Origin of the sequence: Pseudomonas sp. NPDC089392 (genome assembly GCF_044749595.1) — a bacterium.
Classification (GTDB): domain Bacteria; phylum Pseudomonadota; class Gammaproteobacteria; order Pseudomonadales; family Pseudomonadaceae; genus Aquipseudomonas.
In genome coordinates this window covers 53984-109124 of sequence record NZ_JBIVIF010000005.1, presented here as the reverse complement: position 1 = coordinate 109124, position 55141 = coordinate 53984, and the positions used below count along the sequence as shown (strand labels likewise).

At 63.9% G+C, this 55141-nt stretch carries 59 protein-coding genes (1 of these 59 only partly in view); 40 read left to right on the top strand and 19 right to left on the bottom strand.

The window, feature by feature from the left end:
* From ACIP1G_RS07435 to gspN, 12 genes are all read left to right on the top strand, one after another.
* Positions 1-1591: the 3' portion of a lipoprotein UxpA gene (locus ACIP1G_RS07435; protein WP_400735102.1), read on the top strand. It extends 50 nt beyond the left edge of the window; the window shows 1591 of its 1641 coding nt (coding positions 51-1641); its start codon lies beyond the left edge, outside the window; it ends in the stop codon at positions 1589-1591.
* On the top strand, positions 1588-2013 hold the full coding sequence (locus tag ACIP1G_RS07430) for a pilus assembly protein PilZ (RefSeq protein ID WP_400735100.1): 426 nt from the start codon (positions 1588-1590) through the stop codon (positions 2011-2013). Before ACIP1G_RS07435 ends, ACIP1G_RS07430 begins: the two co-directional genes overlap by 4 nt.
* Before the next feature lie 3 nt (positions 2014-2016).
* A complete protein-coding gene (gspD, locus tag ACIP1G_RS07425) occupies positions 2017-3999 on the top strand; it encodes a type II secretion system secretin GspD (protein ID WP_400735098.1) in 1983 nt (660 codons plus the stop codon).
* Entirely contained in the window at positions 3999-5447 is a 1449-nt protein-coding gene (locus ACIP1G_RS07420; RefSeq protein ID WP_400735287.1) for a GspE/PulE family protein, read from the top strand. The genes gspD and ACIP1G_RS07420 overlap by 1 nt, the downstream gene beginning before the upstream one ends.
* Before the next feature lie 3 nt (positions 5448-5450).
* Positions 5451-6653 (top strand): type II secretion system inner membrane protein GspF, encoded by a 1203-nt coding sequence (gene gspF / locus ACIP1G_RS07415; protein WP_400735096.1) that lies wholly within the window; start codon positions 5451-5453, stop codon positions 6651-6653.
* 17 nt (positions 6654-6670) lie between these two features.
* Positions 6671-7105, top strand: a complete 435-nt coding sequence (gene gspG, locus ACIP1G_RS07410) for a type II secretion system major pseudopilin GspG (protein ID WP_400735094.1) — start codon at positions 6671-6673, stop codon at positions 7103-7105.
* Between the two features lie 3 nt (positions 7106-7108).
* A complete protein-coding gene (gene gspH, locus ACIP1G_RS07405; protein WP_400735092.1) occupies positions 7109-7540 on the top strand; it encodes a type II secretion system minor pseudopilin GspH in 432 nt (143 codons plus the stop codon).
* Positions 7537-7905 carry a type II secretion system protein GspI gene (locus ACIP1G_RS07400; RefSeq protein ID WP_400735090.1) on the top strand — a complete coding sequence of 123 codons (369 nt, stop codon included), beginning with the start codon at positions 7537-7539 and terminating at the stop codon, positions 7903-7905. Before gspH ends, ACIP1G_RS07400 begins: the two co-directional genes overlap by 4 nt.
* Before the next feature lie 152 nt (positions 7906-8057).
* A complete protein-coding gene (locus ACIP1G_RS07395; RefSeq protein WP_400735089.1) occupies positions 8058-8648 on the top strand; it encodes a type II secretion system protein in 591 nt (196 codons plus the stop codon).
* On the top strand, positions 8645-9721 hold the full coding sequence (locus tag ACIP1G_RS07390; protein ID WP_400735087.1) for a GspL/Epsl periplasmic domain-containing protein: 1077 nt from the start codon (positions 8645-8647) through the stop codon (positions 9719-9721). Before ACIP1G_RS07395 ends, ACIP1G_RS07390 begins: the two co-directional genes overlap by 4 nt.
* Positions 9718-10104 (top strand): type II secretion system protein GspM, encoded by a 387-nt coding sequence (gene gspM / locus ACIP1G_RS07385; RefSeq protein ID WP_400735085.1) that lies wholly within the window; start codon positions 9718-9720, stop codon positions 10102-10104. Before ACIP1G_RS07390 ends, gspM begins: the two co-directional genes overlap by 4 nt.
* Entirely contained in the window at positions 10101-10760 is a 660-nt protein-coding gene (gspN, locus tag ACIP1G_RS07380) for a type II secretion system protein N (RefSeq protein ID WP_400735083.1), read from the top strand. The genes gspM and gspN overlap by 4 nt, the downstream gene beginning before the upstream one ends.
* A gap of 317 nt (positions 10761-11077) precedes the next feature.
* Here the strand turns inward: gspN and ACIP1G_RS07375 are convergent, their stop codons facing one another.
* Positions 11078-11632 carry a murein L,D-transpeptidase family protein gene (locus ACIP1G_RS07375; RefSeq protein WP_400735081.1) on the bottom strand — a complete coding sequence of 185 codons (555 nt, stop codon included), beginning with the start codon at positions 11630-11632 and terminating at the stop codon, positions 11078-11080.
* 21 nt (positions 11633-11653) lie between these two features.
* Positions 11654-12205, bottom strand: a complete 552-nt coding sequence (locus ACIP1G_RS07370) for an NUDIX hydrolase (protein ID WP_400735079.1) — start codon at positions 12203-12205, stop codon at positions 11654-11656.
* A gap of 125 nt (positions 12206-12330) precedes the next feature.
* Between ACIP1G_RS07370 and ACIP1G_RS07365 the strand changes: the two genes are divergently transcribed.
* The 5 genes from ACIP1G_RS07365 (at position 12331) to purT (ending at position 15610) form a co-directional block, all read left to right on the top strand.
* On the top strand, positions 12331-12930 hold the full coding sequence (locus ACIP1G_RS07365) for a CoA pyrophosphatase (protein ID WP_019098705.1): 600 nt from the start codon (positions 12331-12333) through the stop codon (positions 12928-12930).
* A 44-nt stretch (positions 12931-12974) separates the two neighbouring features.
* Positions 12975-13499, top strand: a complete 525-nt coding sequence (locus tag ACIP1G_RS07360; RefSeq protein WP_016485138.1) for a gamma carbonic anhydrase family protein — start codon at positions 12975-12977, stop codon at positions 13497-13499.
* Positions 13492-13686: a DUF1289 domain-containing protein gene (locus ACIP1G_RS07355; protein ID WP_085624170.1), complete on the top strand. Its 195-nt coding sequence runs from the start codon at positions 13492-13494 to the stop codon at positions 13684-13686. The genes ACIP1G_RS07360 and ACIP1G_RS07355 overlap by 8 nt, the downstream gene beginning before the upstream one ends.
* A gap of 198 nt (positions 13687-13884) precedes the next feature.
* Positions 13885-14352 carry a VUT family protein gene (locus tag ACIP1G_RS07350; protein WP_010952556.1) on the top strand — a complete coding sequence of 156 codons (468 nt, stop codon included), beginning with the start codon at positions 13885-13887 and terminating at the stop codon, positions 14350-14352.
* A 76-nt stretch (positions 14353-14428) separates the two neighbouring features.
* Entirely contained in the window at positions 14429-15610 is a 1182-nt protein-coding gene (gene purT, locus ACIP1G_RS07345) for a formate-dependent phosphoribosylglycinamide formyltransferase (protein WP_400735077.1), read from the top strand.
* 38 nt (positions 15611-15648) lie between these two features.
* Here the strand turns inward: purT and ACIP1G_RS07340 are convergent, their stop codons facing one another.
* The 3 genes from ACIP1G_RS07340 to ACIP1G_RS07330 all read right to left on the bottom strand — a co-directional run bounded on the left by ACIP1G_RS07340 (position 15649) and on the right by ACIP1G_RS07330 (position 19249).
* Complete coding sequence (locus tag ACIP1G_RS07340; RefSeq protein ID WP_400735075.1) at positions 15649-16950, bottom strand: MFS transporter; 1302 nt, start codon at positions 16948-16950, stop codon at positions 15649-15651.
* 274 nt (positions 16951-17224) lie between these two features.
* Positions 17225-18430, bottom strand: a complete 1206-nt coding sequence (locus ACIP1G_RS07335; RefSeq protein ID WP_400735074.1) for a transporter associated domain-containing protein — start codon at positions 18428-18430, stop codon at positions 17225-17227.
* 9 nt (positions 18431-18439) lie between these two features.
* Positions 18440-19249, bottom strand: a complete 810-nt coding sequence (locus tag ACIP1G_RS07330; RefSeq protein ID WP_400735072.1) for an inner membrane protein YpjD — start codon at positions 19247-19249, stop codon at positions 18440-18442.
* Between the two features lie 334 nt (positions 19250-19583).
* On the opposite strand from ACIP1G_RS07330, the gene ffh reads away from it, so the two are divergent.
* The 12 genes from ffh to ACIP1G_RS07270 all read left to right on the top strand — a co-directional run bounded on the left by ffh (position 19584) and on the right by ACIP1G_RS07270 (position 29429).
* Entirely contained in the window at positions 19584-20960 is a 1377-nt protein-coding gene (gene ffh / locus ACIP1G_RS07325) for a signal recognition particle protein (RefSeq protein WP_400735070.1), read from the top strand.
* Between the two features lie 234 nt (positions 20961-21194).
* The gene (gene rpsP / locus ACIP1G_RS07320; protein WP_008094480.1) at positions 21195-21446 is read left to right on the top strand and encodes a 30S ribosomal protein S16; all 252 of its coding nucleotides are present in this window, start codon (positions 21195-21197) and stop codon (positions 21444-21446) included.
* A gap of 5 nt (positions 21447-21451) precedes the next feature.
* Positions 21452-21988 carry a ribosome maturation factor RimM gene (gene rimM / locus ACIP1G_RS07315; RefSeq protein ID WP_400735069.1) on the top strand — a complete coding sequence of 179 codons (537 nt, stop codon included), beginning with the start codon at positions 21452-21454 and terminating at the stop codon, positions 21986-21988.
* Between the two features lie 3 nt (positions 21989-21991).
* Complete coding sequence (gene trmD / locus ACIP1G_RS07310; protein ID WP_008094486.1) at positions 21992-22744, top strand: tRNA (guanosine(37)-N1)-methyltransferase TrmD; 753 nt, start codon at positions 21992-21994, stop codon at positions 22742-22744.
* Positions 22745-22786: 42 nt separating this feature from the next.
* Complete coding sequence (gene rplS, locus ACIP1G_RS07305) at positions 22787-23137, top strand: 50S ribosomal protein L19 (RefSeq protein WP_003252148.1); 351 nt, start codon at positions 22787-22789, stop codon at positions 23135-23137.
* Positions 23138-23229: 92 nt separating this feature from the next.
* The gene (locus ACIP1G_RS07300; RefSeq protein ID WP_201207781.1) at positions 23230-23637 is read left to right on the top strand and encodes an acyl-CoA thioesterase; all 408 of its coding nucleotides are present in this window, start codon (positions 23230-23232) and stop codon (positions 23635-23637) included.
* 225 nt (positions 23638-23862) lie between these two features.
* Positions 23863-24759: a site-specific tyrosine recombinase XerD gene (xerD, locus tag ACIP1G_RS07295; protein WP_400735067.1), complete on the top strand. Its 897-nt coding sequence runs from the start codon at positions 23863-23865 to the stop codon at positions 24757-24759.
* A 153-nt stretch (positions 24760-24912) separates the two neighbouring features.
* Positions 24913-25656 (top strand): DsbC family protein, encoded by a 744-nt coding sequence (locus ACIP1G_RS07290; RefSeq protein WP_400735065.1) that lies wholly within the window; start codon positions 24913-24915, stop codon positions 25654-25656.
* Positions 25657-25739: 83 nt separating this feature from the next.
* The gene (locus tag ACIP1G_RS07285; RefSeq protein ID WP_400735063.1) at positions 25740-27044 is read left to right on the top strand and encodes a homoserine dehydrogenase; all 1305 of its coding nucleotides are present in this window, start codon (positions 25740-25742) and stop codon (positions 27042-27044) included.
* Between the two features lie 61 nt (positions 27045-27105).
* Positions 27106-28515 carry a threonine synthase gene (thrC, locus tag ACIP1G_RS07280; RefSeq protein ID WP_400735061.1) on the top strand — a complete coding sequence of 470 codons (1410 nt, stop codon included), beginning with the start codon at positions 27106-27108 and terminating at the stop codon, positions 28513-28515.
* Positions 28516-28647: 132 nt separating this feature from the next.
* Positions 28648-29067 carry a histidine kinase gene (locus tag ACIP1G_RS07275; protein WP_400735059.1) on the top strand — a complete coding sequence of 140 codons (420 nt, stop codon included), beginning with the start codon at positions 28648-28650 and terminating at the stop codon, positions 29065-29067.
* 80 nt (positions 29068-29147) lie between these two features.
* Positions 29148-29429: a DUF3509 domain-containing protein gene (locus ACIP1G_RS07270; protein WP_400735057.1), complete on the top strand. Its 282-nt coding sequence runs from the start codon at positions 29148-29150 to the stop codon at positions 29427-29429.
* A 282-nt stretch (positions 29430-29711) separates the two neighbouring features.
* Here the strand turns inward: ACIP1G_RS07270 and ACIP1G_RS07265 are convergent, their stop codons facing one another.
* Both ACIP1G_RS07265 and ACIP1G_RS07260 read right to left on the bottom strand, forming a co-directional pair.
* The gene (locus ACIP1G_RS07265; RefSeq protein WP_400735055.1) at positions 29712-30584 is read right to left on the bottom strand and encodes a TIGR02285 family protein; all 873 of its coding nucleotides are present in this window, start codon (positions 30582-30584) and stop codon (positions 29712-29714) included.
* Between the two features lie 20 nt (positions 30585-30604).
* Complete coding sequence (locus ACIP1G_RS07260; protein WP_400735053.1) at positions 30605-31804, bottom strand: CaiB/BaiF CoA transferase family protein; 1200 nt, start codon at positions 31802-31804, stop codon at positions 30605-30607.
* 131 nt (positions 31805-31935) lie between these two features.
* Here ACIP1G_RS07260 and ACIP1G_RS07255 point away from each other — a divergent pair, with 131 nt between their 5' ends.
* Both ACIP1G_RS07255 and recJ read left to right on the top strand, forming a co-directional pair.
* Positions 31936-32478 carry a YaeQ family protein gene (locus ACIP1G_RS07255; protein ID WP_346644820.1) on the top strand — a complete coding sequence of 181 codons (543 nt, stop codon included), beginning with the start codon at positions 31936-31938 and terminating at the stop codon, positions 32476-32478.
* Between the two features lie 7 nt (positions 32479-32485).
* Positions 32486-34195 carry a single-stranded-DNA-specific exonuclease RecJ gene (recJ, locus tag ACIP1G_RS07250; RefSeq protein WP_400735051.1) on the top strand — a complete coding sequence of 570 codons (1710 nt, stop codon included), beginning with the start codon at positions 32486-32488 and terminating at the stop codon, positions 34193-34195.
* 322 nt (positions 34196-34517) lie between these two features.
* On the opposite strand, the gene ACIP1G_RS07245 is transcribed toward recJ, so the two are convergent.
* From ACIP1G_RS07245 to ACIP1G_RS07225, 5 genes are all read right to left on the bottom strand, one after another.
* Positions 34518-35075: a hypothetical protein gene (locus tag ACIP1G_RS07245; protein ID WP_400735049.1), complete on the bottom strand. Its 558-nt coding sequence runs from the start codon at positions 35073-35075 to the stop codon at positions 34518-34520.
* Positions 35076-35101: 26 nt separating this feature from the next.
* A complete protein-coding gene (locus ACIP1G_RS07240; protein WP_400735047.1) occupies positions 35102-35965 on the bottom strand; it encodes a hypothetical protein in 864 nt (287 codons plus the stop codon).
* Positions 35958-36287 (bottom strand): 2OG-Fe(II) oxygenase, encoded by a 330-nt coding sequence (locus tag ACIP1G_RS07235; RefSeq protein ID WP_400735046.1) that lies wholly within the window; start codon positions 36285-36287, stop codon positions 35958-35960. The genes ACIP1G_RS07240 and ACIP1G_RS07235 overlap by 8 nt, the downstream gene beginning before the upstream one ends.
* A gap of 21 nt (positions 36288-36308) precedes the next feature.
* The gene (locus tag ACIP1G_RS07230; RefSeq protein WP_400735044.1) at positions 36309-36554 is read right to left on the bottom strand and encodes a hypothetical protein; all 246 of its coding nucleotides are present in this window, start codon (positions 36552-36554) and stop codon (positions 36309-36311) included.
* A 280-nt stretch (positions 36555-36834) separates the two neighbouring features.
* Complete coding sequence (locus ACIP1G_RS07225) at positions 36835-37104, bottom strand: DUF3077 domain-containing protein (RefSeq protein ID WP_400735043.1); 270 nt, start codon at positions 37102-37104, stop codon at positions 36835-36837.
* A gap of 719 nt (positions 37105-37823) precedes the next feature.
* Here ACIP1G_RS07225 and ACIP1G_RS07220 point away from each other — a divergent pair.
* Positions 37824-38930 carry an NADH:flavin oxidoreductase/NADH oxidase gene (locus ACIP1G_RS07220; RefSeq protein ID WP_400735041.1) on the top strand — a complete coding sequence of 369 codons (1107 nt, stop codon included), beginning with the start codon at positions 37824-37826 and terminating at the stop codon, positions 38928-38930.
* A 187-nt stretch (positions 38931-39117) separates the two neighbouring features.
* On the opposite strand, the gene ACIP1G_RS07215 is transcribed toward ACIP1G_RS07220, so the two are convergent.
* The 7 genes from ACIP1G_RS07215 to ydcS form a co-directional block, all read right to left on the bottom strand.
* Positions 39118-39450, bottom strand: coding sequence for a type II toxin-antitoxin system HicB family antitoxin (locus ACIP1G_RS07215; RefSeq protein WP_400735039.1), 333 nt, complete (start codon positions 39448-39450; stop codon positions 39118-39120).
* Positions 39447-39701 (bottom strand): type II toxin-antitoxin system HicA family toxin, encoded by a 255-nt coding sequence (locus tag ACIP1G_RS07210; RefSeq protein ID WP_400735037.1) that lies wholly within the window; start codon positions 39699-39701, stop codon positions 39447-39449. The genes ACIP1G_RS07215 and ACIP1G_RS07210 overlap by 4 nt, the downstream gene beginning before the upstream one ends.
* A gap of 128 nt (positions 39702-39829) precedes the next feature.
* Entirely contained in the window at positions 39830-41254 is a 1425-nt protein-coding gene (locus ACIP1G_RS07205) for a gamma-aminobutyraldehyde dehydrogenase (protein ID WP_400735035.1), read from the bottom strand.
* A 17-nt stretch (positions 41255-41271) separates the two neighbouring features.
* On the bottom strand, positions 41272-42078 hold the full coding sequence (locus ACIP1G_RS07200) for an ABC transporter permease (protein ID WP_400735033.1): 807 nt from the start codon (positions 42076-42078) through the stop codon (positions 41272-41274).
* A complete protein-coding gene (locus ACIP1G_RS07195) occupies positions 42068-42979 on the bottom strand; it encodes an ABC transporter permease (RefSeq protein WP_400735031.1) in 912 nt (303 codons plus the stop codon). Before ACIP1G_RS07195 ends, ACIP1G_RS07200 begins: the two co-directional genes overlap by 11 nt.
* A 1-nt stretch (position 42980) precedes the next feature.
* Complete coding sequence (locus ACIP1G_RS07190; protein WP_400735029.1) at positions 42981-44012, bottom strand: ABC transporter ATP-binding protein; 1032 nt, start codon at positions 44010-44012, stop codon at positions 42981-42983.
* A 150-nt stretch (positions 44013-44162) separates the two neighbouring features.
* On the bottom strand, positions 44163-45314 hold the full coding sequence (ydcS, locus tag ACIP1G_RS07185; protein WP_400735027.1) for a putative ABC transporter substrate-binding protein YdcS: 1152 nt from the start codon (positions 45312-45314) through the stop codon (positions 44163-44165).
* 216 nt (positions 45315-45530) lie between these two features.
* Here ydcS and ACIP1G_RS07180 point away from each other — a divergent pair, with 216 nt between their 5' ends.
* The 8 genes from ACIP1G_RS07180 (at position 45531) to wspR (ending at position 54888) form a co-directional block, all read left to right on the top strand.
* A complete protein-coding gene (locus tag ACIP1G_RS07180; RefSeq protein ID WP_400735025.1) occupies positions 45531-46214 on the top strand; it encodes a tellurite resistance TerB family protein in 684 nt (227 codons plus the stop codon).
* A gap of 243 nt (positions 46215-46457) precedes the next feature.
* Positions 46458-48080 carry a methyl-accepting chemotaxis protein gene (locus tag ACIP1G_RS07175; protein ID WP_400735023.1) on the top strand — a complete coding sequence of 541 codons (1623 nt, stop codon included), beginning with the start codon at positions 46458-46460 and terminating at the stop codon, positions 48078-48080.
* 5 nt (positions 48081-48085) lie between these two features.
* Entirely contained in the window at positions 48086-48592 is a 507-nt protein-coding gene (locus tag ACIP1G_RS07170; protein WP_400735021.1) for a chemotaxis protein CheW, read from the top strand.
* Positions 48589-49860 carry a CheR family methyltransferase gene (locus ACIP1G_RS07165; RefSeq protein WP_400735019.1) on the top strand — a complete coding sequence of 424 codons (1272 nt, stop codon included), beginning with the start codon at positions 48589-48591 and terminating at the stop codon, positions 49858-49860. Before ACIP1G_RS07170 ends, ACIP1G_RS07165 begins: the two co-directional genes overlap by 4 nt.
* Positions 49857-50522: a chemotaxis protein CheW gene (locus ACIP1G_RS07160; RefSeq protein ID WP_400735017.1), complete on the top strand. Its 666-nt coding sequence runs from the start codon at positions 49857-49859 to the stop codon at positions 50520-50522. Before ACIP1G_RS07165 ends, ACIP1G_RS07160 begins: the two co-directional genes overlap by 4 nt.
* A complete protein-coding gene (locus ACIP1G_RS07155) occupies positions 50519-52822 on the top strand; it encodes a hybrid sensor histidine kinase/response regulator (RefSeq protein ID WP_400735015.1) in 2304 nt (767 codons plus the stop codon). Before ACIP1G_RS07160 ends, ACIP1G_RS07155 begins: the two co-directional genes overlap by 4 nt.
* Complete coding sequence (wspF, locus tag ACIP1G_RS07150) at positions 52819-53832, top strand: Wsp signal transduction system protein-glutamate methylesterase WspF (protein ID WP_400735013.1); 1014 nt, start codon at positions 52819-52821, stop codon at positions 53830-53832. Before ACIP1G_RS07155 ends, wspF begins: the two co-directional genes overlap by 4 nt.
* Positions 53833-53883: 51 nt before the next feature.
* On the top strand, positions 53884-54888 hold the full coding sequence (wspR, locus tag ACIP1G_RS07145) for a Wsp signal transduction system regulator diguanylate cyclase WspR (protein WP_400735011.1): 1005 nt from the start codon (positions 53884-53886) through the stop codon (positions 54886-54888).
* Positions 54889-55141: the final 253 nt, after the last annotated feature.

Here is a 55141-nt window from a genome sequence, read left to right as displayed (position 1 = left end):
GGCCCTGGCACCGCTGCTCGGCGCGTGCTCCGCCTTCCCGGGGCAGCGGGGCGGCAACGCCAGCCTCGACCTGCTCTACGTGGCTGATACCCTCGACGCCCGCCAACCTGGCCTGGCCGTGGTGCCAGCGACGCGCCTGGGGCCGGTCAGCCACCTGGGGCGCGCGCCGTGGATGACTGGCAGCAGCGCCAGTGCCGCCTACCCGCAACTGGCGCCACTGCTCGATGCCGGCCAGGCTGCATCAGCCCAGCTGGGTGGCTATGCGGTGCTGGCGGCGTTGCTGGAGCAATTGCGCGGCGAGGCCGGGGCGGGCAACAGCCTGACCCTGGAAAACGGCCAGGGCTGGAACGGCAGTGGCCTGGCCTACCTGACCCAGGGCGAAAGCGGCGTGCAAGGTAGCCAGCTACTGGGCAGCGAAGCGCGGGTCAGCAGCGACGAGCGCGTGCTGTGGCCGCAGCGCAGCCAGGCGCTTTATCGCCAGGCCAGCTCTATTACCCTGGGCGCCGGGCTGGCGGACGAACAACGCCAGGCGCTGGGCCTGGAGCCCTTGCACATCTTCGAGCGCGGCGGCGCACGCATTGCCGTGGTCGGCGTAACGGACCCCTACGCCCAAGACCAGAAAGCCTCCCTTAAACAGTGGTACCAATCGCTGCAACCGGTGTTCGACAAGGCTCGGCGCGAGGCCGACCTGGTGGTGGCCCTGGCCGATGTCGGTACCGGCCCAGGCTTGTGGCTTGCCGAGCGGCTGCCCCAGGTCGACGTGCTGCTGTGCGCCCGTGGCCAGGACCTGTGGCCAGCCCCCGTCGAGGTAAGCCAGGCCAGCGGCCGCCACGTGCCGGTGTTGTTCGCCGGTTGCCGCGGCAGCGGTGCCTTCCGCCTGCGTTGCCAGCGCGTGGCTGGGCTGTGGCAGTTCGACGGGCGTTTTTTCCCCGCCTTTGAACAGCAGCTGGCACCTGCCGCACAGCTGCGTGTCGGGCCATTGCAGGCAGAGCTGCGCCAGCAGCGCGCTGGCCATGCGGCCTGGCTCGACCAGCCGCTGGCCCGTGCACCCCAGGCATTGTGGCGTCGCGACACGCGTGGCGGCAGCTGGGACCGCCTGCTGCATCAGGCCTTGGCCGACGACAGCAGCATGCCCGTACTGCTGCCGGGCCTGCGCTATGACTACCCGCTGCCTGCGGGGGCGACCATCACCCGTGAACACCTGATCAGCCTCACCGGTGGTTACCCGGCGCCGGTGGTCGAAGCGCCGGCCCGGCAGGTGGAGCAAGTGCTGGAGAACGCCGCAGAGCAACTGTTCGGCGACCCGCTGTTGCTGGACAACAGCCAGGACCTGCCGCGCTGGCAGGACCAGGCCTGGGGTGTCAGCTACAGCCCGCAAGGCAAGCGCATCACCGGCCTGGAGCCGGTGCAGGGCCTGTGCCGCACCTTTGGCCTGCAGTTCGAAAGCCAGGCCGGCGAGCCCCTGTGGCAGCGGGTCGAAGCCTGGCTCGCCCGCCAGGGCGCCGGCTGGCAGCTGGCGTCGCTGCAACTGCCCGACGTGCGTTACGTGCAGGGGCACCCAGGCTGGCACCCTCGGCAGTTGGCCTCGTGACGTTCGCCTCGCGCCTGCTCACGGGTGTCGGGCTAAGCCTGGCCGGCTGGCTGGCAGCCCAATGCGTGCTGCAGCTGGGCCGCCAGCCGCAACCGGCGCTGGCGCCGGCGGCGGCCGACAAGCCGCTGCCGGGGCTGATGGTCGGCCACTGGCAAGCGCCGGTCGACGAAGGCGCGATCGCCATCACCCGCCTGCCGCTGCAATACCTCGGCGGCCTCAAGGCCCAGCCGCTGACCGCCAGCGTGGTGGTGCTGCGCTATGGCGAGCAGGTGCGCACCCTGGCCCGCGGCCAGCGCCTGGCGCCGGGGATCGTGCTGCAGGACATCGACAGCGATGGCCTGATTTTCAACAACCAGGGGCGGCGTGAACGCCTGCCCTGGCCGCCACGCCCCGCCGTGACCGGCCTCAAGCGGCAAGGATGAACGATGCCTGTTAGATATTGCGTGGCGGCTGCGCTAAGCCTGGCCCTGTCGCTTAGCCTACCCATGGCGAGTGCCGAGGAGCCGGTGTTCGATGACAACGGCACGCCCATGTACGAGGTGAATTTCGTCGACACCGAACTGGGCGAGTTCATCGACAGCGTGTCGCGCATCACGGGCACCACCTTCATCGTCGACCCGCGGGTCAAGGGCAAGGTCACCGTGCGCACCGTCGACCTGCACGACGCCGACGCCATCTACGACATCTTCCTGGCCCAGCTGCGCGCCCAGGGCTATGCCGCCGTCGACCTGCCCAACGGCAACGTGAAGATCGTCCCCGACCAGGCTGCACGCCTGGAGCCGGTACCGGTGGAACCAGCCGGCAAGCAGGGCGACGCCAGCGACGGCGTGGCCACCCGCGTGTTCAATGTGCGCAATGCCGCCAGCGAGCAGATGCTCGGCATCCTCAAGCCGCTGATTGACCCGCGGGTCGGGGTCATCACCCCGTACCCGGCCGCCAACCTGCTGGTGGTCACCGACTGGCGCAGCAACCTCGATCGTATCGACAGCCTGTTGCGCCAGCTCGATCAGGTCAGCGAAGAGCCTTTGCAGGTGATGCCGCTGCGCCACGCCAGCGCCGCCGACACTGCGCAGTTGCTGACCCGCCTGCTGGCCCGCGAACAGGGCGCCGACAGCGCCCAGGTGGTTGCCGACCCACGCAGCAATGCCGTGCTGGTGCGCGGCAGCGCCGACAGCCGCGAGCGCGTGCGCGCCTTGCTCAGCCAGCTCGACCGCCCCAGCGACAAACAGCACAGCAGCAATACCCAAGTCATCTACCTGCGCCATGCCAATGCCGGCGAAGTGGTCAAGGTGCTGCGCGGCCTCAGCCAGGAAGGTGCCGTGCCCAGCGAAGGCGTGGCCAACGGCGGTGCTGAAGGGCAGGGCAAGGACCAGCCACTGCCGGTCGCCAGTGACTCGGGCATCCGGCTGGAGTACGAAGAAGGCACCAACGCCGTGGTCATGGTCGGCCCCGACAGCGAGCTGGCCGCCTACCGCGCCATCGTCGAGCAACTGGACATCCGCCGTGCCCAGGTGGTGGTCGAGGCGATCATCGCCGAGGTGTCCGACAGCAGTGCCCAGGAGCTGGGCGTGCAATGGCTGTTCGCCGACGAGAAGTTCGGTGCCGGCATCGTCAATTTCGGCAGCAACGGGGTGAACATCGCCAATATCGCCGGGGCTGCTGCCAGCGGCGACAACGAAGCGCTGGGTGACCTGTTGTCTACCACCGCTGGCGCCACGGCAGGCATCGGCCATTTCGGCGGCGGTTTCAATTTCGCCATGCTGGTCAATGCGCTGAAGGGCAAGAGCGGCTTCAACCTGCTGTCCACGCCCACCTTGCTGACCCTGGACAACGCCGAAGCGTCGATCCTGGTCGGCCAGGAAGTGCCCTTTGTCACCGGCTCGGTCACGCAGAACAACGCCAACCCGTACCAGACCATCGAGCGCAAGGAAGTCGGGGTGAAGCTGCGCATCAAGCCGCAGATCAACATCGACAACAGCGTGCGCCTGGACATCGTCCAGGAGGTGTCGTCGATTGCCGACTCCCGCGCCGCCAGCGACGTGATCACCAACAAGCGCGAGATCAAGACCAAGGTCATGGTCGAGGACAACGGCCTGGTCATTCTCGGCGGCTTGATCAGCGACGAGCTGAGCACCAGCGACCAGCGCGTGCCGCTGCTCGGCGACATCCCTTACCTGGGCCGCCTGTTCCGCTCCGATGCCAGCAAGAACACCAAGCAGAACCTGATGGTGTTCATCCGCCCGCGTATTCTGCGTGACGGGCCGAGCCTGGCCGGGCTCAGCGAGGACAAGTACCGCACCCTGCAGCAGACCACGCCACTGCAACTGCCGGACCTTGCCGAGGGTAGCTCGCAGTTGCTCAAGGTATTCCCCTCCAGCCGTGCACGCCTGGAAGGCGGTAACTGGTGATGCTGCCTTATCGCCAGGCACGCCAGAGCGGGGTGGCCATGGCCCCGGCGGAACAGGGCTGGCAGCTGTGGCTGCGGGCCGATGCCGACAATGCCCAGTTGCAGGAGTTGCTGCGCGTGCACGGCCAGCCCAGCGTACTTGAGTACCTGGAACCTGCCGTGTTCGACGAGCGCCTGGGCCAGCTGTACCAGGCTGGCGATGCCGCCACCGAAGCGCTGATCGAAGGCATTGGCGACCAGGTCGACCTGGACAGCCTGATGAGCGAGATGCCGCGCATCGAAGACCTGCTGGAAAGTGACGACGAAGCCCCGGTAATCCGCCTGATCAACGGCCTGTTCGGCCAGGCACTGCGCCTGCGTGCTTCGGACATTCATATCGAAACCTTCGAGCAGAGCCTGGTGGTGCGCCTGCGGGTCGATGGCCATCTGCGCGAAGTGTTGCGCCCGCCGCGGGCGCTGTCGGCCATGCTGGTCTCGCGGATCAAGGTCATGGCGCGCCTGGATATTGCCGAAAAACGCCAGCCGCAGGACGGTCGTATTACCCTGCGTGCGGCAGGCCGCGAGGTGGATGTGCGGGTCTCGACCTTGCCCGGCATCCATGGCGAACGCGTGGTCATGCGCGTGCTCGACAAGCAGGCCAGCCTGCTGGCGCTGGCTAACCTGGGCATGCCGGCAGCGGTGTTGCAGGGCTTGCGCAGTTGCCTGGCGCGGCCCAACGGCATCGTCCTGTCCACCGGCCCGACTGGCTCGGGCAAGACCACCACGCTGTACGCCAGCCTCAACAGCCTCAACGACGGTAGCCGCAACATCCTCACCGTCGAGGACCCCGTGGAATACGCCATTGCCGGCATCGGCCAGACCGCCATCAACCCGCGCGCCGGGCTGACCTTCGCCAGCGGCCTGCGCGCCATCCTGCGCCAGGACCCGGACGTGATCATGCTCGGCGAAATCCGCGACCAGGAAACCGCGCAGATCGCCGTGCAGGCCAGCCTCACCGGCCACCTGGTGCTGTCCACCTTGCACACCAACAGTGCGGTAGGCGCAGTGACCCGCTTGCGCGACATGGGCATCGAGCCGTTCCTGATCGCTTCCTGCTTGCGCGGGGTGTTGGCCCAGCGCCTGGTTCGCCGCTTGTGCAGCTGTGCGGTGGCGCATCCGTTGCAACCCGCGGAGCGTGACTTGTGGCCTGAGTTGGCGGCTTTGGGCAGCAGTTACCACGCGGTTGGCTGCGAGCAGTGCCAGGGCAGCGGTTATGTCGGGCGCCTGGGCCTGTACGAATTCATCGAGCTGGATGCCGGGCTGATCGGCCTGCTGTACGACGGCGCCAGCGAACTGGCGATGCAGGACTACCTGGCCGAACGCCGACAGAGTCTGGTGGTGATGGCCAGCGATTGCCTGGCCCGAGGCGAGACCAGCCTGGCCGAAGTGCTGCGCGTGGTGCAGGGCTAAGGCATGCCGACCTATCGCTACCAGGCCGTCGACCTCGCCGGCAAAGCGCACAAGGCCAGCTTGCAGGCCGACAGCGAACGCCATGCGCGCCAGCTGTTGCGCGAGCAGGGCCTGTTCGCCCGCCAGTTGCAGCGCCATGAAGCCGGCACCCGCCAGCCCCGGCGCCAGCGCCTGAGCCGCGTCCAGCTGTGCGAACTGACCCGCCAGCTGGCCACCTTGACCGGTGCCGGCATCCCCTTGGTCGATGCCCTGGCCACCCTTGAACGGCAACTGCGTCAGCCAGCCCTGCACAGTGTGCTGGTGGCACTGCGTGGCTCGCTGGCCGAAGGCCTGGGCCTGGCCCGCAGCCTGGCCCGGCAGGGCGCACCGTTCACTGGCTTGTACTGCGCGCTGGTCGAGGCCGGCGAGCGTTCCGGGCGCCTGGCCCAGGTGCTGACCCGCTTGGCCGATCACCTGGAGCAGGTGCAACGCCAGCAGCACAAGGCCCGTACTGCACTGATCTATCCCGCCGTATTGATGGGCGTGTCGCTGGCCGTGGTCATCGGCCTGATGACCTTTGTCGTGCCCAAGCTCACCGAACAATTCGCCCACGCCGGGCAGAGCCTACCGCTGATCACCTCGTTGCTGATCGGCCTGAGCCAGGGGCTGGTGCACGCCGGGCCCTGGTTATTGGGGCTGGCGCTGCTGCTCGGTGTGCTGGGCGGCTGGTTGCTGCGCAAGCCGCACTGGTGCCTGCGCCGCGACCAGCTGCTACTGCGCCTGCCACGCATCGGCAGCCTGCTGCAGGTGCTGGAAAGCGCGCGCCTGGCCCGCAGCCTGGCGATTCTCAGCGGCAGTGGCGTGGCCTTGCTCGAAGCCTTGCAAGTGGCCACCGAAACCGTCGGCAACCGGCGCATCCGCCTGGCCATGGAGCAGGTACGCCAGCAAGTGCAGGGCGGCACCAGCCTGCACCGCGCGCTGGATGCCAGCCAGCAATTCCCGCCGCTGCTGGTGAACATGGTCGGCAGCGGCGAGGCCAGCGGCACCCTGGCCGACATGCTTGAGCGCGTGGCCGACGACCAGGAGCGCGGCTTTGCCCGCCAGGTCGATACCGCCATGGCGCTGTTCGAACCCCTGATGATCCTGGTGATGGGCGCCGTGGTGCTGTTCATCGTGCTGGCGGTGCTGCTGCCGATCATGCAACTCAACCAGGGCCTGCAACTGTGACGACAAGGAGTATTGCCATGCAGCATCGACGTAACCGCCAGCGCGGGTTCACCCTCATGGAAATCATGGTGGTGATCTTCATCATTGGCCTGCTGATCGCCGTGGTCGCGCCCAGTGTGCTGGGCAACCAGGACAAGGCCATGAAGCAGAAGGTGATGGCTGACCTGGCCACCCTGGAGCAGGCGCTGGACATGTACCGCCTGGATAACCTGCGCTTCCCCAGCAGCGAACAGGGCCTGGCCGCGCTGGTGAAAAAGCCGACCCAGGAACCGCTGCCACGCGCCTGGCGCAGTGACGGCTACGTGCGCCGCCTGCCGGAAGACCCGTGGGGCACCCCGTACCAGTACCGCATGCCCGGCGAACATGGCCGGGTCGATGTGTACTCGCTGGGCGCCGACGGCCTGCCAGGCGGCGAAGGCCAGGATGCCGATCTGGGCAACTGGGCATTGTAAGCGGTGCACGGTCAGCGGGGCTTCAGCCTGATCGAGCTGCTGGTGGTGCTGGCCATCGCCGGGCTGATGACCGGGCTGGCGGTGGCCGGGCTCGGCAACGGCCAGGCCGGTGTCGACCAGGCCCTGCAGCGGCTGGCGGCCGAGACCCGCGGCCAGGCTGCGCTGGCCCGGCATGCCGGGCAATTGCGCGGGCTGCGCTGGAATGGCCAGCGCCCGGAGTTTGTCCGGCGTGAGGGCAATGCCTGGGTGGTCGAAGCGGTTGCGCTCGGTGACTGGCCCAAGGGGTTGCGCCCGGAGTGGGCGGCCAGCCCGCAACCGCGCCTGCTGTTCACCCCGCATGGCTGGGCGCAACCGGGCAGCGTGCGCTGGCGCTGGGCCGATGGCAGCCAGCAATGGGCCTGGAGCCGCGATGGCCGTTTGCAGGTGGCGCCATGAGGCGGCATCAGCGTGGCTTCACGCTGCTGGAAGTCACCGTGGCGCTGGCAATTGCTGCAGTGCTGGCCGTGATTACCAGCCAGGTTTTGCGCCAGCGCCTGGCCGTGCAGGACAACCTGCAACAGCATCGCCTTGGCCTGCTGTGCGCGCGTGAACTGCAAACCCGCTTCGCCGTCGAGCAGTACTGGCCTGCGGAAAACCAGGTGGGCGGCGAACTGAGCCAGGGTGGCCAGCGGTGCCATTGGCAACTGCAACTGCGCCGCACCGGCGTACGCGACCTGCGCCGTGGTGAATTGCAACTGTTCGCCGACCGCGACCAGCGTTTGCCGCTCGGCCAGTACACCGTGTTCCTGGAGCGCCCATGATTCACAAAAACGGTGAAGCCTACGCGGCCTATGTGGGAGCGGGTTCACCCGCGAAGAAGACCCCGCGGTGGGTGGCACCGGCTTTGCCGGTGTTCGCGGGTAAACCCGCTCCCACAGGGATGGCGTACAGCAGTCAGCCTGGAGCTCAAACCATGAAGCACCGCCAGGCCGGCCTGACCCTGATCGAACTGATGGTCGCCCTGGCCCTGACCGCCATTCTCGGCATCATGCTCGCCGCTCTGGTCAACGGCTGGCTCAAGGTCCGCGAACGCCTGCAAACCACCACCCAGCAAACCTCGGTACTGGACTTCTGCCTGGCCCTGGAGCGCCGCTTCGACAGCCCGGTACTGCGCCGTGTATACGACCAGCGCTTGCCGTTGGCCAGCCGCTGGCTGGACTGGCAACCCGCCAGCAACCAGCTGCTGTGGGTGGCCAGCACCGGCTTGCCAGAAGCCGAAGGCGGCTCGCGCCTGCAACGCCAGCGCCTGCGCTTCGAGGCCCGTGAGCAGCGCTTGCTGCTGGAAAGCTCCGCCGACCTGTACGCCGCCGCAGCCCCACGCTGGGTGCAGCGCGAACAGCTCGACCGGGTCAGCGTCCTGAATGTCCTTTATCACCAGGGCGGCCGCTGGCTGGCCTGGCCTTCCGACCAACCAGCGCACCCCGGCCGTGGCGTGCGCCTGGAATTGCAGCGTGACGGAGCACCTTATGTCTGCACCTTCGCCCTCCCGTGGGGGCGCTCATGAAGTTTGAATGGCGGCGGCATGCACCGGCCCAGCCATGGCTGTTGCTGCGTCCGGGCCCGGTCTGGCACTGGGCGCTGGTCGAGGGCGGTAGCGTGCAACGTGAAGGGCAGGGCGAGCCACCGGCCAACCTGCAGGCCCGTGCTGCGCTGGTTCTGCCTGCCGAAGCCTGCAGCCATTTCCGCGTGCCGGCGCCCCCTGGGCTCAAGCGCGAGGAGTGGCCGTTGCTGCTTGAAGACCGCTTGTTGCAAGCCACCGACGAAGTGGCTTGCGCCTGCCTGGCCCGTGAGCCTGGGCAACTTCGCCTGCTGGTGGTGGCCCGTAAGCAGCTGGACGCGTGGCGTGAACAATGTGCCGTATGGGGCGTGCAGGTAGAACGCTGCTGGGCGGAGCTGCAGTTGCTGCCGGTGCCCGAGGCAGGCAGTGCCTGGCACTGGCAGCGCCCCCCCGGCATGTCTTTGCACAAAGGGTTGGCCGAAGACGGGGCTGAACATTGGCTGGCTTGGCCAGATGCACTGGGTGACATGCCGAAGCAGCCGTGGGCGGCGTTGCAAAGCGTGTCACTGCGCGGCGATTGGCCAAGTACGTTTGCGCTGCTCGACGCACTGCCCGGCCTGTTTGAGCGCGCCCGCAGAGTGCGGCCGTTACCGGTGGTGTCCCGCCAGCATCAGCGCCTGCTTGCGGCTTGCCTGGTACTGGCTGCCGTATGGGGCGGCCTGTGGTTGAGCCAGCAATGGCGCCAGGCGCAACTCTGGCGCAGCCAGGTCATCGCCGTGACCGGCGAGCAAGCCAGCCCCCGCCATGCCGCACAGGCTCTCAAGCGCCTGCGCGAAAACGAACTGCAACAGCAACTGCGCACGCGTCAGCTGGAGGACCTGCAAACCCGCTTGCAGGCTTGGCTGCGTGACAATCCTGGCTGGCAGCTGCGGGCGGTGCGTTTCGATGGTCAACGTTGGCATTTGCGCCTGGAAGGCGAGGGCAGTACGCCGCCATGGCAGGACATGGCGGCTGCCGCTGGCGCCACGGTGCAGATTCAGGGTGGCCAAGTGATCTTCGATCTCGGGGCAGCCTCATGAGCCGGGAATGGTTACAGCGTCACAGGTTGAAATGCGCCTGGGCACTGATTGCCCTGTTGCTGGCCTTCCTGGCCCTGCGTGCCGGTACTGCGCAATGGCGCGAGCTAAGCCAGTGGCGCGGGCTGGCAGAACAGGTCGTCAGCCTGCAAGGCGGCCCGGGTATGAACCTGGAGCGGCTACGCCAGTCGGCCCAGGCCCGGCAGATCGAACTGGCCGAGATCGATGCGCAGGGCAGTGGCTGGCAACTGCGTGGGCAAGTGGCCGATGCGCGCGTGCTGCAAGGCTGGCTGCAGAGCTTGCGTGCAGAAGGCGCGCAGCCAATGCAATGGGGGCTGGAGATGGATGGCAAGGGTTTGCGATTTGATCTGGTGGTGCAGCCATGAGCCGTAAGGGGATGGCGTGGGTTGTGCTGGTATTCGTGCTGGCGCTGTTGATTGAGCTTCCGGCCAATTGGCTGGCGCGGGCGTTCGGCCTGCCAGTGCGTGATGTCAGCGGCAGCCTCTGGCAAGGCCAGGCACAACAGTTGGGCCCGGTCGGGCCTTTGCGCTGGACGCTACAGCCTTGGCGCTTGCAGGCGAATGCGCAGCTGGGCTTTCAGGGGCAGGCTTGGCAGTTGCGTGCTGGAGGCTGGCCATGGCGCTGGCGGATCGAGGCCGCAGCGGTGGGTGCCCAGGCGACTGTAGCCTTGGATTACCGGCTGGCAGGTCAGTGGCAGGGGGTATTGCGGATTCAGGGGGCAGGGCGGCAATGCCGTGCCAGCGAAGGCCGCATAACGGTAACCGACCTTGCCCTGAGCGAGCCTTGGTCGCTGGGCCTGGGGCAGGGCTGGCTGGAAATGGACTGCCAAAGCGGCTGGCGCCTGCGCGGGCAGTTGGCACAGCAGGGGCAGCATCAACTGGCCGTGGATGCCGATTTGCTCGCAAGGCGGGCGCTGGTGGTGTTCGAGTTGCAGCGTGAGGCGGAGTTGACGCCTTTGCTGCGCGGGGCACAGTGGCTTGGGCCGCAGGCTTTGGCGGGGCAGCGGGAGCTGCGCTGGTGAGGGAAAATGGATGGGGATTGTATGAAGGCTGGCAGGTGCTTGCCTTGAGTCCTGAGTGGGGGCACAAATCGAGCGCCGCCCGCGCGGCGCTTCGCGGGACAAGCCCGCTCCCACATTTGTTTCGGGCCAGTATTGCCTGGACCAGCGCGCGCGAACGCCTTGTTTGTCCCACACGATATCGAGGTGAACGCCAAAGGGGCGCGCGCCTCTGCCTCATGAATAATTGGCCCGAAACAAATGTGGGAGCGGGCTTGTCCCGCGAAGCGCCGCGCGGGCGGCGCTCGATCTCGCAGGCGCCGCAAATGCCCCGACAAACCTCAAGGCCGAATCTCGATCAACGTCCCGTCCCGCACCAGATCCCACACTTCCTGCATATCGCGGTTACGCATGGCAATGCACCCATCCGTCCAGTCCAGGGTATGGAAGTACCACTCCGGGTAGTCATCGTTGAGCGGCGTGCCGTGAATCATGATCATGCTGCCAGCACTCACCCCTTCACGCGTGGCACGTGCCGCATCGCTGATGTTCGGGTAGTTGATATGCATGGCCAGGTTGAAGCGGTCGCTCTGCTTGCGCCAGTCCAGCCAGTACAACCCCTCAGGGGTCTTCTTGTCGCCCTCGCGCTCCTTGGCGCCCTTGGGCTGCTTGCCCAGCGAGATGCGGTAGGTTTTCAGCGGCTCGCCGCGGCTGATCAGTTGCAGGCGGCGTTCGGACTTGATCACCAGCACTTTGTCGATCAACGGTTGCATGGCCTGCTGCGATTGCGTAGGCGTTTGCGCGGGCGACAGGGGCTTGCGGACGATTGTCTCGGTGAAGGCCGCCTGGGACACCGAGGTAACGCAAAGGCAGAAAAGGGCAAGCAACCAGCGCATGTAACGGTATCCCTGAAGGCTTTAGGTGTTGGGCGAAACGTTCATCGGCGGCAGGTATTCATGGCCTATGGGGTAGCGCTGCCCGATGCGGTCGCGATAGTAGCATTCTAGTGTGCGCGTGACCGTGCGGAAAGCCAGCTCGCCCCACGGTATCTCATGTTCCTCGAACAATCGCACCTCCAGGCTTTCGACACCGACATCAAAGGCAAGGTCCGCCAGTTCGGCGCGGAAGAACACATGCACCTGGTTGATGTGCGGCAGATCGAACAGCTGGTACAGGCTCATCGGCCCGACCTGGGCACAGGCTTCCTCGACGGTTTCGCGACGGGCGGCCTGGTCGAGGGTTTCGCCGTTCTCCATAAAACCGGCGGGCAGGGTCCAGAAGCCCCGGCGTGGCTCGATGGCGCGCCGGCACAGCAGCACTTGGCTGCCCCAGGTCGGCAGCACCCCGGCAACGATGTTGGGGTTCTGGTAGTGAATGGTCTGGCAAGACTCGCAGACATACCGCAGGCGGCTGTCGCCCTCGGGGATCCGCTGAGTGACCGGCTGGCCGCACGCGCTGCAGAATTTCATGTGTAGTCCCTTCTGTTCAGGGCTATCTTGGCGCGACCACGGGGGCTGCCGCAAGCGTGCAGGGCTTGGGTGCTTCGCGGCTTTGGTGCATCATGCAAGACAGGCCTTGGATACGAGCGTGCGCAATGCTGGACGAGCTACTTCGCCGAATGAGCAACCACCAACCCGCGTCACTGGAAACCGACCGACGGTTCCCCGAAGCGGCGGTCCTCTTGCCCATTACTCGCAGCGAAGCGCCCGAACTGGTCTTGACCCTGCGCGCCAAAGGCCTGTCTACCCACGGTGGTGAAGTGGCCTTTCCCGGTGGCCGCCGCGACCCGGAAGACCCGGACCTGGTGTTCACCGCCCTGCGTGAGGCCGAGGAAGAAATCGGCCTGCCGCCTGGTCTGGTGGAAGTGATAGGCCCGCTCAGCCCGCTGATTTCGCTGCATGGCCTGAAAGTGACGCCATTCGTCGGGGTTATCCCCGACTTCGTCGAATACCGCGCCAACGATGCCGAGATCGCGGCAGTATTCACCGTGCCGTTGGAATTTTTCCGCCAGGACCCGCGTGACCATACCCACCGTATCGATTATCAGGGGCGCAGCTGGTATGTGCCCAGCTATCGCTATGGCGAATACAAGATCTGGGGGTTGTCGGCGATCATGATCGTCGAACTGGTCAACCTGCTGTTCGATGCCGGCATCAGCCTGCACCAGCCCCCTGAGCGTTACATCGAAAACTGAGTGGGGCCAACCCTGCCGTCTGCATCGCAGCCTGAGGAGCAAGCATGAAATACCGCCTGGGCGACCTGCGGGTCGAAAGCCACCCCACCAGTTGGGCTGCACCCAACGCCACGCTGATTGGCAACGTGCGCCTGCAGGCCAATGCCAGCGTGTGGTTTGGCGCGGTGCTGCGCGGCGATAACGAGCTGATCGACATCGGCGAAGGCAGCAACGTGCAGGATGGCACGGTGATGCACACCGACATGGGCTCGCCGCTGACCTTGGGCAAGGGCGTGACGGTTGGCCACAACGCGATGCTGCATGGCTGCACGGTGGGCGACTACAGCCTGGTCGGCATTAATGCGGTGATCCTTAACGGCGCGCGCATCGGCAAGCACTGCATCATTGGCGCCAACGCGCTCATCGCCGAGGGCAAGGAAATCCCCGACGGTTCGCTGGTGATGGGCTCGCCAGGCAAGGTGGTGCGCGAGCTGACCGAGCAGCAGAAGCGCATGCTTGAAGCCAGCGCTGCGCATTACGTGCACAATGCCCAGCGTTATGCGCAGGAGTTGGTGGTTGACGATGAGTGATGTGGTAGAACGGCCGGTGGCCTCACCGTGCGTGAGCATTTGTGCACTGGACGAGCAGGATATCTGCACAGGTTGCCAGCGTACCGTGGCCGAGATTGGCCGCTGGGGGCGGATGGACAATGACGAGCGCCGGGCGGTGCTCAAGCTTTGCCATGAGCGGGCACTAGAAGCCGGCCTCATCCTGTAGGCCGACGCGGAACCCTGTAGGAGCGGCCTTGCGTCGCGATGGGCTGCGCAGCAGCCCCCAAAATTTCAGCGCAGATGCACAAATTGCAGGGGGCCGCTGCGCAGCCCATCGCGACACAAGGCCGCTCCTACAGGGAGTGCCGTTGCCTGCCGAACAAGCCGACGGTAATCTGTATGGCTTGCCCACAGACTACCCGCCATGTTCTATCTGATTGCCTACATCAGCAGCGTAGTGCTGATCAACTACGCCTTCTCCAGTGCCCCGCACCTGGACATCATCTGGTCCGCCTGGGGCGGGTTGGTGTTCATCCTGCGCGACATGGTGCAAACCCGTTTCGGCCACGGCGCCCTGGTCGCCATGCTGGTGGCGCTGGTGCTGTCCTATGTCACCTCCGAGCCGGCCATCGCCCTGGCCAGCGCTACTGCATTCTTCATCTCCGAGCTGATCGACTGGCTTGTATTCAGCATCACCCGCCGGCCGCTGCGCGACCGCCTGTGGCTGAGTTCGGCGCTGAGCATCCCGGTAGATACCTTCATCTTCTTCGGCATGATCGGCGCGCTGACCCCTGCCGTGATCGGCACTGCCATGGCTTCGAAATTCGCAGGTGTCACCGCCGTGTGGCTGGCCATGGCATTTCGCGCCCGGCGGGCCGCCGTGGCCGGTTGATGGTGTAGAATAGCGGTCCTTTTTCAGCGGGCCGCGCCAAGCCTGGCGCGGCCCCGGATGCCTTCGAGGACCTGAAATGACCCGTATCGGAACCCCCTTGTCGCCCACCGCGACCCGTGTACTGCTGTGCGGCTGTGGCGAGCTGGGCAAGGAAGTGGTGATCGAGCTGCAGCGCCTGGGCGTCGAAGTGATCGCCGTCGACCGTTACGCCAATGCCCCGGCCATGCAGGTGGCGCACCGCAGCCACGTGGTCAACATGCTTGATGGCGTTGCCCTGCGTGCCGTGATCGAGGCCGAGAAGCCGCACTACATCGTTCCGGAAATCGAAGCCATCGCCACCGCCACCCTGGTCGAGCTGGAAAACGAAGGCTTCAACGTGGTGCCGACTGCCCGCGCCACCCAGCTGACCATGAACCGCGAAGGCATCCGCCGCCTGGCCGCCGAAGAGCTGGACCTGCCAACCTCGCCTTACCACTTTGCCGACACTTACGAAGACTTCGCCAAGGGCGTGGCCGATGTTGGCTACCCGTGCGTGGTCAAGCCTGTCATGAGCTCGTCGGGCAAAGGCCAGAGCCTGCTGCGCAGCGATGCCGACCTGCAGAAGGCGTGGGACTACGCCCAGGAAGGCGGCCGCGCCGGCAAGGGCCGGGTGATTGTCGAGGGCTTTATCGACTTCGAATACGAAATCACCCTGCTGACCGTGCGCCATGTTGGCGGCACCACCTTCCTTGAACCGGTCGGCCACCGCCAGGAGAAAGGCGACTACCAGGAATCCTGGCAGCCGCAGGCCATGAGCCCGAAAGCGCTGGCCGAGTCGCAGCGCGTGGCCAAGGCGGTCACCGATGCCCTGGGCGGTCGCGGTTTGTTTGGCGTGGAGCTGTTCGTCAAGGGCGACCAGGTGTGGTTCAGTGAAGTCTCGCCGCGCCCGCATGACACTGGCCTGGTCACCCTGATTTCCCAGGACCTGTCGCAGTTCGCCCTGCATGCCCGCGCCATTCTCGGCTTGCCGATTCCGGTAGTGCGTCAGTTTGGCCCTTCGGCTTCGGCGGTAATCTTGCCGGAAGGGCAGTCGCAGCAGACCAGCTTCGCCAACCTCGGTGCAGCGCTGAGCGAGCCGGATACCGCCATCCGCCTGTTCGGCAAGCCGGAAATCAACGGTACCCGCCGCATGGGTGTTTGTCTGGCGCGAGATGAGTCGGTCGAAGCGGCGCGCGCCAAGGCGACCCGTGCATCGCAGGCGGTCAAGGTCGAGTTCTGATCCGAGATTGCAGGGGGCCGCAAAGCGGCCCCAATTACTTACAATTGTGTATTGCGGGTCTCTTTCAGGCACAGCACTGCAATCAGGCTGATCACCGCCGCCGCCGACACATAACCCCCCACCCAGCTCAACCCACCCATGCTCACCAGCTTCTGGGCAAAGAACGGTGCCGCCGAGGCCCCGACGATGCCGCCCAGGTTATACGCCGCCGAAGCCCCGGTATAACGCACGTGTGTCGGGAACAGCTCAGGGAGCAAAGCCCCCATCGGCGCAAAGGTCACGCCCATCAGGAACAGCTCGATGGCCAGGAACAGCGCCACGCCGGTGGTCGAACCCGAGGTCAGCAGCGGCTCCATGGTAAAACCCGAGGCTACCGCCAGCAGGCCACCAACGATCAGCACCGGCTTGCGCCCATAGCGGTCGCTGAGCCAGGCCGACAGCGGCGTGGCCAAGGCCATGAACACCACCGCGAAGCACAGCAGGCCAAGGAACGTCTCGCGGCTGTAGCCCAGCGTGGTCACGCCGTAGCTCAGCGAGAATACCGTCGAGATATAGAACAGCGCGTAGCATACCACCATCGCCGCAGCGCCCAGCAGGGTAGGGCGCCAGTGTTTGGCGAACAGGTCCACCACCGGCATTTTCACCCGCTCCTGGCGAGCAACCGCCTTGGCGAACACCGGGCTTTCTTCAAGCTTCAAGCGTACATACAGGCCCACCAGTACCAGCGCGGCACTGAGCAGGAACGGAATGCGCCAGCCCCACTCGCGGAACTGCTCGTCGCTGAGCGTAAGGGCCAGGGTCAGGAACAGGCCGTTGGCTGCCAGGAAGCCGATCGAAGGGCCCAGCTGCGGGAACATGCCGAACCAGGCGCGCTTGCCTTCGGGGGCGTTTTCGGTGGCCAACAGCGCCGCACCACCCCATTCGCCGCCCAGGCCCAGGCCTTGGCCAAAGCGCAGCAGGCAGAGAATGATCGGTGCCCACACGCCAATGCTGTCGTATCCCGGTAGCACGCCGATGGCGGTGGTGGACACGCCCATCAGCAACAGCGAGGCGACCAGGGTCGACTTGCGGCCGATACGGTCACCAAAGTGGCCGAACAGCGCCGAGCCCAGCGGGCGGGCAAGGAAGGCGATACCAAAAGTAAGGAAGGCCGCCAGCATCTGCGCTGTGCCCGACCCGGACGGGAAGAACACCGGGCCGATCACCAGGGCAGCGGCGGTGGCGTAGACGTAGAAATCGTAGAACTCGATGGCGGTGCCGATGAAGCTGGCAGTGGCTACCCGCGCGGGCGAGTTGACCGGCGCGGCAGGCGCTTCGGCATAGGTGCTGCTGGTTGTCATTAAGTAGGTCCCTAACAGTCTGGTCCGGCTCCATGGGCTTGGCCCGCGACGGCGTGCAATGCAAAGGCAGGCACGGTTGCGCGGACGCCGGAGCGTTTTGTTGTTGTGTGCGCCCGACTGACGATAGCCCAAGGGGGATAGGGGCGGGCGCGGGCACTGTTCGGGGTGTTGAAGCAGGACCGCAGGGCGTGTCAGTGGAGCGGACTGGCCGTGGGGCGCCGGGTGCGGGTAGCAGGCGTGACGGCGGGGCTGGGTAAGCGTGACCCGAGTATAGCTATCGGGTCACGGTCCACACCAGTACCTTGCTGGCACAATTGTCCTCTGTTTCGAGGATTTCCAGGCGATAGCGGCCGATCTTCAGGCAAACCGCGCTTTCCGGGATGCTTTCCAGCGCTTCCGTAACCAGCCCGTTAAGGGTTTTCGGCCCGCCGTCGCAGGGCAGGTGCCAGCCCAGGGTACGGTTGATTTCGCGCAGCGAGGCGGTGCCGTCGATGACGAAACTGCCATCGGTCTGCGGGTGCACGTGCGGGTTGTCCAGGCTCTGCTCGTCCTCGAACTCGCCCACGATCTCTTCAAGGATGTCTTCCAGGGTGACGATGCCCAGCACTTCGCCGTACTCGTCCACCACCACGCCCAGCCGGCGCTGCTGCTTGTGGAAGTTCAGCAGCTGCATTTGCAGGGGCGTGCTCTCCGGTACGAAATAGGGTTCGTAGCAGGCGCCGTGCAAGGTCTCCAGGGTCAGTTCGGCCTTGGGCAGCAGGTGGCTGATCAGCTTGGTGTTGAGGATCGCTTCGACCTGGTTGATGTCGCTGTGGTAGACCGGCAGGCGCGTGTGGCGGCTGACGATCAGCTGCTCGATGATGCGCTCAAGCGGCTCATCGAGGTTGATGCCGTCCACTTCGTTACGCGGCACCAGGATGTCGTTGACGGTGATCTTGTCCAGCGACTGCAGGCCCTCAAGGAGGCCGTGGCGGGGCGCTTCGTGCTCTTCATCTTCGTCAAGGTCGTCATCTTCCTGCGGGTGCAGGGCTACCGCTGCAGGCTGCGCGCGGAAGGGGCGCAAGATCAGCTTGGCGCAGCCGTCGAGCAGGCAGGCAAAGGGTTGCAGGAGTGTCAGGGGTGCCTTCAGCAGGCTCACGCCGAGGCTGGCCAATGCTTGTGGATTACGCCGGGCCAGGCGCCGCGGCAGGAATTCGGCAAACACCAGCAAGGCCAATGCGGCACCCAGGCCGGCCAGCCAGAAGCCGTGCTCACCGCTGTAGCGCTGCCCGATCAGGCATGCCAGGCCGAGCACCAGCAGCTTGCCGAGGCTGGCGCATAGCACCAGTGCCTGGGCGGGCAGCGCTGGCTGCCCGTCCTCATTGGTGCGCAGCGAGCCATTGAGTTGCAGGCGGGCAGCATCCACGGCGGTGAACAACGCTGCCCAGAGCAGCGCCAGTGCCAAAGTGACTAATAGCGGTGCGTACGGCAGGGTGTCCATGGGCGGCCGTCAGATATGCAGAATGAATTCGCGAACCAGCTTGCTGCCGAAATAGGCCAGCATCAGCAGGCAGAAACCGGCCAGCGTCCAGCGGATGGCCTTGTGGCCTCGCCAGCCCAGGCGGGTGCGGCCCCACAGCAGCACGCTGAACACCACCCAGGCAACACAGGCCAGCAAGGTCTTGTGCACCAGGTGCTGGGCGAACAGGTTTTCGAGGAACAGCCAACCGGAGATCAGCGACAGCGACAGCAGGCACCAGCCGGCCCAGAGGAAGCCGAACAGCAGGCTTTCCATGGTTTGCAGCGGCGGGAAGTTGCGGATCAGTCCGGACGGGTGCTTGTTTTTCAGCTGGCGGTCCTGCAGCAGCAACAGCAGCGACTGGAACACCGCGATGGTGAACAGCCCGTAGGCGAGGATCGACAGCAGGATATGCGCGAGGATGCCCGGTTCTTCGTTGATCAGCGGCACAGTGCCGGGTGGTGCGAACTGGGCCAGCAGTGCAGTCACCGCCCCCAGCGGGAACAGCAGCACCAGCAGGTTTTCTACCGGTATGCGCAGGCAGGCCAGCAGAGTCAGGGCAATGACCGCCACGGCAATCAGGCTGGCGGCGCTGAAGAAGTCCAGGCTCAGGCCCAGCGGGGTAATCAGCTGGAAGAACAGCGCGCCGGCCTGGGCCAGCACCGCGACGGCACCCAGCAAGGTGAGCAGGCGCTTGTCGGCCTTGCGGTTCTGGGCCAGGTATGAGCCCTGGTAGATGGCCGCGGCTATATATAGGCCGGCTGCGATCAGGTTGGGGATGAGGCTGGGTGAGGAGACCATAAGTCCTGGTTGGCGAGCCTTAAAGAGACGGAGTTTGGCATAGATCCCGCCGCTCTAGGAAGACTGACAGACCGCGTTGGGGCATTCGCGGGTAAACCCGCTCCTACAGGACCGCGTTGGGGCATTCGCGGGTAAACCCGCTGCTACAGGTGCGTGGAGATCCTGTGGGAGCGGGTTCACCCGCGAAGAGGGCTGTACAGGCACCGAATATCTCCCAAGGTGTGCGCCGCCGCCGCACTTCGCTATAATCGCCGCCTTGCTGTGCCCGGCGGGTGTGCATTTTCCCGCGGGCGCCTGACAAACCTCGGCTTTTACTGGGCCTGAAAGGATCACCATGTTCGAAAACCTGACCGACCGCCTGTCACAGACGCTGCGCCATGTTACCGGCAAGGCCAAGCTGACCGAAGACAACATCAAGGAAACGCTGCGCGAAGTGCGCATGGCCCTGCTTGAGGCCGACGTTGCCCTGCCGGTGGTCAAGGATTTCGTCAACAGCGTCAAGGAACGTGCGGTCGGCACCGAAGTGTCGCGCAGCCTGACCCCGGGCCAGGCGTTCGTGAAGATCGTCCAGGCCGAGCTGGAAAGCCTGATGGGCGCGGCCAACGAAGACCTCGCGCTGAACGCCGCCCCGCCGGCCGTGGTGCTGATGGCCGGCTTGCAGGGTGCCGGTAAGACCACCACCGCCGGCAAGCTGGCGCGCTTCCTTAAAGAGCGCAAGAAAAAGAGCGTGATGGTGGTGTCTGCCGACGTCTACCGCCCGGCGGCGATCAAGCAGCTGGAAACCCTGGCCAACGACATCGGCGTGACCTTCTTCCCGTCCGACATCAGCCAGAAGCCGGTGGCCATCGCCGAAGCGGCGATCCGCGAAGCCAAGCTGAAGTTCATCGACGTGGTCATCGTCGACACCGCCGGCCGTCTGCACATCGACGCCGACATGATGCACGAGATCAAGGCGCTGCACGCCGCAGTCAAGCCGATCGAGACGCTGTTCGTGGTCGACGCCATGACCGGCCAGGACGCCGCCAACACGGCCAAGGCGTTTGGCGAGGCGCTGCCGCTGACCGGTGTGGTACTGACCAAGGTCGACGGTGACGCCCGTGGCGGTGCCGCACTGTCGGTGCGTGCCATCACTGGCAAGCCGATCAAGTTCATCGGTATGGGCGAGAAGACCGAAGCCCTCGAGCCGTTCCACCCTGACCGTGTCGCCTCGCGCATCCTCGGCATGGGTGACGTGCTCAGCCTGATCGAGCAGGCCGAGCAGAACATCGACAAGGCCAAGGCCGACAAACTGGCCAAGAAGCTGAAGAAGGGCAAAGGCTTCGACCTCGAAGACTTCCGCGACCAGCTGCAGCAGATGAAGAACATGGGCGGCCTCGGCGGCCTGATGGACAAGCTGCCGAGCATCGGCGGGGTCAACCTGTCGCAAATGGGCAATGCCCAGGGCGCGGCCGAGAAGCAGTTCAAGCAGATGGAAGCGATCATCAACTCGATGACCCCGGCCGAACGCCGTGACCCTGACCTGATCAGCGGTTCGCGCAAGCGCCGTATCGCTCTGGGCTCCGGTACCCAGGTGCAGGACATCGGCCGGCTGATCAAGCAGCACAAGCAGATGCAGAAGATGATGAAGAAGTTCTCTGCCAAAGGCGGCATGGCCAAGATGATGCGCGGCCTGGGCGGGATGCTGCCAGGCGGCGGCATGCCGAAGCTGTAACACCTGATTCGGGCGCCTGCCTCTTGCGAGGGAGGCGCCCAGAACCCCGCTACGGCGGGACAACGGCCGCGGATTTAGCGGCTTAACCGGCAAATCTGAACGGTAAGGCAAGGCCTTGCCGAAAAAGTCATTTGCAAATGTCCGTGTATTCCCCGAGAATATGCGGCCTTTTGGGCACCCGTGTGCCTATTTGGCATTCAGATTTGCAGCACCGACTATAGGAACAATGTTCACATGGTAACCATTCGTCTTGCCCGTGGCGGCTCGAAAAAGCGCCCATTCTACCACCTGACCGTGACCAACTCGCGTAACGCCCGTGACGGCCGTTTCGTTGAGCGCGTAGGCTTCTTCAACCCGATCGCATCGGGCGCCGAAGTCAAGCTGTCGGTCAACCAAGAGCGCGTCACCTACTGGCTGAGCCAGGGTGCACAGCCGTCTGAGCGCGTTGCTCAGCTGCTGAAGGACGCTGCCAAGGCCGCTGCCTAAATAGTATGAACGCGACGCCAGAAAAGGCTGACGACCTCATCGTCGTTGGCAAGATTTTTTCGGTTCACGGCGTTCGCGGCGAGGTGAAGGTGTATTCCTTTACCGATCCGATTGAAAACCTGTTGGATTATCCGCGCTGGACGCTTCGGCACGAAGGCAAGGTAAAGCAGGTAGAGCTGGTCAGCGGTCGTGGCTCCCAAAAGGGCCTGGTCGTGAAACTGAAAGGCCTCGATGATCGTGATGAAGCCCGTCTTCTGAGCGGTTACGAAATCTGCATTGCGCGGAGCCTTTTGCCCAACCTGGCTGCGGACGAGTACTACTGGTACCAGTTGCAAGGCCTGAAGGTCATCAACCAGGACGAACACCTGTTCGGCAAGGTCGATCACCTGTTGGAGACCGGTGCGAACGATGTAATGGTGGTCAAACCCTGCGCAGGCAGCCTGGATGATCGCGAGCGTCTGTTGCCCTATACGGCGCAATGCGTGCTCAACATCGACCTGGAAGCAGGCGTGATGCGGGTTGAATGGGACGCGGACTTCTAAACGATGGGTAACCTTCGCGTAGACGTCATCACGTTGTTCCCCGAGATGTTCTCGGCCATCACTGAGTACGGCATTACCAGCCGCGCGGTGAAACAGGGGTTGCTTCAGGTAACGTGCTGGAACCCGCGGGACTACACCACAGATCGTCACCACACGGTGGATGATCGGCCGTTTGGCGGTGGTCCGGGCATGGTGATGAAAATCAAGCCTCTGGAAGACGCCCTGGTTAGCGCCAGGCAAGCGACCGGAGCATCGGCAAAGGTGATCTACCTTTCGCCGCAAGGCCGCAAGCTGACTCAGCAGGCGGTCAAAGGCCTGGCCGAACAGGAATCGTTGATCCTGATCGCCGGTCGTTATGAAGGCATCGACGAGCGCTTTATCGAGGCTCATGTCGATGAGGAGTGGTCGATTGGTGACTATGTGCTTTCCGGTGGCGAGCTGCCGGCCATGGTTCTGATCGATGCGGTTACGCGGCTGCTGCCCGGAGCTTTAGGGCATGTGGACTCGGCGGAAGAAGATTCCTTCACCGACGGTCTGCTCGATTGCCCGCACTACACCCGACCTGAGGTGTATGCGGATCAGCGTGTTCCCGACGTGTTGCTAAGTGGCAACCATGCACATATCCGGCGTTGGAGGATGAAGCAGTCCCTTGGTAGGACCTTCGAACGACGCGCCGATCTTCTGGAAAGTCGCTCGCTTTCTGGAGAAGAGAAGAAGCTGCTCGAGGAATATCTCCGCGAGCGGGACGATAGTTAAACGTATCGATGGTGGATCACGTATCCATCTTAGGAGCACAGCATGACCAACAAGATCATCCAGCAGCTCGAAGCCGAGCAGATGAGCAAGGAAATCCCGACCTTCGCACCAGGCGACACCGTTGTCGTTCAGGTTAAAGTGAAGGAAGGTGAGCGTTCCCGTCTGCAGGCGTTCGAAGGCGTTGTTATCGCCAAGCGTAACCGTGGTCTGAACAGCGCCTTCACCGTGCGCAAGATCTCCAGCGGCGTTGGCGTAGAGCGTACCTTCCAGACCTACAGCCCGCAAATCGACAGCCTGGCCGTGAAACGTCGTGGTGACGTGCGTAAAGCCAAGCTGTACTACCTGCGCGACCTGTCCGGCAAAGCCGCTCGCATCAAGGAAAAACTGTCCTGAGTACAGTTTGCCCGGTGGCCAAGGCCGCCTAGCGAGAAAAAGCAGCCTTCGGGCTGCTTTTTTGCGTTTTGAAACCCCGAGATGTGATTGCCATGACTACCCGAGACCAGGAAATCCAGCGCCGTACCGAGCTTTCGGTAACCCGCGTGACCAAGGCGGTGTTCCCCAATACCACCAACCACCACAACACCCTGTTCGGCGGCACCGCCCTGGCCTGGATGGACGAAGTGTCGTTCATCGCCGCCACGCGCTTCTGCCGCCTGCCGTTGGTGACTGTTTCCACCGACCGCATCGACTTCAAGCACCCGATCCCGGCGGGCTCGATCGTCGAGCTGGTGGGTTCGGTGGTCAAGGTGGGTAATACCAGTTTGCAGGTGCAGGTGGATGTGTTTGTCGAGAACATGTACCTGGACGGCCGCGAGCGGGCGATCCACGGGGTGTTCAGTTTTGTCGCCATCGACGAAGACAAGCGCCCGGTGCCAGTGTTGCCCCAGGCCTGAGTTCTCCTGTGCCGGCCTCTTCGCGGGTAAACCCGCTCCTACAGGGGTATCACCGCCTTCAGGGTCTGAGTTCTCCTGCTCTGGCCTCTTCGCGTACAGGGATATCGCCACCCTCAAGGCCTGTGCGATCCCTGTAGGAGCGGGTTCACCCGCGAAGAGGCCAGTACAGACAACCCCGAGCTGCTGTGAAACACTAGCCCCACCTCCAACACCCAGCAGCCCCGAATGCCCGCCCTAGACCACCCTCTGATCGACCAGTTCCTCGACGCCCTGTGGCTTGAAAAAGGCCTGGCCGACAACACCCGCGTGTCCTACCGCAGCGACCTGGCCCTGTTCAACGGCTGGCTGCAGGAGCGCTCGGTCAGCCTGCCCGACGCTGGCCGCGACTTGATCCTCGACCACCTGGCCTGGCGCCTCGACCAGGGCTACAAGCCACGCTCCACGGCGCGCTTCATCTCCGGCCTGCGCGGCTTCTTCCGCTACCTGCTGCGGGAAAAGCTGGTCGCCATCGACCCGACCCTGCAAGTCGACATGCCGCAACTGGGCAAACCACTGCCCAAGTCGTTGTCCGAAGCCGACGTCGAAGCCTTGCTGCAAGCCCCGGACCTGGGCGAAGCCATCGGCCAGCGTGACCGCGCCATGCTCGAAGTGCTTTACGCCTGTGGCCTGCGCGTTACCGAGTTGGTCAGCCTGACCCTCGACCAGGTCAACCTGCGCCAGGGCGTACTGCGGGTGATGGGCAAGGGCAGCAAGGAGCGCCTGGTACCCATGGGTGAAGAGGCGGTGCTGTGGCTGGAGCGCTACCAGCGCGATGGCCGCGCCGAACTGCTCAATGGCCGCCCCAGTGATGTGCTGTTCCCCAGCCAGCGTGGCGAGCAAATGACCCGCCAGACCTTCTGGCACCGTATCAAGCACTACGCCCGGGTGGCCGGCATCGACAAGCCGCTGTCGCCGCATACCCTGCGCCACGCCTTCGCCACACACTTGCTCAACCACGGCGCCGACCTGCGCGTGGTGCAAATGCTGCTGGGCCATAGCGACCTGTCGACCACACAGATCTACACCCACGTCGCCAAGGCCCGCCTGCAGCAGCTGCACGCCCAGCACCACCCGCGTGGATGAATGTTTTTCATGTTCCGCCGACCGGTCCTTGCAAGCCCCTTCACCGGCAGCGTGATGTGGTAGGCTTGGGCGGTTTGCACCAAGGGCCGCACGGTCACCGCGTATTTTCCGCAGGTGGCGCCCTCCGGCCCCTGTCCGCCTTCAGGAGTATCCATGCGCGTGATCAAGATGTTCGCCGCCGCCGCGTTGGCGCTGGCCAGTACCTTTGCCGTTGCTGCGGCAACCGATAGCAATGCCGGTGCCGAGCAGGCCATCCGTAAATCGCTGCAAAACCTTGAACTGGAAGTACCCGTGGAAAGCGTGGCCAGCAGCCCGCTGAACGGCCTGTACGAAGTCAAGCTGCAGGGTGGCCGCGTGCTGTACGCCAGCGCCGACGGCCAGTTCGTCATGCAGGGTTACCTGTTCCAGATCCAGAACGGCAAGCCGGTCAACCTCACCGAAAAAACCGAGCGCCAGGGCATCGCCAAGCTCATCAACGGCATTCCAGCCGCCGAGATGGTGGTTTATCCTGCCAAGGGCGAGACCAAGTCGCACATCACCGTATTCACCGACACCACCTGCCCGTACTGCCACAAGCTGCACGCCGAAGTGCCTGAGCTGAACCGCCGCGGTATCGAAGTGCGCTATGTCGCCTTCCCGCGCCAGGGCCTTGGCTCGGCGGGTGATCAGCAACTGCAGGCCGTGTGGTGTTCCAGCGACCGCCGTGCGGCGATGGACAAGATGGTCGAAGGCGAAGAAATCAAGGCTGCCAAGTGCGCCAACCCGGTCGGCAAGCAGTTCCAGCTGGGCCAGTCGATTGGCGTCAATGGCACGCCGGCGATCGTCCTTGAAAGCGGCCAGGTCATTCCGGGCTACCAGCCGGCACCGCAAGTCGCCAAGCTGGCACTTGCCAAGTAATCCAATTCAATACGCCGTCGTCATGGGGTGACGGCATGATTTACGGTCGGCAAAGGTGTCGGCCGTTCAATGGGGAGTTCACAGTGAAACCGGTCAAAGTAGGCATCTGTGGGTTGGGGACCGTCGGTGGCGGAACCTTCAATGTACTTCAGCGCAACGCCGAGGAGATTGCCCGCCGTGCCGGGCGCGGTATTGAAGTGGCACAGATCGCCATGCGCTCGCAGAACCCGAACTGCCAGATTACCGGTACCCCCATTACCGCTGATGTGTTCGAAGTTGCGAGCAACCCGGAGATCGACATTGTCATCGAGCTGATCGGTGGCTACACCGTGGCCCACGAACTGGTGCTCAAGGCCATCGAAAACGGCAAGCATGTGGTCACCGCCAACAAGGCGCTGATCGCCGTGCACGGCAATGAAATCTTCGCCAAGGCGCGCGAGAAGGGCGTCATCGTCGCCTTCGAAGCGGCCGTGGCCGGTGGCATCCCGGTGATCAAGGCCATCCGCGAAGGCCTGTCGGCCAACCACATCAACTGGCTGGCCGGTATCATCAATGGCACTGGCAACTTCATCCTCACCGAAATGCGTGAGAAGGGCCGTGCCTTCCCGGACGTGCTGGCCGAAGCCCAGGCGCTTGGCTACGCCGAAGCCGACCCAACCTTCGACGTCGAAGGCATCGACGCTGCGCACAAGCTGACCATCCTGGCGTCGATCGCGTTTGGTATCCCGCTGCAGTTCGACAAGGCCTACACCGAAGGCATCACCCAGCTGACCACCGCTGACGTGAACTACGCCGAAGCCCTGGGCTACCGCATCAAGCACCTGGGCGTGGCCCGTCGCACTGCCGAAGGCATCGAGCTGCGCGTGCACCCGACGCTGATCCCGGCCGACCGCCTGATCGCCAACGTCAACGGCGTGATGAACGCTGTAATGGTCAACGGCGACGCCGCCGGTTCCACCCTGTACTACGGCGCGGGTGCCGGCATGGAGCCTACGGCTTCGTCGGTGGTCGGCGACCTGGTCGACGTGGTCCGTGCCATGACTTCCGACCCGGAAAACCGCGTGCCGCACCTGGCCTTCCAGCCAGACTCGCTGTCGGCCCACCCGATCCTGCCGATCGAAGCCTGCGAAAGCGCCTACTACCTGCGCATCCAGGCCAAGGATCACCCGGGCGTACTGGCCCAGGTGGCCAGCATTCTCTCGGAGCGTGGCATCAACATCGAGTCGATCATGCAGAAGGAAGCCGAGGAACAGGACGGCCTGGTGCCGATGATCCTGCTGACCCATGGCGTGGTCGAGCAGCGTATCAACGACGCCATCGTCGCCCTGGAAGCCCTGCAGGACGTAGTCGGCAAAGTCGTGCGCATCCGCGTCGAGCAGCTCAACTAACAAAATTAGTGCCGTCGGGCCGCCAGCGCGGCCCGGGCCTCAGCATCGAAGGTTTGCACCCATGCGCTATATCAGTACCCGCGGCCAAGCACCGGCCCTGAATTTCGAAGACGTGCTGCTGGCTGGCCTGGCCAGTGACGGCGGCCTGTACGTGCCAGAAAACCTGCCACGCTTCACCCAGGAAGAAATCGCCTCGTGGGCCGGCCTGCCGTACCACGAGCTGGCCTTCCGGGTGATGCGCCCGTTCGTCGAAGGCAGCATCGCCGACGCCGACTTCAAGAAGATCCTCGAAGAAACCTACGGCGAGTTCGCCCACGCGGCGGTGGCCCCGCTGCGCCAGCTGAACAGCAACGAGTGGGTGCTGGAGCTGTTCCACGGTCCGACCCTGGCGTTCAAGGACTTTGCCCTGCAGCTGCTCGGCCGCCTGCTCGACCACGTCCTGGCCAAGCGCAACGAGCGCGTGGTGATCGTCGGCGCTACCAGCGGTGACACCGGCTCCGCCGCCATCGAAGGCTGCCGCCGTTGCGACAACGTCGACATCTTCATCCTGCACCCGCACCAGCGCGTGTCGGAAGTGCAGCGCCGGCAGATGACCACCATCTTCGGTGACAACATCCACAACATCGCCATCGAAGGCAACTTCGACGACTGCCAGGAAATGGTCAAGGCCAGCTTCGCTGACCAGTCGTTCCTCAAAGGCACTCGCCTGGTGGCAGTCAACTCGATCAACTGGGCGCGGATCATGGCCCAGATCGTCTACTACTTCCACGCTGCCCTGCAGTTGGGTGGCCCGGCGCGTTCGGTGGCGTTCTCGGTGCCGACCGGCAACTTCGGCGACATCTTCGCCGGTTACCTGGCGCGCAACATGGGCCTGCCGGTCAGCCAGCTGATCGTCGCCACCAACCGCAACGACATCCTGCACCGCTTCATGAGCGGCAACCAGTACGTCAAGGACACCCTGCACGCGACCCTGTCGCCGTCGATGGACATCATGGTTTCGTCCAACTTCGAGCGCCTGCTGTTCGACCTGCACGGCCGCAACGGTGGCGCGATTGCCGAGCTGATGGACAACTTCAAGCAGGGTGGCGGCTTCAGCGTCGAGCAAGACCGCTGGACCGAAGCCCGCAAGCTGTTCGACTCGCTGGCCGTCAGCGATGAGCAAACCTGCGAAACCATCGCCGAAGTGTTCGCCGCTACCGGTGAAGTACTCGACCCGCACACCGCAATCGGCGTCAAGGCCGCCCGCGAGTGCCGTCGCAGCCTGGACACGCCGATGGTGGTGCTGGGTACCGCGCACCCGGTCAAGTTCCCGGAAGCGGTGGAGAAGGCCGGTGTGGGCAAGGCACTGGAGCTGCCAGCGCACCTCAGCGACCTGTTCAGCCGTGAAGAGCGTTGCACGGTACTGGCCAATGACCTGAAAGCGGTGCAGGGCTTTGTCAGCCAGCACGGAAACCGCGGCAAGCCTCTCTAAGTATTGCTGTAGCTGGGGGCTGCTTTGCAGCCCCAAAATCTCAGCCTTTTCCCCGGCTCAATCAGAAACCTCCTATTCAGACGCCCCCAGCGCAACGCCTAAATTAGCCGGTCCTCCCACCAGGAGCGGCTAATGCACCAGACCTCCGTGTTGATCCACCAGGCGCGCCCATCGCACCAGATCCTCCTGCACCAAGCCCTCAACGCCCAGGGCGTCTTCGACGTGCGCATCAGCGCAAACTGCACTGACCTCGACGCCTGCCTCGGCGCTGAGCGTCGTCCCGACCTGTTGATCCTCGACCACGCCATGCCAACCCGGGCTGGCCTTGCCTTGCTCGCCCGGCAGCATCGGGCACGCGCGCTGTTGTTCGTCGGCCAGCCCACCCCAAAGCGCCACGACCTCGCTCAGGAGGCGAGAAACAAAGGCCTGTGGGTGCTCGCCGAGCTGCCCTGGCCGCTGTCGATGCCGCGCCTGCAGCATGCCTTGCAAACGCTTCAGCTGCGCCCGTGGCGGCGTATTCAAACTGTCATGTCAGCCACGCATGCTCAGTGAAGCAGGCGCGCTAATACGAAACTTTCCGCTGCGCCTGTTGGTCAGTTCCTTTATATCCCACCACGCAGCGAGTGATCCGGATGGAAAGAATCTGCAGACTGCTCAACGACGCCCTGACCCCCTATCAGGCCCACCTTGGTATCGCCGATGCCAGCGGTAACCGCCAATTGACCGTTCATGACCGCCTTGCCGGCATTACCCTGCGGCGAACGGTCAGCGAGCGCCAGTTGCAGGAGCAACGCTTGTTGGTTGATTTGGTGGATGGCCTGCACCGTGACCTGCAGATAGCCGAGGGGCGTTTGCAGCCCTGTGTGATTGCGGCACTGCAGCAACGTCAGCAACCGCAGGGAACCTTTGCCTGAGTGGTTTATCAGACACTGTAGGGCAGCCAGCCAGTGCTTTGCTCCGGCGCTGGCAAGGCTGTCACTGGAAGTCCAAAGGACTTTCGCTTGGCCCCGGGCGTCTTCCCCAGCGTCCGGGGTTTCTTTTTTGTGGTCTGCACAGTCCCCTGTAGGAGCGGCCTTGCGTCGCGATGGGCCGCAAAGCGGCCCCGGCAATTTTTGCTGCGAAGCTGAAAATCTGGGGCTGCTTCGCGGCCCATCGCGACACAAGGCCGCTCCTACAAAGGGCCGCGTAGGTCGCAGCTATTGCGCTTCGAAGAACCGCCGGCTCTCTTCCAGGTAATCCTCCCGCAACGCCGGGTCCAGCCAGCGCGCATACAACCCTGGCAATACATCCCGCCGCAGCGCCGGTAACAGCTGGTCAATATGCGCCACCGCAGCACGCCCCAGCTCGCTGTCCGAACACCCCACATGCAGAAACTGATAGCGGCTCACCCCCTGCACAGGATGAAACTGGTAGTCAGCCAGTGACCCACCTTGTTGCTGGATCAAGTAGCGCACTTCAGGCCAGTAGCCCAGCACCATGCGCAAGCGCCCCAGCTGTTGCATCTGCAGCAGGTTGGCGGTGGCGTCGTTGCCGTAGTGGCGGCTGAGCGACGTTTCGGGCAACTGTCGCAGTATGCCGTCGATCTGCGTGCCATAGCTGCGCTCAGCGACAATCCCCAGCTTTAACGGGGTCTTGCTCAGCATGCCGTGCAGGTCCACCTGCTGGCCGTCGAGGTAGGGCGCCACCAGGGCCTGGTTTTCCTTGCGCAGCACCAGGCCACCGCTAAGCACGCCCAGCGATGGCATGGAAAAACGCACATACTCGGCACGCTCCGGGGTCCACAGCAGGGTCGGGTCGCAGGTGAAGGTATTGCGATCTTGCAGCATCTGGATGCCGCGGGCGCGGTTGACCCGCACGATGCTGTGCTCGTACTCGGGCATTTGCCCGATCAGCAGGGGCAACAGCTGGTCGATCACCCCCTGGCCTTTTTGCTGCCCTTCCAGAATGGTGAACGGCGGCAGGTCACGCACCAGCCAGAAGATGCGCTCCTTGGCGCTGGCCGGCTGTAGCAAGGCGGGCAATAGCCCGCACAGCAGGAGCAGCTGGCGTAACCACCGTGCAGCGCACATGGACCAAGGCCGCGCCAGAGTCAGACCGTGCCTGCTTGGCGCAGGCCGGCGATGGCCGCTGCGTCGTAGCCCAGGCCGCCGAGCAGCGCCTCGGTGTGTTCGCCCAGCGCCGGGCCGACCCATTCGGTGGAACCTGGGGTCTCCGACAGTTTGGGCACGATGCCGGGCATCTTGAAAGGCTTGCCGTCCGGGAGCCTGGCTTGCAGGAACATTTCCCGCGCGAGGTACTGCGGGTCGTTGAACATGTCTTCGGCCGAATAGATGCGGCTGGCTGGCACCTCGGCGGTGGTCAGCACCTGCATCAGTTGCTCCAGCGGCAGGCTGTTGGCCCAGCGGTCAATCACCCCGTACAGCTCGTCGCGGCGCAGGTCGCGGCCATCGTTGGTGGCCAGGGTCGGGTCGTCGGCCAGGTCGGTGCGGCCGATCGCCAGCATGAAGCGCTTGAAGATCGCATCGCCGTTGGCGCCGATCTGCACATGCTTGCCGTCGGCGCTGGTATGGATGGAGGAGGGCGTGATGCCCGGCATGATGTTGCCGGTGCGTTCGCGGATAAAGCCGAACACATCGAACTCCGGGACCATGCTTTCCATCATGGCGAAAATCGCCTCGTACAGCGCCACATCCACCACCTGGCCCTGGCCGCCGTTGACTTCCCGGTGGCGCAGGGCCATCAGCGCGCCGATCACCCCCCATAGGGAGGCAATCGAGTCACCGATGGAAATACCCGTGCGCACCGGTGGGCGGTCGTCGAAACCGGTGATGTAGCGTAGGCCGCCCATCGACTCGCCTACCGCGCCGAAGCCCGGTTGGTCTTTCATCGGCCCGGTCTGGCCAAAGCCCGACAGGCGCACCATGACCAGGCGCGGGTTCAGTGCATGCAGCACGTCCCAGCCCAGGCCGAGTTTTTCCAGCACGCCCGGGCGGAAGTTCTCGATCAGGATGTCGGCCTCGGCCAGCAGCTTTTTCAGAATCTCCCGGCCCTCGGGGTGCTTGAGGTTGAGGGTGAGCGATTGCTTGTTGCGGGCCTGCACGAACCACCACAGCGAGGTACCCTCGTACAGTTTGCGCCACTTGCGCAGCGGGTCGCCGCCATCGGGCGATTCGACCTTGACCACCTCGGCACCGAATTCGGCGCAGATCCGCGAAGCGAACGGCCCGGCGATCAGGGTGCCGAGTTCGACAACTTTGAGGCCGGCGAGGGGTTTGCTGGGCGTCGACATGGGGCATCCGTGGCAGTTGGGCTGAGCCGTGGTTTTATCACACGTCGGTTTCGCCGGGTACTGCTGCGGCGCATGGAAGGTGCGGATGGGTTAGACTGTGCCACTTTTCTTTTGCACGAAGCCCGTCGACCATGGCCCAGCCGTCCACCACCTACAAATTCGAACTGAACCTGACCGACCTCGATCGTGGCGTGTACGAAAACGTCCGTCAGACCATCGCCCGCCACCCTTCGGAAACCGAAGAGCGCATGGCTGTGCGCCTGTTGGCCTATGCGCTTTGGTACAACGAGAACCTGTCGTTCGGCCGCGGCCTGTCCGATGTCGACGAAGCGGCCCTGTGGGAAAAGAGCCTGGACGACCGCATCCTGCACTGGATCGAAGTGGGCCAGCCGGACGCCGACCGCCTGACCTGGTGCTCGCGCCGCACTGAGCGTACCAGCCTGCTGGCCTACGGCAGCCTGCGTGTATGGCAGAACAAGGTGGTAGACGCGGTCAAGGGCCTGAAGAACCTGAGCATCGCCGCTGTGCCGCAAGAGGTGCTGGAAACCCTCGCTACCGACATGCCACGCACCATCAAGTGGGACGTGATGATCAGCGAAGGCACCTTGTTCGTCACCGATGACCGTGGCCAGCACGAAGTGCAGCTGGAATGGCTGATGGGTGAGCGTGGCTGATTGACCCATGCGTATCGAACCCCGCCCGCTGCCGCCGACCCTGCCATTCCTGGGTAACCTGCCACCCTTGCTGACCCGCCTGTACGCCGCGCGCGGCGTGCAGAGCGAGGCCGAGCTGGACAAAAGCCTGGCGCGCCTGCTGCCCTTTCAGCAGCTCAAGGGCATCGAGGCCGGCGTCGACCTGCTGGTCGAGGCCCTCGACCAGCGCCAGCGCATCCTGATCGTCGGCGACTTCGATGCCGATGGCGCCACGGCCAGTACTGTCGGCGTGCTGGGCCTGCGCCTGCTGGGGGCGGCCCATGTCGATTACCTGGTGCCCAACCGCTTCGAATACGGCTATGGCCTGACCCCGGAAATCGTCGAGGTGGCCCTGCAGCGCCAGCCGCAGTTGCTGATCACCGTGGACAACGGCATTTCCAGTGTCGACGGTGTGGCCGCCGCCAAGGCTGCCGGGCTCAAGGTGCTGGTGACCGACCACCACCTGCCGGGTGCGGAGTTGCCCGACGCCGATGCCATCATCAACCCCAACCAGCCGGGCTGCAGCTTCCCGAGCAAATCGCTGGCCGGGGTAGGGGTGATCTTTTACGTACTGATGGCCCTGCGCGCACGCCTGCGCAGCCTGGGCCGTTACGAGGCGCAGCCGCAGCCGAACATCGGTGAACTGCTCGATCTGGTTGCCTTGGGCAGCGTCGCCGACGTGGTGCCGCTGGACGCCAATAACCGCATCCTGGTGCACCAGGGCCTGGAGCGCATCCGCGCTGGCCGCGCCCGGCCGGGGCTGAAGGCCATTCTTGAAGTGGCGAGCCGTGATCATCGGCGTATCACATCGACGGACCTTGGTTTCATCCTCGGCCCACGCCTGAACGCTGCCGGGCGTTTGGACGACATGAGCCTGGGCATCGAATGCCTGCTGAGCGAAGACGCTGCCCTGGCCCAGGACATGGCCCAGCAGCTGGACGACCTGAACAAGGACCGCAAGAACATCGAACAGGGCATGCAGCGCGAGGCCCTCGCCCAGCTCAAGGACCTGCCGGTCGAGTCGATGCCGTATGGTTTGTGCCTGTTCGATGCCGACTGGCACCAGGGCGTGATCGGTATTCTGGCGTCGCGCCTGAAGGAGCGGTACCACCGGCCAACCATCGCTTTTGCTGATGCGGGCGAGGGCATGCTCAAAGGCTCGGCGCGGTCGGTGCCGGGGTTCCATATTCGCGATGCGCTGGATGCCGTGGCGGCGCGCCACCCGCAACTGATCAGCAAGTTCGGCGGCCACGCAATGGCTGCCGGGTTGTCGTTGCCCGAGGCCAATTTCCCGGCCTTTGCCGAGGCGTTCGACGAAGAAGTGCGGCGCCAGCTGCGCGAAGAGGACCTGACCGGCCGGCTGTTGTCCGATGGCAGCCTGGCGGTGGAAGAGTTCCACCTCGACCTGGCCAAGGCCCTGCGTCACGCCGGGCCGTGGGGCCAGCACTTCCCTGAGCCGCTTTTCCATGGCGTGTTCCAGTTGGTGGAGCAGCGTGTGGTCGGCGAGAGGCACTTGAAGGTGGTGCTCAAGAGCGAATGTGGCTCGGTGCGGCTGGACGGCATTGCCTTTGGCATCGACCGTGAAGTGTGGCCGAACCCGACGGTGCGTTGGGTGGAGCTGGCGTACAAGCTGGATGTGAACGAGTTTCGGGGCAATGAGAGTGTGCAGTTGATGATTGCCCACATGGAGCCGCGCTGATTGCAATTCACGGGGCTGCTTTGCAGCCCATCGCCGGCAAGCCGGCTTCCACTTCGACCACATTGCCCTCAAGCCAACGGCCATCCTGTGTAGGAGCGGCCTTGTGTCGCGATGGGCTGCAAAGCAGCCCCGGCAATTTGTGCACCTGTGCTGAAACCCTGGGGCTGCTCTGCAGCCCATCGCGACACAAGGCCGCCCCTACAGGCCCCTTGCATCCCTTGAAGTCGATGTCAGCTTAGATGGGCATGCCCGCGAACACCGGCAAAGCCGGTGCCATCCACCGAGTTGCCTGCTTCGCGGGTAAACCTCATAGATACAATTGCTACTGGCTGATCACGGATTGCCTTTTGCGCTTCCGGTTTTGCCAGTGCATAACGCCTGCTGCGACGAACGAAGCCAGGCTCGGCAATGAGCACAACACAATCCCCTCCAAAAGACCGCGGTTGTATTTTTCGTTCACATACTCCTTTAGAGCCGGTTCGTACAGGACTTCGCTTCTGGTCGATAGTCGCCTGATAATAGGACCAGTCAAAGCATCTTCGATCTCGGCAAAGAGCGGTGTCTTCTTGTCGATGTTGGCAGCGTCATAACGCGCTTTATGTGTGTATACCCGACGTTGGGTGACTTGTCCGCTTGGCTCTTTGTATGCAATACGAAAAGTGTAAAGCGACCTGTCGTAATCCCAGGTTTCAGGTGCGGATGCAAACGTTACTCTAACGCTTACCCATGGAGCGGCTACCGGCTCTGGTGCTTCTTTCCACACGGTAAGGTGTGCGAGTGCAAGACAGGCCCAAAAAGTGCCTACGAATAACAGGGAGGTCACCCGTTTAACCGGCTCCAAAGCACGCATCATTTGGAGCCACGACGACCAAGTCAGCATCAGGAAAATCCCTCGGCTCGATTGGTTTAACGGTATTTATCTTGCTGCGGAGCGGAGCAACAGGCATATTTGTCTTGGCCTCCACCTATTATAGTGGTGATCGAGAGGGGTGGTCCTGACGGTACTTGCCCATTAACGCTTTCGATTCCTATTGTTATCGAAGCTCCCCCGCCATTTGCAGGAGGGGTAGGGGGTGCAATAGGTGGGTTTACGCCTCCCGGCTGTATTGTTGGCTGATTGGTAGTTAATGATTCTAAAGTTCTGGTGTCCAGTTTGATCTCCAAGGTGTTCGGATTCCACGTGACAACTTGTATTAGCCCCCCAAAATGCTCATGTATAGATTGTGGGTCTGTTATTGTCAGGTTCGGCGCCAGTATCGGATTTTCGGCCTCTTTCGTTATATCGTGCTTAATGAGTGCGTCGATTATGGGTGTGATTGTTTTTTGGATTTTTTCTGCCAGTTCCGAATTGTAAGTTCCAATCAGGCTGGCTGTCAGTGATATGGCGGTGAAAGTAAGTGCGGCCCAAGGTGAAGCTGTTAGTATTGCGAAGCCCGCAACGACTCCTGCTACATTCCCTACAAGGCTGACGTAGTCCCCTATATTCGGCTCGTCGTTAGGCTGGTACTCGGCAACAATTTTCAGAAAGGTTACCGTGCCCGCCAAGGTGTTGGTGACGATATTTATAAACGGAACTGCGCCTGCAGTCATTTGCGTAACTGACAGTACAGAAGCAATTGCGCTGGTTGTCTGGGCACTCTGTACTACAAGTGTGAAACCCTGCTTGTCAGTGTTGAACTGATCGTGAACTGCGGCGGCTGCGCCTGCTTGGAATCCGGGCCTCCCCACCCTATCGACCATGGCGACGAATATCTCGACCCGTTTAGTCATATTTAAAATCCTTGTTTATTGTCTTAAAGGCAATGGTCATGCGGAGGCGGTCGCAATCTATGCTTGGCGATTTAGCACGGTGAGGCATTTCCCCATTAAAAATGGCGATACGCCCTGGTTTCGGTAATGCTGCGGCAATGACATCATTTTTGGCGTCATTGCAGAATAAAAGCTCACCTCCCCACGTCGTTGCCCAGTAGTCGTTACAGAAAAGCACTGCGGTATGCCCAGGCTCGCTTGGCAGGTTGTCTCGGTGAATTGGGCTGTCCTGCCCAGCGGTCTGGCCGTTTGCATACACGCCGATCAACCTTGAGTTTTTCATGTGTCCAGCACATAGGCGTTTTCAGATGTTGATGAGAAATCCCCAGCGCTCATTTGCAGCCAGTTCTTGTTCACAACATTCCAGCGATTCACGCTTGCTCCCTGCAATGAAAAAATGCCAGCAGGGGCGAGCGAAGGGCGTAGAATTCACTGGCCAGTCATATCTCCAAAGGGTATGTGAGAATGCGTTGTTAAGTTCGGCTTGTTCTTCAAGTGTAATAGCATTGTCTAGAATGCTTATGTCACTTGAGTCGAATTGTTTTTGCATTGGCTATTTCTCAAGTCTTGTGCAATGCCTTAAAGGCTGTTCGCCAGATAGGAGGGGTGGCGCAAGGAGACACTAGCCACTTGGTATCCTAGGTTCGATAGGACATGAGAGTTACTGATTGAAAAGAATTTCCGAAGCAGATGTGGCTCTTGAGGCAATTGGCTGTGGGAAATATTCCGTTGCCCCAGCGTGCCGGGGCATGAAGGTATACATGGGGAAGGTGACCCATTCATGTATGGAGTAATTACTGGCCCTTAGCCGAGTAGCAGTGATGTCGACCTCAACGCGACATACCTAGCTCGGCATCATCCATCAACGCCTTGGCCATCGCACTGAGGTAGTGGGCAGCCCAGATCATCATCGGTTTCTCATCCATTAGTCCGACGATGGTCAGTTCACGCACGTAGCCCATCAATTCGGATGCCTGATCACGGGCGTCCCGGCACGGAATGCCTGCTTCGATGCGGAACAGGGGGTGGGTTTGGTTTTCACCTTGGAAGAAGGTGGTTTTGCCGACGGTGAATTGGGTTTCTGGGATAGACGTTTTCATAGCAATTCCTTGGATGCTGAAGGAGTTACTTGAAGGTGACGGGTTTCCACTCCCGTATCGCTAGATTTCAGCGACCTGGAAAGACTAAGTGGCAGCGTTTCCGGGAACAATCAGACGCCAGTCGACAGGACTTGTAGGGTATTTCCTCAAAGTGGGAATCGCCATATATGGGTTGTAGGGGATATCTGAAATGTCTGTCAGGGAGGCTGGCTGTAGCGGCGGTTGGGGCTGACAGGTGCCTGCCTTGAGGGTGATGTCGCCTATGAGATCGAGCGCCGCCCGCGCGGCGCTTCGCGGGTAAACCCGCTCCTACGTTTGTTTCTGGCCAGTCCCTCCTGTGCCAGGCGCGCGCGACCGCCTTGTTTGTACGACGCGATATCGAGGCGTGCGCCAAGGCGTTCGCGCGCAAATCCCACAGGCATAATTGGCCCGAAACAAATGTAGGAGCGGCTTTAGCCGCGAAGCGCCGCGCGGGCGGTGCTCGATCTCACAGGCGCTGAATGTGTCGAGGCGAACATGTGTCGAGGCGAACGCTTCGGCGCTCGATCTCACAGGCGACATCACTCTCAAGACGATCACCCCCGCCCCCACCCCAAAATCCCATGGAACCTTCCCCCCAACCATTCTGGTCTAGTCTGAATACTGACCGGACCCGGGCCAGGGACGTGTAATTGAGTGCTCGGGCCGGATCACCATTGGAGTCCTTGGGAGGTGCCCTCATGAGCCTGCTGCTCGAGCCTTACACCCTGCGTCAGCTGACGCTGCCCAACCGCATCGCTGTGTCGCCGATGTGCCAGTATTCCGCCATCGATGGCCTGGCCAACGACTGGCACCTTGTTCATCTGGGCAGCCGCGCCGTAGGTGGCGCGGGCCTGGTGATCACCGAAGCGGTGGCGGTCACCGCCGATGGCCGAATCACCGCCGAAGACCTTGGCCTGTGGGACGACGCGCAGATCGCCCCGCTGCAACGCATCACCCGCTTCATCACCGCCCAGGGCGCCGTGCCCGGCATCCAGCTGGCCCACGCCGGGCGCAAGGCCAGCACCTATCGCCCATGGCTGGGCAAGCCAGGCAGCGTCAAGCTGGAAGAGGGCGGCTGGCAGCCGGTGGGGCCGTCGAAGATCGCCTTCGACCCGCAGCACACACCGCCGCGCGAGTTGACCCAGGAGGAGATCCAAGGCGTGATCGGCGCTTTTGTCGCCTCAACCGAACGCGCCTTGAAGGCTGGTTTCAAGGTGGTCGAAATCCACGCCGCCCATGGTTACCTGCTGCACCAGTTCCTGTCACCGTTGAGCAACCAGCGCCGCGACGAATACGGTAGCTGCTTCGAAAACCGTATTCGCCTGACCCTGCAGGTGGTCGAGGCTGTGCGCAAGGTCTGGCCTGCCGAGCTACCACTGTTCGTGCGGGTGTCGGCGACCGATTGGGTGGAGGATGGCTGGAACCCGGATGAAACCGTCGAACTGGCCCGGCGCCTGCGCGGCTTGGGTGTCGACCTGATCGACGTGTCCTCCGGCGGTACCTCGGTCAATGCCGAAATCCCCACCGGCCCCGGCTACCAGACCCGCTTCGCCGAGCGCGTGCGCAAAGAGTCGGAAATCGCCACCGGCACCGTGGGCATGATCACCGAACCGGCCCAGGCCGAGCACATCCTGCGCACCGGCCAGGCCGACATCATCTTCCTCGCCCGCGAACTGCTGCGCGACCCGTACTGGCCGCTGCATGCCGACGACGACCTGGGTGGCAACAAGGCTACCTGGCCGGCGCAATACCAGCGTGCCACCAGCCGGGCCAATCCGATTCACGAGTCGGATTTGCGCGATTAGAGGCTACCCGTACTGGCCTCTTCGCGGGTGAACCCGCTCCCACAGATATATCACCCACCTCAAGGGCTGTGATTTACCTGTGGGGCATGCCCGCGAAGCAGGCAACTCGGGGTATGGCACCGGCTTCGCCGGTGTTCGCGGCGCTTCGATGAACCCGTTCCTGTAACGAACGCGTTGGTGTATCAAGTCAGTTATAGGCAGCTTTGCTGAGGATATCGCTTACCCACTGGTTGATACTCTTCTCCGCCAAATCGGCCTTGGCTGCCACGCTGGCATGCAGGGTGGGTTCCAGGCGCAGGCTAAGCTTGCCAGAGTAGGTCTTCTGCGGTTCGCGGCCAAGGCGTTCGCAAGTCTCAAGATAATCGTCAACAGCCTCTTCGAAGGCCTGTCGCAACTCGCTGATCGATTCGCCGTGAAAACCAATCACGTCGCGAATGCCCGCGACGTGGCCGATCAGCAACTGGTCTTCGTCGCTGTATTCGATTCGAGCGGCATAGCCGCGGTAAGTCATGACATTCATGGTATTACTCCTGCCTGCTCAAGGAACTGGCGGGCACCTCGTAGTTGGTATGGCTTGGCGTGCCTGTCCGGATGAGGGCGGTGGAAGGTCGCCACTGCTCCATTGAGTTCAAAGCGAACCCGTGACCCTCGCCCTTCGATCACTCGGGCGCCCAGTGACACCAACAGTGATTCCAGTCGCGCCCACTCCACTGTCCTGGGAGCCGGCCTTTTCAGTACTGCTTCAAGTGTGGCTTGCTGATGATTATTCATGGTATCAGATTATGATACCAATAGTCGTGGCTCAATGGATGAGGAGTAGGAGGGAGTAGATCGAGTTTGAAGGAAATGTCTGAGATGTTGGCCGAGGGGATGCAAAGCCCCTCGGTCAACCTGATCGCTTAATGCTTGATCATCACATGCCGCACACAGGTGTAATCCTCCAGCCCATACATCGACATGTCTTTGCCATACCCCGAATGCTTCTGCCCGCCATGGGGCATTTCGCTGACCAGCATGAAGTGGGTATTCACCCAGGTGCAGCCATACTGCAGGCGTGCGGCCAGGCGGTGGGCGCGGCCGGTGTCGCGGGTCCAGACCGATGAGGCCAGGCCGTAGTTGGAGTCGTTGGCCCATTCCAGTGCCTGCGCTTCGTCGCTGAAACGGGTCACCGACACCACCGGGCCGAACACCTCGTTGCGCACGATTTCGTCGTCCTGCAGGGCGTCGGCCAGTACGGTTGGTTCGAAGAAGAAGCCATCACCGTCAAGCGCCTTGCCACCGGTTACCAGGCGAATGTGTGGCTGGGCAATGGCCCGTTGCACCAGGCCGGCCACCTTGTCGCGGTGCTGGGCACTGATCAGCGGCCCCAGCTCGGTGTCCTCGGCCTCCTGCAGGCCCGGCTTGAGGCTGGCGACTGCTTTACCCAGGCGTTCGACAAAGCGCTCGTAGATGCCGTCCTGCACGTACAGGCGACAGGCGGCGGTGCAGTCCTGGCCGGCGTTGTAGAAGCCGAACGTACGAATGCCATCGATGGCGGCGTCGATGTCGGCATCGTCGAACACCAGCACCGGTGCCTTGCCGCCCAGCTCCATGTGCATGCGCTTCACGCTGTCGGCGGTGGCGCTGATGATGTGCGCGCCGGTGGGGATCGAGCCGGTCAGCGACACCATGCGCACCTTGGGGTGGTTGACCAGCGGGTTGCCAACGGTCTGGCCGCGGCCGAAGAGGATATTCAGTACCCCCGGCGGCAGCAGGTCCTGGGCCAGTTCACCCAGGCGCAGGGCCGTCAAAGGGGTCAGCTCGGAGGGCTTGATCACCACCGTGTTGCCGGCCGCCAGGGCCGGGGCGATCTTCCATGCCAGCATCATCAACGGGTAATTCCATGGGGCGATCGAGGCCACCACGCCCAACGGGTCACGGCGGATCATCGAGGTGTGGCCTGGCAGGTATTCGCCCGCCGCCGAGCCGCCCAGGCAGCGCGCGGCACCGGCAAAGTAGCGGAACACATCGGCAATCGCCGGGATCTCGTCATTCAGCGCGGCGCTCAATGGCTTGCCGCAGTTCTGCGACTCCAGCCGGGCCAGTTCATCAGCATGGGCTTCGATGGCATCCGCCAGCGCCAGCAAGGTTTGCGAGCGGTCCTTGGGGCTCATTTGCGACCAGCTGTCGAAAGCCTGGTCGGCGGCGCGCACGGCGCTGTCCACCTGGGCCTCGCTGGCTTCGTTGATCTGCGCCAGGGCAGTGCCCAGCGCCGGGTTGAGCACGGTCCAGGCCGGGCCTTCGCCCGCCACCAGGTGACCATTGATCAGCATCTGCGTTTGCATCGGGGACTCCTCCAGGGTCATTTGCCACTGCCCGCGACGCTTTCGCCGCCACGGGTCAGGTAATAGGCGCCAAGGATCGGCAGCATGGTCACCAGCATCACCAGCATGGCGACCACGTTGGTCACCGGCACATCGCGCGGGCGGCTGAGCTGGTTCAGCAGCCAGATCGGCAGGGTGCGTTCATGGCCGGCGGTAAAGGTGGTGACGATGATTTCATCGAACGACAGGGCAAAGGCCAGCATGCCGCCGGCCAGCAGCGCCGAGCCGAGGTTGGGCAGGATGATGTAGCGGAAGGTTTGCCAGCCGTCGGCGCCGAGGTCCATCGACGCCTCGATCAGGCTCTGCGAGGTACGCCGCAGGCGGGCGATCACGTTGTTGTAGACGATCACCACGCAGAAGGTGGCGTGGCCGACCACGATGGTGAACACCCCAGGCTCGATACCCAAGGTCTTGAACGCCGAGAGCAGGGCGATGCCAGTGATGATGCCGGGCAGGGCGATGGGCAGGATCAGCATCAGCGAAATGCTCTCCTTGCCGAAAAAGCTGCGCCGGTACAGCGCCGCCGAGGACAGCGTGCCGAGCACCAGGGCAATAAGCGTGGCCAGGCAGGCCACCTGCAGCGACAGCTTGATCGCCTCCAGCACATCGGGGCGGGCGAAGGCCACGGCAAGCCACTTCAGGGTAAAGCCCTTGGGCGGGAAGCTGAACGCGGCGTCTTCGGTGTTGAAGGCGTACAGGAAGATGATCAGGATCGGGAAGTGCAAGAACAGCAACCCGCCCCAGGCCGCCAGGCGCAGCCCGGTTGACGCTTTTTCAGAGTGCATCGAAGGCCCCCAGGCGCTTGACGATGGACAGGTACACTGCAATCAGCACGATCGGCACCAGGGTGAACGCGGCGGCCATCGGCATGTTGCCGATCGCCCCTTGCTGGGCATAGACCATGCTGCCGATGAAATAGCCGGGTGGGCCGACCAGTTGCGGCACGATGAAGTCGCCCAGGGTGAGCGAAAAGGTGAAGATCGAGCCGGCGGCAATCCCCGGGATCGACAGCGGCAGGATCACCTGCACGAAGGTTTGCCCAGGCCGTGCGCCGAGGTCTGCCGAGGCCTGCAGCAGCGACGGCGGCAAGCGCTCCAGAGAGGCCTGGATCGGCAAGATCATGAACGGCAGCCAGATGTACACGAACACCATGAAGCGCCCCAGGTGCGAAGTCGACAGCGTGCTGCCGCCAACGCCCGGTACCGTCAGTACCAGCTGAAGCAGGCCGTCCAGATGCAGCTGCTGGACGAACCACTGGGCCACGCCGCCCTTGGCCAGCAGTAGGGTCCAGGCGTAGGTCTTGACGATGTAGCTAGCCCACATCGGCATCATCACCGCGATGTAGAAAAACGCCTTGGTCTTGCCGCTGGTGTAGCGCGCCATGTAGTAGGCGATGGGGAAGGCCAGCACCGCGCTCGCCAGCGACACGGCCACCGCCATGCTTAGGGTACGCAGGATGATGTCGAAGTTCGACGGGTTGAACAGCGCGGCGAAATTGCCCAGGGTCAAGTCTGGGGTCACCGCCATGGTGAAGTCGTCGAAGGTATAGAAGCCCTGCCACAGCAGGTTCAGCAATGAGCCCAGGTAGATCGCGCCGAACCAGGTCAGCGGCGGCACCAGCAGCAATGCCAGGTACAGGTTAGGGCGCCGGTACAGCAGGTTGGACAGGCTGCGCAGCGTGCTCATGTCAACGGCCCTCGGTTTCCTGCAGCACCGTCATGGCCTCACGGGGCCAGTGCGCCAGTACCCGTTGGCCGGGCTGCCAGGCTTGTGCCTGCGCTTGCCAGCGGTCATTGGCCTGGCTTACCGCCAGCAGCTGGCCGCTGTCCAGTTGCAGTTCGTAGCGGGTGGCGCTGCCCTGGTACTGGACATCGCGCAGCAGGCCGCTGACCTGCACCTCGTGGCTGGTCACCACCGGTTCGCCCAGGCGGATGTGCTCGGGGCGAATGGAGAAGGGCGCCGTGCTGCCGTTGAGCGCCATGGCCAGCTCGCCACGCACCACGTTGGAGGTGCCGACGAACTCGGCAACGAAGGTGGTGGCCGGTTGCATGTACAGGTTGCGCGGCGTGTCGACCTGTTCGATGCGGCCCCGGTTGAACACCGCGACCCGGTCGGACATCGACAGCGCCTCGGTCTGGTCGTGGGTGACGAAGATGAAGGTGATGCCCAATTGGCGTTGCAGCTTTTTCAGCTCGCCCTGCATTTGCTCGCGCAGCTTCAGGTCCAGCGCCCCCAGTGGTTCGTCGAGCAGCAGCACCCGTGGCCGGTTGACCAGCGCCCGGGCCAGGGCTACGCGCTGGCGCTGGCCGCCGGACAACTGCGCCGGCTTGCGCGCACCGTAGCCGGCCAGGGCGACCATGGCCAGGGCCTCTTCGGCGCGGCTGCGGCGCTCGGCCTTGGCCACGCCTTTTACCTTCAGGCCATAGGCGATGTTGTCGAGCACGTTCATGTGCGGGAACAGCGCGTAGTCCTGGAACACGGTGTTGACGTCACGCTGATAGGGCGGCACGCCAGCGGCCTCCACCCCGTGGATGCGGATCGAACCGCTGGAGGGTTGCTCGAAGCCGGCGATCAGGCGCAGGCAGGTGGTCTTGCCCGAGCCCGAGGGGCCGAGCATGGAGAAGAATTCGCCATCGATGATGTCGATGCTGACCCGGTCGACGGCCTTGACCTCGCCGAAGGTGCGGGAAACCTGGGTGAACTGGACGGCTAAGGGCATGCGGGGGCTCCGGGCATCGGGGTTTCTCCTGTGCCGGCCTCTTCGCGGGTGAACCCGCTCCTACAGGAGAAGCGCCACCCTCACAGGCGGTTAATAACCTGTAGGAGCGGGTTCACCCGCGAAGAGGCCGCAACAGGCATTCAGGCAACCTCAGCGCCCACCCATGATCGCAATGTAATCCTGGGTCCAGCGGCTATACGGCACAAATTTGCCGCCCTGGGCCTGCGGGGTTTTCCAGAAGGCAATCTTGTCGAAGTTGTCGAAGCCGTTGGTCTTGCAGCCCTCGGCGCCCAGCAGCTCGCTGCCGGTACACGCCGCCGGCACTGCCGGCAACGAGCCGAACCAGGCCGCCACATCACCCTGCACCTTCGGCTGCAGCGACCAGTCCATCCACTTGTAGGCGCAGTTGGGGTGTTTGGCCTCGCTGTGCAGCATGGTGGTGTCGGCCCAGCCGGTCGCACCCTCCTTGGGAATGGTCGAGGCCACCGGCTGGTTCTCGGCCTTCAGGCCATTGACCATATAGCCCCACGAGCTGGAAGCAACCACGCCTTCGTTCTTCACGTCGCTCATCTGCACCGTGGCGTCATGCCAGTAGCGGTGAATCAGTGGTTGTTGTTGGCGCAGCAGTTCGAGCACGGCCTTGTACTGTTCCTCGTTGAGCTCGTACGGGTCCTTGATGCCCAGCTCGGGCTTGGCCGATTTCAGGTACAGCGCCGCATCGGCCATGTAGATCGGCCCGTCGTAGGCCTGCACGCGGCCCTTGTTCGGCTTGCCATCGGGCAGGTTCTGCGGCTCGAACAGCACGCCCCAGCTGGTGGGCGCCTGCTTGAACACGTTGGTGTTGTACAGCAGCACATTCGGCCCCCATTGATACGGGGTGCCATAGACCTGCTTGTCGACCACGTACCAGCCGCCGTTCTGCAGGCGCGGGTCGATGTTCTTCCAGTTGGGGATCAGCGCGGTATTGATCGGCTGCACGCGCTTGCCCACGATCAGCCGCAGCGAGGCATCGCCCGAGGCCGTGACCAGGTCATAGCCGCCCTTGGTCATCAGGCTGACCATCTCGTCGGAGGTGGCAGCGGTCTTGACGCTGACCTTGCAGCCGGTTTCCTTCTCGAAGCCGGTCACCCAGTCGTAGGCCTTGTCGCTTTCACCGCGCTCGATGTAGCCGGGCCAGGCGACGATGTCCAGGCGCCCCTCGCCGGGCCCCAGGGCCTTGGGCGGTTCTGCAGCCTGCAGGCTGGCGCTGGCCAGCAAGGCGCCCGACATGGCGCCGAGCAATGCGGTCTTGTGCACTGACATGGTGTTCCCTCTTCTTGGAGATCTTGTTCGGGGCAGTCATCAAGCAAGCCGTGAAGCGATCGTTATAAGCGTAGTGCCGTTGCGCGAGGTATTGGCGATATCGAGTCTAGTTGGCTTTTTGCCAGCTAATGCAACATCCAGAAGCAAATCCTCGGTGGCGTGTGATTCGCCAAGCCTTACTCTGGCGCTTGAATTCCGTTACGTGGAGACGCGCGAATGAATACCCGGGGCCTGCTTGATCAACTGCTCAAATCTGGCCAGCAATTGCTCGATAAAAAGTCCGGCACAACCAAGGCTGGCGGCGCTGCCGGGGGCCTTGGCGGGCTGCTGTCGGGGGCGGGTGGCGGCTTGTTGGGTGGCGGTGCCCTGGGCCTGTTACTGGGAAGCAAGAAGGCCCGCAAATATGGTGGCAAGGCATTGACCTATGGTGGCCTGGCCGCGCTGGGTGTGCTGGCCTACAAAGCCTACGGCAACTGGCAGGCCAACCAGCAGGTGGCCGCCGCCGAACCGCAGACCGTCGACCGTTTGCCACCGGCCCAGGCCGAGCAGCACAGCCAGGCGGTACTGCGCGCGCTGGTGGCGGCGGCCAAGTCCGATGGCCATATCGACGAACGTGAACGGGCGCTGATCGAGGGTGAGTTCACCCGCCTGGACAGCGATCGCGAACTGCAGCACTGGCTGCATGCCGAGCTGAACAAACCGCTGGACCCGGCCGAAGTGGCGCGTGCCGCGCAAACGCCGGAGATGGCCGCCGAAATGTACCTGGCGAGTGTGATGATGGTTGACCAGGAAAACTTCATGGAGCGTGCCTACCTGGATGAGCTGGCTCGCCAGCTGCGGTTGGACCCGGGTTTGCGCCGGGAGCTGGAAAGCCAGGTGCGGTTAGCCGCAGCCCAATAAGCGACGCGGTCCTGGTGTAGGAGCGGCCTTGCGTCGCGATCGGGCCGCCGCGCGGCCCCAGCGATATTTGCCATGATGCTGAGCCTTGGGGCCGCTATGCGGCCCGATCGCGACACAAGGCCGCTCCTACAAATAAGCTTCGCCTACTGTGTCGCGAGCCACACTTCACCCGCAAAACCGTAAGGCCTCTAGGCTATACTTCGGCGATTTTTCCCGCTCGTTGTGAATTCCTGAGGGCTGAATGTGAAGAACTGGACCTTGCGCCAACGGATCCTGGCAAGTTTCGCCGTGATCATCGCTATCATGCTGCTGATGATCGTGGCCGCCTACTCGCGGTTGGTAACCATCGAATCCGCCGAAGAGGCGGTAGGGACCGACAGCATTCCCGGGCTTTACTACAGTTCGATGATCCGCAGCGCCTGGGTCGACAGTTATGTCACCAGCCAGCAGCTGGTGGGCTTGTCCAACCGCCGCGAAATCACTTCTGCCGACCTGGAGCTGTTCAAGAGCTTCGAAGACCGTCTGAAGCAGCACATGGCCAGCTACCAGGGCACAATCCAGGACGATGACGACCAGGCGCGCTACGACCGCTTTACCCAGATGGAAGTTGCCTACCTCAAGGTTGTCGGCCAGGTGCTGGATGCCTACCGCCAGCATGACTACGCCGAAGCCCAGCGGCTGATCATCGAGGTGCTCACGCCGGCCTGGGTGGACGGGCGCAAGCTCTTGAACGAGGTCATCGACCACAACCGTGCCTCCTCTGAAGCGGACACCAGCGAGATCGTCAACGCCGTGAGCACGGCCAAGGGCAGCATGATGGTTTCGCTGCTGCTGGCAATCATCGCCGCCGGTATTTGCGGCCTGTTGCTGATGCGTGCCATCACCGCGCCCATGCAGCGCATCGTGCATGCCCTCGACAAACTGCGCTCGGGCGACCTGAGCATGCGCCTGAGCCTGGACCGCAAGGACGAGTTCGGTGCCATCGAAAGCGGCTTCAACGAAATGGCCGAGGCACTGGCCAACCTGGTGGCCCAGGCCCAGCGTTCGTCGGTGCAGGTAACCACCTCGGTGACCGAAATCGCCGCCACCTCCAAGCAACAGCAGGCCACCGCCACCGAAACGGCCGCGACCACCACGGAAATCGGCGCCACCTCGCGGGAAATTGCCGCCACTTCGCGTGACCTGGTGCGCACCATGACCGAAGTGACCTCCGCCGCCGATCAGGCCTCCAGCCTGGCCGGCTCCGGTCAGCAGGGCCTGGCGCGCATGGAAGAAACCATGCACCAGGTGATGGGCGCCGCCGACCTGGTCAACGCCAAGCTCGGCATCCTCAACGAAAAGGCCAGCAACATCACCCAGATGGTGGTGACCATCGTCAAGGTCGCCGACCAGACCAACCTGCTGTCGCTGAACGCCGCCATCGAAGCGGAAAAGGCCGGCGAGTATGGCCGCGGCTTTGCCGTGGTGGCCACCGAAGTGCGCCGCCTGGCCGACCAGACCGCTGTGGCCACCTACGACATCGAGCAGATGGTGCGCGAGATCCAGTCGGCGGTGTCGGCCGGGGTGATGGGCATGGACAAGTTCTCCGAAGAAGTGCGCCGCGGCATGTTCGAAGTGCAGCAGGTGGGCGAGCAGCTCAGCCAGATCATCCACCAGGTGCAGGCCCTGGCGCCACGCGTGCTGATGGTCAACGAAGGCATGCAGGCCCAGGCCACCGGTGCCGAGCAGATCAACCAGGCGTTGGCCCAGCTCAGCGATGCCAGCACCCAGACCGTCGAGTCGCTGCGCCAGGCCAGTTTCGCCATCGATGAGCTGAGCCAGGTGGCCGCAGGCCTGCGCGGCGGCGTATCGCGCTTCAAAGTCTGACCGCGATGAACGACTTGCAACCGCGCGCCGCGCGGGCGGGCAACGCCAAGGGTGCGTTGTACCTGCAATTTCGCATCAAGGAACAGCGCTTTGCCCTGAACGTGCACGAGGTGATCGAGGTGCTGCCGCGCCAGCCGCTCAAGCCGATCGCCCAGGCGCCGGCCTGGGTGGCGGGTATCCTCGCGCACCGCGGGGCGCTGGTGCCGGTGGTCGACCTGGCTGCGCTCAGTTTCGGCCAGCCGGCGGCGCAGCGCACCAGTACCCGCCTGGTGCTGGTGCATTACCGTGGCGGCCTGCAGCTTGGCCTGATCCTGGAGCAGGCCACCGAGACCCTGCGTTGCCAACCCGACGAGTTCCAGCCTTATGGCGTGGACAGCGGCGAGGCCCCTTACCTGGGCCCGGTACGCCAGGATGACCAAGGCCTGTTGCAGCGCATCGAAGTCGATGACCTGTTGCCCGACGCCGTGCACCGCTTGCTGTACGCCAATGCCCCAAGCGGGGAGCCGACATGATCGAACAGCGTTTCTTCCGCTTCTTGCGCGAGCGTATCGGCCTGGACGTGGAGTCGGTGGGCGCGCCCATGGTCGAGCGCGCGCTGCGCCAGCGTTGCGTGGCTGTGAACGCCACGGACCTGGACGATTACTGGCTGCACCTGCAGCAGTCCGCGGATGAGCAGCAGGCGCTGATCGAGGCCGTGATCGTTCCGGAAACCTGGTTCTTCCGTTACCCCGAGTCCTTCACCGCCCTGGCCAGCCTGGCGCACAAACGCCTGGCGGAACTGGCCGGGGCGCGCCCGCTGCGGCTGCTCAGCCTGCCATGCTCGACCGGCGAGGAGCCCTATTCGCTGGCCATGGCCTTGCTCGACGCCGGCATCGCGCCGGGGGCGTTCCTGATCGACGGCATGGACATCAGCCCCAGCTCGGTGGCCAAGGCCGGCCAGGCCGTGTACGGCCGCAATGCCTTCCGTGGCAGCGACCTGGGATTTCGCGAGCGCTTCTTCGATGCCGTCGACGAAGGCCAGCGCCTGCATGAGCGGGTGCGCCAGCAAGTCAGCCTGCAGGTGGGCAATGTGCTCGACCCGGCACTTGCCAGTCGCGACGGCCTGTATGACTTCGTGTTCTGCCGCAACCTGTTGATCTATTTCGACGTGCCGACCCAGCAACGTGTGTTCGAAGTGCTCAAGCGCCTGCTCCATGCGCAGGGTGTGCTGTTCATCGGCCCGGCCGAAGGCAGCTTGCTGGCGCGGTTGGGCATGCGCCCGCTGGGGGTCGCCCAGTCGTTCGCCTACGTGCGCCAGGAGGGCGGTTGTGCCCCGGTGGCCGCCCCGGCCCCGCCAGCGCGGCGCATATTGCCACCGCCGGCCACGCCGGGTTATCAGCCACCGAGCGCAGCGGTACCGCGCCCGCTGCGCGCGTTGCCGGTGGCGGTCAAGGCCGCGTCGCAGCGTGAGCACACGCGTGAGGGCGAAAGCGAGTTGCTGGCCAGCATTGCCCGGCATGCCAACGCCGGCGCCAGCGAACAGGCCCGTGCCGAATGCCAGCGCTACCTGGGCCAGTTCGGCCCTGCGGCGCAGGTGTTCTACTGGTTGGGGCTGCTCAGTGACACCGCAGGGGATGCGCAGCAGGCACTGACCCACTATCGCAAAGCCCTGTACCTGGAGCCGCAACACCCCGAGGCGCTGGTGCACCTGGCGGCCTTGCTGGCGGCCCAGGGCGACCAGGCTGGCGCCAGGCGTTTGCAGGAACGTGCTGCACGGGTTGGCAGGGAGTCTGAACGATGAAGGATCAATCCGCGATGCAGCTGCTTGCCGAGGAAGGCGCACACATCGACGACTGCTGGAACCGCATCGGTGTGCATGGCAACAAGCAGTGCCCGCTGTTGGAACGGCATGTTCACTGTCGCAACTGCGAGGTGTATGCCGCTGCGGCCACACGCCTGCTCGACCGCTACGCACTGATGCAGGACCACCAGGCGGCAGCGGCACAGCCGGTCGAGGAAAACACCGGCCGGTCCATGCTGCTGTTTCGCCTGGGCGAAGAGTGGCTGGCGCTGGCCACCGCTTGCCTGGCCGAAATCGCCCCGTTGCAGGCGGTGCATTCGCTGCCGCACCAGCGCTCGCGGGTACTGCAGGGGGTTGCCAACGTGCGCGGTGCGCTGGTGCCGTGCCTGTCGCTGGCGGACTTGCTGGGTGTGCAGGCCCGCACTGCCGAGCAGCGCAGCGGCCGGGCCATGCCACGCATGCTGATCCTGGCTGCCGAAGGCGGGCCGGTGGTGATGGCGGTCGAGGAGGTCGACGGTATTCACCGGCTCGACCCGCTGTTGCTGGGCAGTGGTCAGGACGCCACGCACTTCACCGCCGCAGTCCTGCAATGGCGTGGGCGCAGTGTGCGGGTGCTGGACGATCAACAATTACTGACTGCCGTGCAGCGGAGCCTGTCATGACCCCAGAGCAAATGCGCGACGCATCGTTGCTCGAACTGTTCAGCCTGGAGGCCGAAGCGCAAACCCAGGTGCTCAGCGCTGGCCTGATGGCACTGGAGCGCAACCCCACCCAGGCCGACCAGCTTGAGGCCTGCATGCGCGCCGCCCACTCGCTGAAAGGCGCGGCGCGCATCGTTGGGGTGGATGCCGGCGTCAGTGTCGCCCACGTCATGGAAGACTGTCTGGTGGCCGCCCAGGAGGGCCGCTTGCGCCTGAGCGCCGAGCATATAGACGCCCTGTTGCAGGGGACTGACCTGCTGATGCGCATCGCCACACCAGGCGATGCCGCAGCGCAGGCGACCCTGCCGGTGTTCCTCGCGCAAATGGCCAGCCTGCTTGACCCTGGCGCGGCGGCCATGCCTGCCGTGCCACTGGCCATGCCCATGCCCATGCTGCCAGACTTGCCGCTGGCAACCTTGCCAGCTGAGCCACTGGCGTTGCCAGTGGAGCCCCAGGAGCCAGAGCCTGAGCCGGTCATGCGCCGCAAGGTTGGCAAGCGTGCTGGCGAAGGTAGCGAGCGGGTGCTACGGGTTACCGCCGACCGCCTCAACAGCTTGCTCGACCTGTCCAGCAAGTCGCTGGTGGAAACCCAGCGGCTCAAGCCTTACCTGGCCACCCTGCAGCGCCTCAAGCGCATGCACGGCCAAGGCATGCAGGCGCTGGACGGCCTGCGCATGCAGCTGGAGGACAGTGGCCAGAGCAGCGAGATACTTGAAGCCCTGGCCCAGACCCAGCGCCTGCTGGCGGAAACCCAGCAGATCCTGCAGCAACAGGCCGCCGACCTGGACGAATTCGGCTGGCAGGTCAGCCAGCGCGCGCAACTGCTGTACGACACTGCACTGGCCTGCCGGATGCGGCCGTTTGCCGACGTGCTGACCGGCCAGAGCCGTATGGTCCGCGACCTGGGGCGTTCACTGGGCAAACCGGTAAGTCTGGTGGTGGACGGGGAAAAGACCCAGGTCGACCGCGACGTGCTGGAAAAGCTCGAAGCGCCACTGACCCACCTGCTGCGCAACGCGGTCGATCATGGCATCGAAGCGCCGGAACGGCGCCTGCTGGCGGGCAAGCCGGAGGAGGGGGTGATTCGCCTGCGCGCTTCGCACCAGGCCGGCATGCTCAGCCTGGAACTGATCGACGATGGCGCCGGCATCGACCTGGAGCGCCTGCGCAGCAGCATCGTCGAGCGTGCCTTGTCGCCCGCCGACACGGTAGCGCGGATGAGCGAGGCGGAGTTGCTGACGTTCCTGTTCTTGCCGGGTTTCAGCCTGCGCGACAAGGTCACCGAGGTGTCTGGGCGCGGGGTGGGGCTGGATGCGGTGCAACACATGATCCGTGAGCTGCGCGGTTCGATCGAACTGACCCAGGTGGCCGGGCAGGGCTGCCGTTTCCACCTGCAAGTGCCGCTGACCCTGTCGGTGGTGCGCAGCCTGGTGGTCGAGGTGGGGGGGGAGGCCTATGCCTTCCCGCTCGCCCATATCGAACGCACGCTCGAAGTGGCCGCTGACGCAATCGTGCAGATCGAAGGGCGCCAACATTTCTGGCACGAAGGCCGGCACATTGGCCTGGTAGCGGCCAGCCAGTTGCTCAACCGCCCGGTCGAGCAAACCGAGGAAAGCAGCCTGCGGGTGGTGGTGATCCGCGAGCGTGAGCAGTTGTACGGTGTGGCGGTGGAGCGGCTGGTGGGTGAGCGGGTGCTGGTGGTGATGCCACTCGACCCGCGCCTGGGCAAGGTGCAGGACATTTCCTCCGGCGCCTTGCTCGATGATGGCTCGGTGGTGCTGATCGTCGATGTCGAGGATTTGCTGCGCTCGGTGGAGAAGCTGCTGCGCACCGGCAGCCTGGAGCGTATCGAACGCGGCGGCAGCGGTGCCCGTGGCGTGGCGCGCAAACGCATCCTGGTGGTCGACGACTCGCTGACCGTACGTGAACTGCAGCGCAAGCTGCTGGGCCATCGCGGCTACGACGTGGCGGTGGCGGTAGATGGCATGGACGGCTGGAACGCCCTGCGCGGCGACGACTTCGACCTGCTGATCACCGACATCGACATGCCACGCATGGACGGCATCGAGCTGGTCACCCTGGTGCGTCGCGACCAGCGCCTGCAATCGCTGCCGGTGATGGTGGTGTCCTACAAGGACCGTGAGGAAGACCGACGGCGTGGCCTGGATGCTGGCGCCGACTACTATTTGGCAAAGGCCAGTTTCCATGACGATGCGTTGCTGGATGCTGTGGTGGAGCTGATTGGAGGTGCTCAGGGATGAAGATTGCCATCGTCAATGACATGCCTATGGCGGTCGAGGCGTTGCGTCGGGCAGTTGCTTTCGACCCCGCGCACCAAGTGGTATGGGTGGCCAGCAATGGTGCCGAGGCGGTGCAGCGCTGCACCGAGCAGCTGCCGGACCTGATCCTCATGGACTTGATCATGCCGGTGATGGATGGCGTCGAGGCGACCCGGCGGATCATGGCCGAAACCCCGTGCGCTATCGTCATCGTCACGGTCGACCGCAAGCAGAACGTCCACCGGGTATTCGAGGCCATGGGCCACGGCGCGCTCGATGTGGTCGACACCCCGGCACTGGGCGCTGGCGATGCTCGCGAAGCGGCGGCGCCACTGCTGCGCAAAATACTCAATATCAGCTGGCTGATCGGCCAGCAGCGTGCGCCAGCCGCGCGCCCGGTGGCCACGCCGTTGCGCGAGGCCTCCCAGCGCCGTGGCCTGGTGGCGATCGGCTCGTCGGCAGGCGGCCCGGCGGCCCTTGAAGTGTTGCTTAAAGGCTTGCCAGCGGCGTTTCCGGCGGCCATCGTGCTGGTCCAGCATGTTGACCAGGTGTTTGCCGCGGGCATGGCCGAATGGCTCAGCAGCGCTGCCGGCCTGCCGGTGCGCCTGGCCCGCGAAGGCGAACCGCCACAGCCAGGCCAGGTGTTGCTGGCCGGCACCAATCACCACATCCGCCTGCTACAGAACGGCCAACTGGCCTACACTGCCGAGCCTGTGAACGAAATCTACCGGCCCTCGATCGATGTGTTCTTCGAGAGCGTGGCGCGCCATTGGAGCGGCGATGCGGTGGGCGTGTTGCTCACCGGTATGGGCCGCGACGGTGCCCAAGGCCTGAAGCAGATGCGCCAGCAAGGTTTTCTGACCATTGCCCAGGACCAGGCCAGCAGTGCGGTGTACGGCATGCCCAAGGCCGCTGCGGCCATTGATGCCGCAGTGGAAATCCGCCCGCTGGAACGCATCGCCGGGCGCTTGATGGAAATTTTCGGAAAATGACCAAATGTATTGAATCACGCCGCCAAGCCGGTAGTGATCGGGTGAACAGGTATGAGTGATTTACCGATCGAAGGGTTTGCTAGCAGCAACGACAACTCGGCGATGGTGCTGCTGGTCGATGATCAGGCCATGATCGGCGAGGCCGTGCGGCGTGGCCTGGCGCATGAAGAAAACATCGACTTCCACTTCTGCGCCGACCCGCACCAGGCGGTGGCGCAGGCCATGCGCATCAAACCCACGGTGATCCTTCAGGACCTGGTCATGCCCGGCCTGGATGGGCTGACCCTGGTGCGCGAGTACCGCAACAACCCGGCGACCCAGGACATTCCGATCATTGTCCTGTCGACCAAGGAAGACCCGCTGGTCAAGAGCGCGGCGTTTGCCGCCGGGGCCAACGATTACCTGGTCAAGCTGCCAGATACCATCGAACTGGTGGCGCGCATCCGCTACCACTCGCGCTCCTACCTGACCCTGCTGCAGCGTGACGAGGCCTACCGTGCGCTGCGCGTCAGCCAGCAGCAGTTGCTCGATACCAACCTGATGCTGCAGCGGCTGATGAACTCCGATGGCCTGACCGGGCTGTCCAACCGCAGGCACTTCGACGAGTACCTGGAGCTGGAGTGGCGCCGGGCCATGCGTGAACAGCAGCAGTTGTCGCTGCTGATGATCGATGTGGACTACTTCAAGGCCTATAACGACAGCTTTGGCCATTTGGCCGGCGACGAGGCCTTGCGCCAGGTAGCCGAGGCGATCCGTGGCTCGTGCTCGCGGCCGACCGACCTGCCGGCGCGCTATGGCGGCGAAGAGTTTGCCCTGGTGCTGCCCAACACGTCACCGGGCGGGGCGCGGCTGGTGGCCGAGAAACTGCGCCAGACCGTGCTGGGCCTGGCTATCCCGCATTCCGCGCCGGTGCCCGGCTCGCACCTGACCGTGAGCATTGGCCTGGCCACCCAGACCCCGGCCATCGGCAGCCATTGCCGGCAGTTGATCTCGGCAGCGGACAAGGGCCTGTATCAGGCCAAGAATGGCGGGCGTAACCAGGTCGGCATCGCCTGACAAGCTAAAGCACTGAAATTGACACCGCTCCTTGTAGGAGCGGCTTTAGCCGCGAACACCGGCGTAGCCGGTGCCATGTACCGCGTCGCCTTCTTCGCGGGTAAACCCGCTCCCACAGGTACTGTGCATGTCTCAGGCTGACGTGGTCCACCCTGTGGGAGCGGCTTTAGCCGCGAACACCGGCGTAGCCGGTGCCATGTACCGCGTCGCCTTCTTCGCGGGTAAACCCGCTCCCACAGGTACTGTGCATGTC

Coding starts and splice junctions, on each gene's coding strand:
- ydcS (WP_400735027.1), bottom strand. CDS start 45,314: ATGTCAGTGCACAAGACCGCATTGCTCGGCGCCATGTCGGGCGCCTTG.
- ACIP1G_RS07220 (WP_400735041.1), top strand. CDS start 37,824: ATGAGCCTGCTGCTCGAGCCTTACACCCTGCGTCAGCTGACGCTGCCC.
- wspF (WP_400735013.1), top strand. CDS start 52,819: ATGAAGATTGCCATCGTCAATGACATGCCTATGGCGGTCGAGGCGTTG.
- ACIP1G_RS07225 (WP_400735043.1), bottom strand. CDS start 37,104: ATGAAAACGTCTATCCCAGAAACCCAATTCACCGTCGGCAAAACCACC.
- ACIP1G_RS07170 (WP_400735021.1), top strand. CDS start 48,086: ATGAACGACTTGCAACCGCGCGCCGCGCGGGCGGGCAACGCCAAGGGT.
- gspN (WP_400735083.1), top strand. CDS start 10,101: ATGAGCCGTAAGGGGATGGCGTGGGTTGTGCTGGTATTCGTGCTGGCG.
- rimM (WP_400735069.1), top strand. CDS start 21,452: ATGAACGCGACGCCAGAAAAGGCTGACGACCTCATCGTCGTTGGCAAG.
- ACIP1G_RS07375 (WP_400735081.1), bottom strand. CDS start 11,632: ATGCGCTGGTTGCTTGCCCTTTTCTGCCTTTGCGTTACCTCGGTGTCC.
- ACIP1G_RS07190 (WP_400735029.1), bottom strand. CDS start 44,012: ATGCCCTTAGCCGTCCAGTTCACCCAGGTTTCCCGCACCTTCGGCGAG.
- wspR (WP_400735011.1), top strand. CDS start 53,884: ATGAGTGATTTACCGATCGAAGGGTTTGCTAGCAGCAACGACAACTCG.
- ACIP1G_RS07245 (WP_400735049.1), bottom strand. CDS start 35,075: ATGCTGACTTGGTCGTCGTGGCTCCAAATGATGCGTGCTTTGGAGCCG.
- ACIP1G_RS07260 (WP_400735053.1), bottom strand. CDS start 31,804: ATGTCGACGCCCAGCAAACCCCTCGCCGGCCTCAAAGTTGTCGAACTC.
- purT (WP_400735077.1), top strand. CDS start 14,429: ATGACCCGTATCGGAACCCCCTTGTCGCCCACCGCGACCCGTGTACTG.
- ACIP1G_RS07290 (WP_400735065.1), top strand. CDS start 24,913: ATGCGCGTGATCAAGATGTTCGCCGCCGCCGCGTTGGCGCTGGCCAGT.
- ACIP1G_RS07180 (WP_400735025.1), top strand. CDS start 45,531: ATGAATACCCGGGGCCTGCTTGATCAACTGCTCAAATCTGGCCAGCAA.
- ACIP1G_RS07240 (WP_400735047.1), bottom strand. CDS start 35,965: ATGACTAAACGGGTCGAGATATTCGTCGCCATGGTCGATAGGGTGGGG.
- rpsP (WP_008094480.1), top strand. CDS start 21,195: ATGGTAACCATTCGTCTTGCCCGTGGCGGCTCGAAAAAGCGCCCATTC.
- ACIP1G_RS07335 (WP_400735074.1), bottom strand. CDS start 18,430: ATGGACACCCTGCCGTACGCACCGCTATTAGTCACTTTGGCACTGGCG.
- ACIP1G_RS07255 (WP_346644820.1), top strand. CDS start 31,936: ATGGCCCAGCCGTCCACCACCTACAAATTCGAACTGAACCTGACCGAC.
- ACIP1G_RS07365 (WP_019098705.1), top strand. CDS start 12,331: ATGCTGGACGAGCTACTTCGCCGAATGAGCAACCACCAACCCGCGTCA.
- ACIP1G_RS07215 (WP_400735039.1), bottom strand. CDS start 39,450: ATGAATGTCATGACTTACCGCGGCTATGCCGCTCGAATCGAATACAGC.
- ACIP1G_RS07350 (WP_010952556.1), top strand. CDS start 13,885: ATGTTCTATCTGATTGCCTACATCAGCAGCGTAGTGCTGATCAACTAC.
- gspM (WP_400735085.1), top strand. CDS start 9,718: ATGAGCCGGGAATGGTTACAGCGTCACAGGTTGAAATGCGCCTGGGCA.
- ACIP1G_RS07165 (WP_400735019.1), top strand. CDS start 48,589: ATGATCGAACAGCGTTTCTTCCGCTTCTTGCGCGAGCGTATCGGCCTG.
- ACIP1G_RS07370 (WP_400735079.1), bottom strand. CDS start 12,205: ATGAAATTCTGCAGCGCGTGCGGCCAGCCGGTCACTCAGCGGATCCCC.
- recJ (WP_400735051.1), top strand. CDS start 32,486: ATGCGTATCGAACCCCGCCCGCTGCCGCCGACCCTGCCATTCCTGGGT.
- ACIP1G_RS07360 (WP_016485138.1), top strand. CDS start 12,975: ATGAAATACCGCCTGGGCGACCTGCGGGTCGAAAGCCACCCCACCAGT.
- ACIP1G_RS07300 (WP_201207781.1), top strand. CDS start 23,230: ATGACTACCCGAGACCAGGAAATCCAGCGCCGTACCGAGCTTTCGGTA.
- ACIP1G_RS07160 (WP_400735017.1), top strand. CDS start 49,857: ATGAAGGATCAATCCGCGATGCAGCTGCTTGCCGAGGAAGGCGCACAC.
- gspD (WP_400735098.1), top strand. CDS start 2,017: ATGCCTGTTAGATATTGCGTGGCGGCTGCGCTAAGCCTGGCCCTGTCG.
- thrC (WP_400735061.1), top strand. CDS start 27,106: ATGCGCTATATCAGTACCCGCGGCCAAGCACCGGCCCTGAATTTCGAA.
- gspG (WP_400735094.1), top strand. CDS start 6,671: ATGCAGCATCGACGTAACCGCCAGCGCGGGTTCACCCTCATGGAAATC.
- ACIP1G_RS07330 (WP_400735072.1), bottom strand. CDS start 19,249: ATGGTCTCCTCACCCAGCCTCATCCCCAACCTGATCGCAGCCGGCCTA.
- xerD (WP_400735067.1), top strand. CDS start 23,863: ATGCCCGCCCTAGACCACCCTCTGATCGACCAGTTCCTCGACGCCCTG.
- ACIP1G_RS07210 (WP_400735037.1), bottom strand. CDS start 39,701: ATGAATAATCATCAGCAAGCCACACTTGAAGCAGTACTGAAAAGGCCG.
- ACIP1G_RS07205 (WP_400735035.1), bottom strand. CDS start 41,254: ATGCAAACGCAGATGCTGATCAATGGTCACCTGGTGGCGGGCGAAGGC.
- ACIP1G_RS07420 (WP_400735287.1), top strand. CDS start 3,999: ATGCTGCCTTATCGCCAGGCACGCCAGAGCGGGGTGGCCATGGCCCCG.
- ACIP1G_RS07395 (WP_400735089.1), top strand. CDS start 8,058: ATGAAGCACCGCCAGGCCGGCCTGACCCTGATCGAACTGATGGTCGCC.
- rplS (WP_003252148.1), top strand. CDS start 22,787: ATGACCAACAAGATCATCCAGCAGCTCGAAGCCGAGCAGATGAGCAAG.
- ffh (WP_400735070.1), top strand. CDS start 19,584: ATGTTCGAAAACCTGACCGACCGCCTGTCACAGACGCTGCGCCATGTT.
- ACIP1G_RS07340 (WP_400735075.1), bottom strand. CDS start 16,950: ATGACAACCAGCAGCACCTATGCCGAAGCGCCTGCCGCGCCGGTCAAC.
- ACIP1G_RS07155 (WP_400735015.1), top strand. CDS start 50,519: ATGACCCCAGAGCAAATGCGCGACGCATCGTTGCTCGAACTGTTCAGC.
- trmD (WP_008094486.1), top strand. CDS start 21,992: ATGGGTAACCTTCGCGTAGACGTCATCACGTTGTTCCCCGAGATGTTC.
- ACIP1G_RS07400 (WP_400735090.1), top strand. CDS start 7,537: ATGAGGCGGCATCAGCGTGGCTTCACGCTGCTGGAAGTCACCGTGGCG.
- ACIP1G_RS07390 (WP_400735087.1), top strand. CDS start 8,645: ATGAAGTTTGAATGGCGGCGGCATGCACCGGCCCAGCCATGGCTGTTG.
- ACIP1G_RS07275 (WP_400735059.1), top strand. CDS start 28,648: ATGCACCAGACCTCCGTGTTGATCCACCAGGCGCGCCCATCGCACCAG.
- gspF (WP_400735096.1), top strand. CDS start 5,451: ATGCCGACCTATCGCTACCAGGCCGTCGACCTCGCCGGCAAAGCGCAC.
- ACIP1G_RS07270 (WP_400735057.1), top strand. CDS start 29,148: ATGGAAAGAATCTGCAGACTGCTCAACGACGCCCTGACCCCCTATCAG.
- ACIP1G_RS07265 (WP_400735055.1), bottom strand. CDS start 30,584: ATGTGCGCTGCACGGTGGTTACGCCAGCTGCTCCTGCTGTGCGGGCTA.
- ACIP1G_RS07195 (WP_400735031.1), bottom strand. CDS start 42,979: ATGAGCACGCTGCGCAGCCTGTCCAACCTGCTGTACCGGCGCCCTAAC.
- ACIP1G_RS07235 (WP_400735046.1), bottom strand. CDS start 36,287: ATGAAAAACTCAAGGTTGATCGGCGTGTATGCAAACGGCCAGACCGCT.
- ACIP1G_RS07230 (WP_400735044.1), bottom strand. CDS start 36,554: ATGCAAAAACAATTCGACTCAAGTGACATAAGCATTCTAGACAATGCT.
- ACIP1G_RS07200 (WP_400735033.1), bottom strand. CDS start 42,078: ATGCACTCTGAAAAAGCGTCAACCGGGCTGCGCCTGGCGGCCTGGGGC.
- ACIP1G_RS07355 (WP_085624170.1), top strand. CDS start 13,492: ATGAGTGATGTGGTAGAACGGCCGGTGGCCTCACCGTGCGTGAGCATT.